A 54648-nucleotide genomic window follows, 5' to 3' on the forward strand; every position below is an offset into this window, starting at 1 on the left:
CCCAACACCGTGATGGATGTGATGCAGAAAGGCTATCTGTTGAACGGCCGCCTTGTGCGTCCTGCCATGGTCGTGGTCAGCCAAAAAGCGAATTAAGCCGCGTTGACGCATTGCCGCAAAAAAAGCCCTTGAAATGCGGCAAGCGGCCCCCAAATAAAGGGCAACCCGCGGGAAAACCCGCAGACGCCAAGTAAGTAACAGCGGCGTAAAACATCAGTTTTGTTTCAACCGAATTCGAGGTTTTTGCTATGGGACGCATTATTGGTATCGACCTGGGCACCACTAACTCTTGTGTGGCCGTGCTCGATGGTGACAGCGCTAAAGTCATTGAAAACGCCGAAGGCGGTCGTACCACGCCTTCCATCATTGCCTACACCGACGACGGCGAAACCCTGGTAGGCCAGGCCGCCAAGCGCCAGGCCGTAACCAACCCGGAAAACACTCTTTACGCCATCAAGCGTCTGATCGGCCGTCGCTTCAAAGACGACGTCGTTCAAAAAGACATCAAGATGGTGCCCTACAAAATCGCTGAAGCCGATAACGGCGATGCGTGGGTAGAAGTGAAAGGCAAAAAAATGGCACCGCCGCAGGTAAGCGCGGAAGTGCTGAAGAAAATGAAGAAGACCGCCGAAGACTATCTCGGCGAAGCGGTCACCGAAGCGGTCATCACCGTACCGGCCTACTTCAACGACAGCCAGCGTCAGGCTACTAAAGATGCGGGCCGCATTGCCGGTCTGGACGTCAAGCGCATCATCAACGAGCCGACCGCCGCAGCGCTTGCCTACGGCATGGACAAAGCCCGTGGTGATAAAACCATCGCGGTATACGACCTGGGTGGCGGTACCTTCGATATCTCCATCATCGAAGTGGCCGACGTGGATGGCGAAACGCAGTTCGAAGTATTGGCAACCAACGGTGACACCTTCCTGGGTGGTGAAGATTTCGACCTCGCGCTGATCAACTATCTGGTCGATCAGTTCAAGTCGGACAGCGGTATCGATTTGTCTGGTGACAATCTGGCCATGCAGCGTCTGAAAGAAGCCGCCGAGAAAGCCAAGATCGAGCTTTCCAGCGCGCAGCAGACCGACGTAAACCTGCCGTACATCACCGCCGACAACACTGGCCCGAAACACCTCAACGTGAAGGTGACCCGTGCCAAGCTGGAGTCGCTGGTCGAAGACCTGGTTCAGCGTTCGCTCGAGCCGTGCAAGATGGCGCTGAAAGATGCAGGCTTGTCCGCGTCTGAAATCGACGAAGTGATTCTGGTCGGCGGTCAGACCCGTATGCCGATGGTTCAGAAGAAAGCGGCAGACTTCTTCGGTAAAGAAGCGCGTAAAGACGTGAACCCGGACGAAGCAGTGGCCGTGGGTGCTGCGATTCAGGGCGGTGTTCTGGGTGGCGACGTTAAAGACGTACTGCTGCTCGACGTGACCCCGCTGACCCTGGGTATCGAAACCCTGGGTGGCGTGATGACGCCGCTGATCGACAAGAACACCACCATCCCGACCAAGAAGACTCAAACCTTCTCCACCGCGGATGACAACCAGACCGCCGTGACCATTCACGTCGTCCAGGGTGAGCGTAAGCAAGTGTCGCAGAACAAGTCGTTGGGTCGCTTCGACCTCGCCGACATTCCGCCGGCACCGCGCGGTGTGCCGCAGATCGAAGTGGCGTTCGACCTCGATGCCAACGGTATTCTGAACGTGTCTGCCAAAGACAAGGCGACCGGCAAAGAGCAGTCCATCGTCATCAAGGCGTCTAGCGGTCTCTCCGATGATGAGATCGAGCAAATGGTACGCGACGCTGAAGCTCACGCGGACGAAGACAAGAAGTTCGAAGCGCTGGTACAGCTGCGTAACCAAGCGGACGGCATGATTCACGCCACCCGTAAGACCGTTCAAGAAGCGGGCGATAAGGCCACCGATGACGAGAAACAGGCCATCGAAAACGCTATCGCCGAACTGGAAGAAGCGGTGAAAACCGATGACCAGGACGACATCCAGAAGAAACTGGATGCGCTGACCGAAGTCTCCGGCCAGCTGGCGCAAAAGATGTACGCCGAACAGGCAGAAGCGGCCCAGGCGGGTGGTGAAGGTGCTGAAGAAGCCAACACCAAGCAGGACGATGACGTGGTTGACGCCGAGTACGAAGAAGTCAACGACGACAAGAAGAAGCAGTAACCCACCTCTTTCTGCCAAGGAAAGCGGTGACGCGGGAGGCAACTCCCGCGTTGCTGTTTCCGCGGCCGAGACGCCTATAGTGCGTAGCTAACCAGGAGGCGTAGGACCCATGTCCAAACGCGATTATTACGAAGTCCTGGGTGTCGAAAAAGGGGCCGATCAGAAAGAGATCAAAAAGGCCTATCGCCGTCTGGCGCAAAAATTCCACCCTGATCGAAACCCGGACGATACCTCCGCAGCGGAAAAATTCCGCGAAGTGTCGGAAGCTTACGAAGTTCTGAGCGATGGCGAGAAGCGCGCGGCCTACGACCAGTTCGGCCATGCCGGTGTGGATGGCCAGGGCGGCGGCTTTGGCGGCGGTGGCTTCGGTGGCGGCGGCGCTGGCGATTTCAGCGATATCTTCGGCGATGTGTTTGGCGATATCTTCGGTGGCGGCGGTGGTCGTCGTCGTGGGCCCAACGCACCTGCACGGGGTTCCGACCTGCGCTACAACCTAGAGCTGGATCTAGAGAGTGCGGTGGCAGGCACCACGGTGGATATTCGCGTCCCGCGTCATATTGAGTGTGACCGCTGCGACGGTGGCGGCGCCGAGCCGGGCTCCACCAAAGAGACCTGCCCGACCTGCCATGGTCACGGCCAAGTACGCATGCAGCAGGGCTTCTTTGCAGTTCAGCAAACCTGCCCGACTTGTCACGGCAGTGGCCAGCACATCAAGGTGCCGTGCCACAAATGTAACGGCGAAGGCCGCGTGCGTGAAACCCGCACCCTCTCGGTGAAGATTCCGCCGGGTGTGGATACCGGCGACCGTATTCGTCTCAACGGCGAAGGCGAGAGCGGCGTGAACGGTGGCCCGGCGGGCGATCTGTACGTTCAGGTTTCCATCAAACCGCACCACATCTTCAAGCGTGACGGTAAGCACCTGCAGTGCGACGTGCCGATCAATTTCGTCGATGCAGCCCTCGGTGGCGAGTTGGAAGTGCCCACGCTAGATGGTCGCGTGAAGCTGAAGATTCCGCCGGAAACCCAAACCGGCAAACTCTTCCGCCTGCGCGGCAAAGGCGTGAAGCCCGTTCGCGGCGGCGCCCCCGGCGACCTGCTGTGCAAAGTGGTGCTGGAAACGCCCGTCAACCTCAACGACGAGCAGAAAGACCTGCTTCGCCAGCTGCAAGAGAGCTTCGATGGCAGCAACAGCCACAGCCACTCACCGAAGAAGACCGGTTTCTTCGACAGCGTGAAGAAGTTCTTTGAAGAGATGAAGCCGTAAGAGCCCAGAGCGCTCTGAAGTAACAGCCCCAGCACCCCGGTGCTGGGGCTTTTTTATATGTATATGCCATTGAAGACCCATCCGCCGCGCCAAGGTCTGTGGGTCTGGCAGACGATGCTACGTGGGGCTTGAGTGAGACAAGCCAAGGCGACTTACGTCACAATAACAGCATCCGCTTATTAACCTCTGGACGCTGACGAATGAAGGAAACCACCTAATGCCTTTGGATGCTGTTGACCGCCCTTATTTGGGGATTTGGCTGCGTGTGCTGTCGGGGGTGCTGTTTACGGGCATGCTGGTGTGTATCAAAGCCGTGAGCGATGAGGTGCCGGTGGGGCAGTCGGTGTTTTTCCGTTCGCTGTTTGCGCTGTTGCCGATTGTGGTGTTTCTGGCCTTACGCCGGGAGTTTCCTCAGGGGTTGGCGACCCGGCGACCGTTGGGGCATGCCTTGCGTTCAGGATTGGGCGCGGCGGCGATGTTTGCCTCGTTTGCCGCTGTGGCGGTGTTGCCGGTAGCAGAGACCACGCTGCTGGCGCAGTTGACGCCTATTTTCATGGCGTTAGGCGGTGTATTGCTGTTGGGCGAGCGCTTTACGTGGGTGCGTGCGCTCGCGATGGGGCTGGCGATGGGGGGGATGGCCGTGCTGGTGTTGCCGAATGTGGGCGGTGCTTCCCAATCGGGCCAGCTGGTGGGCTATCTATTGGCGGTGCTGAGCGCGGTGCTGACGGCGGGGGCGTTACTCACCGTGCGGCGCATTTCGCGCACGGAAACGCCGGGCGCCATCGCGTTCTACTTCATTTTGGTGTCGGCCCTGGCGGGGCTGGCGACGCTGCCGCTAGGCTGGTCAGCGTTACGCCCAGAGGTGTTGAGCCTGCTCGTGCTGGCGGGGCTGTTGGGCGGGGCGGCGCATATCGCGATGACGCTGGCATTTCGCTATGCCGAGGCGTCGCGGTTAGCGCCGTTCGAATACCTCGCCTTGCTCTGGCCGGTGTTGGCAGATTGGTGGTTATTCGATATTCCGGCCTCGTACCACTTCTTCTTGGCGCTGCCTTTGATGCTGGCCGGTGTCGTATTGGCGGCGCTGGAGGGTAAGCGCCTTAAATGGCCTCTTCGACGATAAGCTGAGGCCGCCCCTTCGAGCAGGCCTCGATGCGAGCGTTCACGCGGTAAACGCCGCGCAGTAGCTCCGGGGTGATGACGTCCTCCGTGGCGCCGCAGGCGATCAGTCGACCCTGTTCCAGCACCATGGCGTGATCGGTAAAGCGCAGGGCGTGGCCAATGTCGTGTAGAGCGACCAGAATCAGCATTTGCCGCTCGTCGGCTAGGCGTCTCAGTACGCTCAACAGGCTAATTTGTCGGTTGAGATCGAGCGCGGACGTGGGCTCGTCCAGCATGAGGATGTCAGGCTCCTGCACCAGTGCCTGGGCAGCGCTCACTAGCTGGCGCTGGCCGCCGCTCAAATCGCCGATGTCACGCTCGGCCAGCGCGCTAATGTTCAGCTCGGCAAGCGCTTTGTCCACTTGGGCAAGGTCGTCGGCTTGTACCGTCAGGCTGCGCCCTTGCATGCGGGCCAGCAGCACGGACTCATACACCGATAAGACGGCTTTGGCACCGGTGTCCTGGGGCATGTAGGCCACGGGACGCTCGGCGGTGGTATTCGAAATGAGCACGTCGCCCCCGCCTTTCAGCAATCCCAGAATACGACGGAACAGCGTCGATTTGCCTGCCGCGTTGGGGCCAAGCAGCGCCACGACTTGCCCGCCTTGAAAGCAGGGCGTGGTGATGTCGTGAACGATGGTTTTGCGCCCATAGCGGGCGCACACGTTCTTGAGCTGTAGCGTTACCATGCGGCCTTCTTGTGATTGAGCACGAGGAAAAGGAAGAAGGGAATGCCCACGAGCGACGTGATGATGCCGATGGGAATGATGGTGCCGGGAATGATGATCTTGGACAGCACCGACCCCACCGAGAGAATCAGTGCACCGCACAGCGCCGAGCCGGGCAGGAAGAAGCGCTGATCTTCGCCTAGCAGCATACGAGCAATGTGCGGACCCACCAGGCCAATGAAGCCAATCGTACCGACGAAGGCAACGGCGATGGCGGCCAGCAGCGACACGAGCACCAATACCTCTAGGCGCAGCGCGCGAGGGTTGACGCCCATGCTCTCCGCTTTGGCATCCCCCAGGCGCATGGCGGTGAGCGCCCAACCGTGGCGTGCCAAAAGCGGCATTACCAGGGCGAGCACGCCGAGTGCGATCCAAAACTTTGGCCAAGTGGCTTTGGTAAGGCTGCCCATCGTCCAGAACACGACGGCCGCCACGGCCTCTTGGCTGGCAAAGAACTGAATCAGCGCCATCAGCGAGTTGAAGATGAACACCATCGCGATGCCGAGTAGCACGATGGTTTCCACGGTGACGCCGCGCTTGAGGCTCAGCGCGTGAATCAAAAACGCGGTGAACATGGCCATCAGAAACGCGTTGATGGGCACTACATATTCGATGGCGGTGGGGATGATGGCCACACCAAAGGCCAAGCCAAGGGCAGCACCGAAGCTGGCGCCCGCGGATATCCCCAGCGTGAACGGGCTGGCGAGCGGGTTGCTGAGGATGGTCTGCATCTGCGCGCCCGCCACCGAGAGGCTAGCCCCCACGACGATGGCCATGAGCGCGACCGGCATACGAATATCCCACAAAATGACCCGCGCCTGCTGGCTGACGACATCCGGTGTCACCAGCGCAGCCACCACCTCTGCCAAGCTGAAGCGGGCGGGGCCGAGCGCTAAATCCACGCAGAGACTGAGCAGTAGCGCGAGGGTCAGGCCCACCAGAATTAGCTGCCGACGCCACACTTGTGCGCGATAGAACGTGCGTCCGGCGGTTGGGTGGGCGACGTTGGCATTACTCATCATGAAGCGTTATCCAGTAGCCGGGCTGATAGTCGATCGGCAGAAACCGGTCGTGAAGCTCTTCCAAGGTAGCTTCGGGGTCTAAATCTTCAAACAGCTCGGGATGGAACCACTTGGCCAGCTGCTGTACGGCAACGAAGTAGTAGGGACTGTTATAGAACTGGTGCCAAATCGCGTGCACATTCCCCGTCTCGACGGCCTCGATGCCGGTCATGGCGGTGCGGGTCGTTAGCGCTTGCAGTTTTTCCCGGGCCTGCGCCTGGTCGGCTCCGGGACCGACACCGACCCAGTCTCCGCCAGGCACGTAGGCATCCCAACTGCCGCCCGTGACCACCACGTGCTGCGGGTTGGCGGCGATGATTTGCTCGGGGTTGAGGTTGCCAAAGCTGGCGGGGATGATGCCATCGGCAATATTGATGCCGCCTGCCAACGTCACGTATTCGCCAAAGTTGGCAGGGCCGAAGCTCATGCAGCACTCATCCGAATAGCCGCCTGCACGGTCGACGAAGACGCGTGGCCGTTCGGGGTCGGCTTGCTCGATGACATCCGTTACCCGGGCGAGCTGCGCTTCAGCAAAGGTGATGAACTCCTCGGCAGCGGCCTCGTCGTTCATCAGCTGGCCGATCAGGCGCATCGATGGAATGGTGTTCTCGATGGGGTCTTCGCGGAAGTCCACGTACACGATGGGAATATCCAGTTCCGCGAGCTTGTCATCGTAGGCGGCATCCTCGGTGGCTGCTTTCGCCTCGATGTTCATCAGGATCAGGTCGGGATTCAGTGACGCTGCTTGTTCGACATCGAAGGTACCATCTTTGAAGCCCCCAAAGGTGGGAATCGACGCCATCTCGGGGAAGCGCTCTAAGTAGCGTTGGTAGTTGTCAGGATCTGCTTGTGAAAAGTCTTCTCGCCAGCCCACCACGTGGGCTAGTGGTGCATCGGGTTCGAGCATGCCGAGCAGGTAGATTTGTCTGCCTTCACCTAGGATGACGCGTTCGGCAGGGGCGTCTAGAGTGATCTGTCGGCCAGCAATATCGGTAACCGTAATGGGGGCCGCGATGGCCGACGCGCAAACGAAAGACGTCAGCGCACCTATAAAAGGAAGAGATAGGCGTAACAGCATAGTGGCATTGAGTACCTGAGTTCTTTAGCGTCTACGCTAACGATGAGTGTTTAATCAAACATAGATGTTGATGTTAATTGCTATTCTCATGTCCGGCATTATCCCTCAAAGCAGAAAAGGTGTCGAGGTAAGTGCCAAGCATTAGCATGATGGCAACAGGCCGTTGCAAGGAATTCTCATTCGTTGCTTGGTTCTTTTCACAGCGAGGATTACGCTAGTGGGTACTTACTACTATGAAGATGGAGTAAACCCATGCCGTTATCCCGAGCTGAGATTGCCACCCCCTCTGGTGCGCGCTTGATCAACCGCTTATGCAAACACTGGGCGCATAAGTTGGAGGTCGAGTATACCGAGCAGGACGCCAAAATCGTGTTCGCCAGCGGTACCTGTCTGATGCACGCGGAGCCAGAGCGACTACTGGTCTCTATCGAAACCCTCGAAGAGGAGCACTTAGACCAGCTCGAAGGCGTGGTCGAAAGCCATTTGGTACGAATGGCGAAAGACGAACCGCTAGAGATCGTCTGGGAAAATTGAAGTGATCGCTGGGTGTCGGCGTTAGCGCCGCATCGGCCAGGGTGGTCTGCTATAATCGCGGCCACCTTTTTCGTTTCTAGTCCGCTGCAACAGCGTATCTGTAGGAGTTTCCATGACCCGAATTGCCATTGTAGGCGTCGCTGGCCGCATGGGCCGCACGTTAGTCAACGCCGTCGAGCAAGAAGCCGATGCCTCCTTGGCAGGTGGTATCGTGGAGCCGGGCAGCTCCCTGGCCGGCGCCGATATCGGCGAACTGGCGGGCGTCGGTAAGCGGGGGGTGATCGCGGTCGACTCGCTCGCGTCCATCGTCGATGATTTCGACGTGCTGATCGACTTCACCGCACCGAAAGTGACGTTGGCGAATCTGGCGTTCTGCGCCAAGCACGGTAAGCGCATCGTGATCGGCACCACCGGCATGAACGACGACGAACTGGCCGAGCTGGATAGCTACCGCGATAAAGTCGCCATGGTGTTCGCCCCCAATATGAGCGTGGGCGTGAACCTGACGCTGAAGCTGCTGGAAACCGCGGCGAAGGCCCTGGGCGATGAAGGGTACGATATCGAAGTGATCGAGTCTCACCACCGCCATAAGGTCGATGCGCCGTCCGGTACGGCCATCAAAATGGGCGAAGTGGTCGCCGACAGTCTGGGTCGTACGCTCAAGGAGCACGGCGTGTTCGAGCGGGTAGGGCAGTGCGGCCCGCGTACCGATAAAGAGATCGGCTTTGCGACCGTGCGTGCAGGCGATATCGTCGGCGAGCATACCGTGATGTTCGCCACCGAAGGCGAGCGGATCGAAATCACCCACAAGGCCTCAAGCCGGATGACCTTTGCCAAAGGCGCCGTGCGCGCCGCACGTTGGGTCGCCAGCCAGCCTCACGGCCGCTACGACATGCAGGATGTCTTGGCGCTTCACTGATCGGCAAAACGAACGTAACGCCACGCTGAAAATAAAGGGCTAGCCTGCGGTCGGTAAATCCTGTAAAATTCCAAAAATTTTGGCCGAGTGGCTGTCGAGGCGCTGAAAAAAACGCCTGCAGCGAATGCCTGTGGCAGTCAGTGTTAGTGGAAAGAATGTCAGTGGAAAGTGCACCACGCTTGTTGCACTGGCCGTTAGGTGTGAGAAAAAAGTCAGCGAACTGCTGCACCATGACACGACCGTTACGGTGGCATGGATGAGAACAACAAGCGGGATGAAACCGATGTTTTTATTGTCGGCTTCGTCCCGCTTTTTTACGACCCGACGTTTGCACGCAAACGCCGACAACCGGATCGCCGAGCCTGCGCCCACAGGCTCCCACCAGCATGGGAGAACGTGTTTTGAATAACCCCGCATTGAGCAAACCCGCGATATTGGCCCTGGAAGATGGCAGTGTGTTTCATGGCACGGCCATTGGCGCGGAGGGAATCACAAGCGGTGAGGTGGTGTTCAATACAGCCATGACCGGCTACCAGGAAATCCTCACCGACCCCTCTTATACCCGCCAAATCGTTACCCTGACCTATCCCCACATCGGCAATACCGGCATCAACAGCGAAGATGTGGAATCGGCTTCCATTGCGGCAGCAGGGCTGGTGATTCGCGATCTTCCCCTGTTGGCCAGCAGCTTTCGTTCCGAACAAACCCTCTCTGATTACCTGAAAAGCCAAAACGTACTGGGCATTGCCGATATCGACACCCGCCGCCTGACGCGTATTTTGCGTGACAAAGGGGCTCAAAACGGCGCGATTCTGGCAGGTGCCGAGGCAGAGAGTGACGATGCCGTCGAGCGGGCGCTGGCCGCGGCGAAGGCATTTCCGGGCTTGAAGGGTATGGATTTGGCCAAGGAAGTCTCCTGCAAAGAGGCTTACGAGTGGTCGGAAGGCGAGTGGGCCTTGGGCGAAGGCTATGCGGATGCGAGCCAGGGCGAGCGCCCCTACCACGTGGTGGCGTTCGATTACGGCGTGAAGTTCAACATCCTGCGCATGCTGGCGGCGCGGGGCTGCCGCTTGACCGTGGTGCCGGCGCAAACGCCGGCGGCAGAGGTGCTGGCGATGAACCCGGACGGCGTGTTCCTGGCCAACGGCCCCGGCGACCCCGAGCCCTGTGATTACGCCATCAAAGCGATCCAGGAAGTGCTGGAAACCGACACGCCGGTGTTCGGCATTTGCTTGGGCCACCAGCTGCTGGCGCTGGCCTCCGGTGCCAAAACCGTCAAGATGGGTCACGGTCACCACGGGGCCAACCATCCGGTACAAGACCTGGATACCGGCACGGTGATGATCACCAGTCAGAACCACGGCTTCGCGGCCGATGAAGCAACGCTACCCAGCAACGTACGCGCCACGCACCGCTCGCTTTTCGACGGCACTCTGCAGGGCATCGAGCGTACCGATCGTCCGGCGTTTAGCTTCCAGGGCCACCCGGAAGCGAGCCCAGGTCCGCGCGACGTAGCGCCGCTGTTCGATCGTTTCATCGCCATGATGCAGGCGCGCCGCTAGGTTCGCCGCGCTGCCTCTCAGTGCCTAGTTACGCCGTTTTGATGCTCATCGTCACCACTTTTTGCGGGAACCGTTATGCCTAAGCGTACCGATATCAATAGCATTCTCATCATTGGCGCTGGTCCGATCGTCATCGGCCAGGCCTGCGAATTCGACTACTCCGGCGCCCAGGCCTGTAAAGCGCTGCGCGAGGAGGGCTACCGGGTCATTCTGGTCAACTCCAACCCGGCCACCATCATGACCGATCCCGCCATGGCCGATGCCACCTACATCGAGCCGATCACTTGGCAAGCCGTCGAGAAAATCATCGAAGCCGAGCGCCCGGATGTGATTCTGCCCACCATGGGCGGTCAGACGGCGCTGAACTGCGCGCTGGACCTGGACAAGCACGGCGTGCTGGCCAAATACGGTGTCGAGATGATCGGTGCCAATGCCGATGCCATCAACAAGGCCGAAGACCGCGATCTGTTCGACAAGGCGATGAAGAACATCGGCCTGGAGTGCCCTAAGGCCAAAGTGGCTCACACCATGGACGAGGCGTGGGAGATTCAGGCGGAGCTGGGCTTTCCGACGATCATTCGTCCTTCTTACACCATGGGCGGCTCCGGCGGCGGCGTGGCGTACAACAAGGAAGAGTTCGAAGAGATCTGTACCCGCGGTTTCGAACTGTCCAACAACCACGAGCTGCTCATCGACGAGTCGCTGCTGGGTTGGAAAGAGTACGAAATGGAGGTGGTGCGCGATAAGAACGATAACTGCATCATCGTCTGCGCGATCGAAAACTTCGACCCCATGGGCGTGCACACCGGCGACTCCATCACCGTAGCTCCGGCCCAGACGCTGACCGATAAAGAGTACCAGATCATGCGCGACGCCAGCCTCGCGGTGCTGCGCGAGATTGGCGTAGAAACCGGCGGCTCGAACGTGCAGTTCGGTATGGACCCGAAGACCGGCCGCATGGTGGTGATCGAGATGAATCCCCGTGTCTCTCGCTCGTCGGCGCTGGCCTCCAAAGCCACTGGTTTCCCGATTGCCAAGATCGCCGCGAAGCTGGCGGTGGGTTACACCCTGGACGAGCTGCAAAACGACATTACCGGCGGCCAAACTCCGGCGTCCTTCGAGCCGTCCATCGACTATGTCGTGACCAAAATCCCGCGCTTCACCTTCGAGAAGTTCCCCCAGGCGAACGACCGCCTGACCACCCAGATGAAGTCGGTGGGCGAGGTGATGGCGATTGGCCGTACGTTCCAAGAGTCGCTGCAAAAAGCGCTGCGCGGCATGGAAACCGGTAACGACGGCCTCGACCCGATCATTACCGAGTTTACCGATGACGCGATGGCCCAAATCAAGGGCGAGCTACAGGCAGCGGGTGCCGAGCGCATCTTCTTCGTCGCCGACGCCATGCGCGCGGGCATGAGCGTGGACGACGTGTTCGCGCTGACCAACATCGACCGTTGGTTCCTGGTCCAGCTCGAAGACCTGATTCTGACCGAAGCGGCGGTTTCCAAGCGTGCGCTGGCGGATCTCTCCGCCCGCGAGTTGTTCCAGCTCAAGCGCAAGGGCTTCTCGGATGCTCGTTTAGCGAAGCTATTGGGCGTGTCCGAAAAAGAGTTCCGCAAGACGCGTCAAGCCGCCAACATCCGCCCGGTCTACAAGCGCGTGGATACCTGCGCGGCCGAATTTGCCTCGGACACGGCCTACATGTACTCCACCTACGAGGAGGAGTGCGAAGCAGACGTCTCGGATCGCCAGAAAATCATGGTGCTGGGCGGTGGCCCGAACCGTATCGGCCAGGGTATCGAGTTCGACTACTGCTGCGTTCATGCCGCCTTCGCCATGCGCGACGACGGCTACGAAACCATCATGGTCAACTGCAACCCGGAAACCGTCTCCACCGACTACGACACCTCGGATCGTCTCTACTTCGAGCCGGTCACGCTGGAAGACGTGCTGGAAATTGCCGATAAAGAGAAGCCGGTGGGCGTCATCGTCCAGTTCGGTGGACAAACGCCGCTGAAGCTTGCCCGAGAACTAGAAGCCGCTGGCGTGCCGATCATTGGCACCACGCCGGACGCCATCGACCGCGCGGAAGACCGCGAGCGCTTCCAGGTGATGATCGACAAGCTCGGTCTGAAACAGCCGCCCAACGCCACGGCCCGCAGCTTCGAAGATGCCTTCGCCAAAGCCGAAAAAATTGGCTATCCCTTGGTCGTGCGCCCCAGCTACGTCCTGGGCGGCCGGGCGATGGAGATCGTCTACGACGCCTCCGAGCTTGAAAACTACATGACCAACGCAGTGAAAGTCTCCAACGACTCGCCGGTACTACTGGATCATTTCCTGAGTGCCGCGGTGGAAGTCGACATCGATGCGGTCTCCGACGGTCAGCAGGTCGTGATTGGCGGTATCATGCAGCACGTCGAGCAAGCGGGCGTTCACTCCGGCGACTCCGCCTGTGCGCTGCCGCCCTACTCGCTGCCGGCCGACGTGCAGGACGAGATGCGCGATCAGGTCAAGAAAATGGCCGTCGAGCTGGGCGTCAAAGGCCTGATGAACGTGCAGCTGGCGTGGCAGGATGGCGAGATCTATGTCATCGAGGTCAACCCACGCGCCTCGCGTACCGTGCCGTTCGTGTCCAAGTGCATCGGTACCTCGCTGGCGCAGGTGGCGGCCCGCTGCATGGCCGGTAAGACTCTGGCCGAACAGGGCTTCGAGCGTGAGATCGTGCCGCACTTCTACAGCGTCAAAGAAGCGGTCTTCCCGTTCAACAAGTTCCAGGGCGTCGACCCGATTCTCTCGCCGGAAATGAAGTCCACCGGCGAAGTCATGGGCTCGGGCGATACCTTCGCAGAAGCGTTCTTCAAGGCGCAACTGGGCGCGGGAGAAGCAATTCCGGCGCTGGAGGGCGATCGTAAAGCCTTCCTGTCGGTACGTGAACCTGACAAGCATGGGATTATCGAAGTGGCTCGTTCTCTGCTAACATTAGGCTTCACGCTTTGTGCAACGCGTGGTACGGCAGTGGCTATTGAAGCCGCCGGTTTGCCCGTGGAGCACGTCAATAAAGTCTACGAAGGCCGTCCCCATATCGTCGATCTGCTGAAGAACGACGAAATCGCCTACATCGTGAACACTACCGAAGGTCGTCAGGCAATCAACGACTCTTCGATCATTCGCCGTACTGCTCTCGCGCGCAAGGTGCCCTATGCGACCACCTTGGCGGGCGCTAATGCCGTTTGCATGGCGCTAGAGTACGGTAGGGAGATTACGGTGCGGCGCCTTCAGGATCTGCATGCAGGAGCAAGTCAATGAACAAGGTCCCGATGACGGTAGCGGGAGAAAAAAGCCTTCGCGAGGAGCTCAATCACTTGAAGGGCGAAGAGCGCCCTCGGGTGATTGCCGCCATCGCCGAAGCGCGTGAACATGGCGACCTCAAGGAGAACGCCGAGTATCACGCGGCGCGCGAGCAGCAGGGATTCATCGAAGGCCGTATCCAGGAAATCGAAAGCAAGCTTTCTGGTGCGCAGGTGATCGATGTCACCAAGCTGCCGAAGACCGGTAAGGTGATTTTCGGGGTAACCGTATCGCTGCTGAACCTGGATAGCGATGCCAGCGTGACCTATCGCATCGTGGGCGAAGACGAAGCCGACATCAAAGCGGGCAGAATCTCGGTCACTTCACCCATTGCGCGTGCGCTGATCGGTAAGGAAGAGGGCGATGTCGTGGTGGTGAAAACCCCAGGCGGCGACGTGGAGTACGAGATCGAGAGCGTCGAGCACCTCTAACCACGTACCGCTAGCGCAAAAAAAGGCCCGGTGCAGGAGACTGCATCGGGCCTTTTGGTGGTCAGGTGCGTGACATCGAGCCTGAACGCCCTGTACGCGTTAGTGTCGACCGTGGTGATTCTCGAAGCGAGTGACGTTCGACAGCTTGGGATTCGCCTTTGGATTGCGGCGATACAGCAGTGCCATCTTGCCGATGGTTTGCACCAGCTCGGCGTTGCTGTCAGCCAGCAGCTCGTTGATCATCGCGGCACGGTCGTCCCGCTCTGGCAGGGCGAGCTTGACTTTGATCAGCTCGTGATCGTTGAGCGCGCGGCTGAGTTCTGCGAGCAAATTGTCGGAGACGCCGTTCTCAGAAACGGTGACCACCGGGTTCAAATGGTGGCCAATGCTGCGAAATGCTTTCTTTTGTGCCTGTGACAAGCTCATGGTATCTTGCGGTATCCCGGTTAGCGCTTAACGTTCCATCTTACGGTGAAATGCCGCTGAGTGAAAGCAATCGCGTGAACGCGCCCATCCCTTATCCAAGCGTCAGATTCCCACATGCAGCAAAAGCCTCCAAGCCGAAAACATTCAGTGAGCAAAACCAGCAACAACTGGAAGAAAGAGCACTTCGACGACCAGTATGTGAAGCAGAGCTGGCAGGATGGCTATCGCTCACGGGCGAGTTACAAGCTGCTAGAGCTGGACGAGAAGGATAAGCTGTTTCGCAATGGCATGACGGTCATCGACCTGGGGGCTGCCCCTGGCGGGTGGAGCCAGATCGCCGCCGAAAAAGTCGGGCCGGAAGGGGTGGTCATCGCTTCCGATATCCTGGAGATGGATGCGCTGGCAGGTGTCGATTTCATTCAGGGTGACTTTACCGAGGAGAGCGTGCTCGATGCGATTCTCGACCGGTTGGGAAATCGCCCGGTAGACCTTGTTATGTCCGACATGGCCCCCAATATGAGTGGTATGGCGGCCATCGATCAGCCGCAGGCCATGTATTTAGTCGAGCTGGCGTTGGAGCTGGCTCGAGAAACGCTCTCTCCAAAAGGCCGCTTTTTGGTGAAAGTCTTTCAAGGAGAGGGTTTTGATGCGTACCTTAAAGAACTGCGCGGCAGTTTTGACCGTGTGGTGACCCGCAAACCGGACGCCTCACGAGCGCGCTCGCGGGAAGTCTACTTTTTAGCGGAGGGCTTTCGCGGGTGACCGGCGCGGACATGCCGCTGGCGCAATAGCCAAGATTTATCATCGCGATTGCCAGACAGGCAGGCGCAAGATGTGTCACATTATGCACACTGGACGAGCGTGACACAGATGGCCCAACGCCCAACGGGCTTTGGCAATGGTTGAACGTTAAGCTCTGGTGTAAGGTCAGAGTATTAGCGGTTAACTGACGGATTCTTGTAATGAGGGTAGCCCCTTGAACGATATGGCGAAGAACCTGATTCTGTGGTTGGTCATCGCGGCCGTTCTACTGACAGTGTTCAATAATTTCAGTACGGAAAGCGCACCTCAGACCACGAACTACTCTCAGTTCGTGCAGCAGGTGCAAAATCAACAGGTACGTAGCGTCACCATCGATGGCTACACCATCACCGGTGAGCGCACAGATGGTTCGCAGTTCCAGACCATTCGTCCAGCAGCGGAAGATCCCAAGCTGATGGACGATCTGCTCAGCAATAACGTCACCGTGGTCGGTAAGGAGCCAGAGCAGCAGAGCATCTGGACGCGTCTACTGATCGCCAGCTTTCCGATCCTGCTGATTCTGGCTATCTTCATGTTCTTCATGCGCCAAATGCAGGGCGGCGCTGGGGGCGGTAAAGGCGGCCCAATGAGTTTTGGCAAGTCCAAAGCGAAGCTGCTCTCTCAGGACCAGATCAAAACCACCTTTGCCGACGTGGCAGGCTGTGACGAAGCGAAGGAAGAGGTCGAAGAGCTGGTCGACTTCCTGCGCGACCCGACCAAGTTTCAGCGCCTGGGCGGCACCATTCCCCGCGGCGTGCTGATGGTGGGCCCGCCCGGTACCGGTAAAACGCTACTGGCCAAGTCCATCGCGGGCGAAGCCAAGGTGCCGTTCTTCTCCATCTCGGGTTCCGACTTCGTCGAGATGTTCGTGGGGGTGGGTGCTTCGCGCGTTCGCGATATGTTCGAGCAGGCCAAGAAGCAGGCGCCCTGCATCATCTTCATCGATGAGATCGATGCCGTAGGCCGCTCTCGCGGCACGGGCATGGGTGGTGGTAACGACGAGCGTGAGCAAACGCTGAACCAGCTACTGGTTGAAATGGACGGTTTCGAGGCGAACGAAGGCATCATCGTCATCGCCGCGACTAACCGCCCTGACGTACTCGATCCCGCGCTGCTGCGCCCCGGCCGTTTCGATCGCCAGGTCACCGTTGGCTTGCCAGACATTCGAGGCCGTGAGCACATTCTGGGCGTTCACCTGCGTAAGGTTCCGCTAGCGGACGACGTCAAACCGCAGCTGATTGCCCGTGGTACGCCTGGCTTCTCCGGTGCCGACCTCGCAAACCTAGTGAACGAAGCCGCCCTGTTTGCCGCACGTCGTAACAAGCGCTTGGTGGGGATGGACGAGCTTGAGCTTGCCAAAGACAAGATCATGATGGGCGCAGAGCGCAAATCCATGGTCATGACCGACAAAGAGAAGCTCAATACGGCCTACCACGAAGCGGGCCACGCAATTATCGGTTTGGTCATGCCCGAACACGACCCGGTCTACAAGGTGACCATCATCCCGCGTGGCCGCGCGCTCGGTGTGACGATGTTCCTACCCGAGGAGGATCGCTACAGCCTGTCACGTCAGCAAATCATTAGTCAGATCTGTTCGCTGTTTGGCGGCCGTATCGCCGAGGAGATGACGTTAGGCGTCAACGGTGTCACGACCGGTGCCTCCAACGATATCAAGCGTGCGACGGAATTGGCCCATAACATGGTCGCCAAGTGGGGGCTCTCGGATGAGATGGGCCCGATCATGTACGACGAGGACGAGTCTCACCAGTTTCTCGGCGGCCCGGGACAAGGTGGTGGCAAGTTGAAGTCGGGCGAAACCACCACGCGACTCGATAAAGAAGTGCGCAAGATCATCGACGAGTGCTACGAGCAGGCGCGCCAAATCCTGCATGACAACCGCGATAAGCTGGATGCCATGGCAGAAGCGCTGATGAAGTTCGAAACCATTGACGCCAACCAGCTCAAAGACATCATGGAAGGCCGTGACCCGCGTCCACCGGAGGGCTGGAGCGACGGTGACTCATCGGGTGGTGGTATGCGCGTGAACGATGACAAGCCTGACACCAAGTCAGAGGATCAAGCGTCGAACGCATCGAGCGACGATGGCGAAGAGGACGACGACGAGCCGCGCCGCCGTCCCTCCGACCCGCTGGGCGGCCCTGCAGGCCCTTGAGCCAGCCAAAGCCATGAGTCGTAGAGGCGTCCCCTATGGGGGCGCCTTTTTTGTTATGCTGTTGGGCAATCGTATTTATGTTTCTTTTGATTTAGGCGGCAGCATGACTTCCAACGTTGACCCTTCATCGCCTTTGCGCTCGACAAAGAGTGCTTTGCAGCTGCGCTGCGGGCGCCATACGCTCGATCTTTCGTTCCCGCGCGTCATGGGGATTTTGAACGTCACGCCAGATTCGTTCTCCGATGGTGGTCAGCATGTTGCCCTAGACGATGCGCTTCGCCACGCCGAACGTATGCTGGCGGAAGGCGCCGCGATGATCGACGTGGGGGGGGAGTCCACGCGTCCCGGGGCCACGCCGGTCTCGGAACAGCAGGAGTTGGATCGTGTCGCACCCGTGGTCGAAGCCTTGGTGCGCGAGCTCGATGCGCTGGTCTCGGTGGATACCAGTAGCGCCATGGTCATTCGTGAAGCGAGCGCCTTGGGCGCAGGCATGATCAACGATGTGCGGGCGCTCGAGCGTGAGGGCGCTTTGGCCGCCGCCGCCAGCAGCGGCTTGCCTGTCTGTTTGATGCACCGCCAAGGTGAGCCGCAGAGCATGCAGCACGCGCCTAGCTATCGAGATCCCATCGAGCAAGAAGTGGCTACCTATCTCGCCGAGCGCATCGCCGCTTGTGAAGCAGTTGGGTTGCGCCGTCAGCGCTTGCTCATCGACCCTGGGTTTGGCTTTGGCAAAACCGTCGAGCATAACCTGCGGCTATTGAAGTACATGGACACGCTACATTCGCTGGAGCTGCCTATGCTAGTGGGTATGTCGCGGAAAAGTATGATCGGGAAAGTACTGGGACGTCCTGTGGAAGAGCGGTTAGCCGGTGGACTGGCGCTGTCGGCCATGGCGGTGGAGCGAGGCGCGAGCATCCTGAGGGTGCATGATGTCGGGCCCACGGTGGATGCCGTTAACATGGCGTGGGCGGTGTTGCAGGAGGGGTGTGAGCCACCCGTGGATAAGGAGCTTTGAGTATGACAAGACGCTATTTTGGTACCGACGGCATTCGCGGTACCGTGGGGCAAGCGCCTATCACGGCCGACTTCATGCTCAAGCTGGGCTGGGCCGCCGGGCAGGTATTACGCCGTGAAAAAGGGCGCACTCGAGTATTGATCGGAAAAGATACGCGAATCTCGGGCTATATGTTCGAGTCGGCGTTGGAGGCCGGTCTATCGGCCGCAGGGGTCGACGTGTCGCTGCTTGGGCCGATGCCGACGCCGGGAATCGCCTATCTCACGCGAACCTTCCGCGCCGACGCCGGGATCGTGATCTCGGCGTCCCATAATCCGTTCGACGATAACGGCATCAAGTTCTTCTCTGCTGAAGGTAAGAAGTTACCCGACGCGGTGGAAGACCGTATCGAAGCGATGCTGGAGGCGCCGTTGACCACCGTCGATGCGGCGCAGTTGGGCAAGGCGACGCGCATCGATGACGCGGCGGGCCGCTATATCGAATTCTGCAAATCGACATTGCCCGACCGGCTGAGCTTGCACGGCCTGAAAGTGGTATTGGATTGCGCCCATGGAGCCACTTATCATATCGCCCCCAGCGTGTTCCGTGAGCTGGGCGCGGACGTAAGCGTGATCGGTGCCGCACCGGATGGCTTGAATATCAACCATCAGGTTGGCTCGACACACCCGGCCGCGCTGCGCGCAGCGGTCATTCAGCAGGGGGCCGACCTCGGGGTGGCCTTCGATGGTGATGGTGATCGCGTGCTGCTTGTCGATGCCGATGGTCGAGAAGTCGATGGCGACGATATTCTCTATCTAATAGCCCGCGACCGTCACGAGCGTGGTTTGTTGGAAGGTGGCGTGGTGGGCACGCTGATGAGTAATTTCGGGCTTGCCATGGCGCTGGACCGGCTCGGCATTCCTTTCCAACGCGCTAAGGTTGGTGATCGCTTCGTCATGGAGATGATGGCGGCCAACGGTTGGGAGTTGGGAGGTGAGGCGTCCGGACACATCGTTTGCGGGCACGTACAGAGCACGGGAGACGGCGTCGTATCGGCGTTGCAGGTGCTGGCGCTGATGGTGCGAGAGCAGAAACCCTTGCCCGCACTGCTGAAAGGGCTCGAAAAAGTGCCGCAGTCGCTGGTCAACGTTCGCTTGCCCGCCGGGACGAATGCCAAAGAAGTGATGGCAGCCCAGCCTCTTATGGACGCCGTGGCTGCCCTGGAAACAGAGCTGGGTGATCAGGGGCGAGTGCTGTTGCGGCCGTCGGGTACCGAGCCATTGATTCGTGTCATGGTCGAAGGGCGTGCCCATTTGGATGTCGACCGTTTGGCCAATAAGCTGGCAACCCAAGTCGAGGCGCTGCTCGGTTAGTGGCTTCTAAAAGTGAGAGTCGCTTTTACCCGAAAAGCGCGCCGTGCCTGCGATTGCCCGTGCAACAGCGGTTGTCTTGACAAGGCGGCTCCTATACCATTTCGCTCCACCTTGAGTGAGGATTCTTCATGCGTACGCCATTGATTGCCGGCAACTGGAAAATGAACGGTTCCAAGGCGTTGATCGACGCGTTCGGCCAAGCTTTCGCGTCAGCTTCGCTGCCCACGTCCATTGACGTGGTCGTGATTCCGCCGTTTCCCTACCTAGACGCTGCACGCCAAGCGTTCAACGATGCGCCGCTGCAGTTGGGTGCTCAAACGCTCAATCCTCATCACTCTGGTGCGCATACTGGAGAAGTGAGCGGTAGCATGCTCAAAGAGTTGGGCGTGACCTACGTGTTAGTGGGGCACTCTGAGCGTCGCCAGCTCTACCGCGAGAGCGACGAGCAGGTGTTCGATCGGTTGTTGGCAGCGGTGGATGCAGGGCTAACGCCGATTCTCTGCGTGGGGGAAACGCTGGAAGAGCGTGACGGGGGACGCACGATGGACGTCGTTCTGCGCCAAGTTGGCTATATCATGGCCCGCTTAGCCCCCGAGCAGCGCTCACAGGTCGTCATTGCTTATGAACCCGTTTGGGCGATCGGTACGGGCCGGACGGCCACGCCAGAGCAGGCCCAAGAGGTCATGGCAGGCATTCGCGCCTATCAGGCAGGGTTTGATGCGTCGCTTGCCGAGCAGTTGAAACTGCTTTACGGCGGTAGCATGAACGCAAGTAACGCGGCTGAGCTACTGGCTCAGCCGGACATCGACGGCGGTTTGGTGGGGGGTGCTTCACTCAAAACCGACGATTTCTACGCCATTTGTCAGTCAGCAGGATAACGCCATGCAAGTTGCAATTCTTATGGTTCACGTGGTGATTGCGGTCGCCTTGGTTGTACTCATCCTGCTCCAGCAGGGAAAAGGTGCCGAAGCAGGCGCAGCCTTTGGTGGCGGTGCGTCGCAAACGGTTTTCGGCTCGCGGGGCAGCGGTAACTTCCTGTCGCGTACCACCGGTATTTTAGCCGCTGGCTTTTTTGTGACCTCGATGGCTCTAGCATACTTTGCCACTCAGGCAGGCCAAGCGCCGGAAGCCGGTATTCCTGATGCGCGGATGATCGAACAGCAGCAAAACATTCCAACGCTTGACGACTCCCCTGCAAGTATGGATAATACCGCGCCAGTGCTAGAGGAAAGCAGCGAGTAACTTCTTGATGTCGCTTTCTTTAGCCTCCCCTGATGCCGAAGTGGTGGAATTGGTAGACACGCTATCTTGAGGGGGTAGTGACCTTACGGTCGTGCGGGTTCAAGTCCCGCCTTCGGCACCATCTGATTCGCTGATTATTCAGCTTCCCAGACTATCAGGATTGGCACCTGAGACGTAAGATGCACGTGAAGCGAACTATTGAATGAGTTCTTGACGTAAGTCCTTCAAGTGTCTATTATCGTCGACCTAGATTGATGCGGGGTGGAGCAGTCTGGTAGCTCGTCGGGCTCATAACCCGAAGGTCATCGGTTCAAATCCGGTCCCCGCTACCATTTATTTAGTAGCATGGTTTAGGCTCAACGGCATGTATTAAGGTGCTTTTGAGCTGCGAAAAATTCGCGACATGTTGCTAGAATGGTACTACAGGTTTCTTTTGAAAAGCCCCTTCCTGTGAAGGGGCTTTTTGTTAGTAGCTTTTTGTAACTGGTTTTTTGTAAACAGCTTTTATGAAGAGCTTTTTGCGAGCCAAGCGTGTCTCAAGAGCGGATGCTGTTCGAGTAGCCAGAGACACATTCCCAGGTAATGCCAATCAGCCACCTAGCTTTTCTTACGACTCCTGGCCAGGTGCCTGATGCAACGGCTATAGGAGCTTTGTCTGTGGCCACAAAACACGCTGCGCTTCACGCGCTGATCGAACCTGTCGTTGCCGCCATGGGCTTCGAGCTATGGGGTATCGACCATATTTCCCAGGGCAAGCATTCGCGGCTGGTGATTTACATCGAGCGCGAGAGCGGTGTCAGCGTGGAAGACTGCGCTGATATTAGCCGCCAAGTCAGTGCCGTGATGGATGTGGAAGACCCAATTCCCGGCGAATACCGCTTGGAAGTCTCGTCGCCCGGCATGGCACGTCCCCTTTACTCCCTGGATCACTTTATCCGCTATCAGGGCCACCATGTCGCTCTGAAGCTACGCGTCGCGTTCGATGGGCGGCGCAAATACCAAGGGCTCCTCGCAGGTGTCGAGGGCGATGAAGTGCTACTGCAACTGGAAGGCGAAGAGTACTGCTTTCCTATCGAAAGCATCGATTCTGCGCACGTTGTCCCGCAGTTCGACGAATAATACGGGTCGCGGCTTCCGGCAGGCGCCGGGATGATGCACAAAAGGACAGGTTTTCTGGCGAGGCAAACGCATGAGTAAAGAAATCTTAATGGTCGTGGACGCGATCTCCAATGAAAAAGGCGTCCCCCGCGATGTTATCTTCGAGGCGGTCGAAGCCGCACTGGCAAGCGCGTCTCGTAAGCGTTTCGAGCATGAAGAAGCGAACGTGCGCGTGCATATCGATCGCCGCACGGGCGACTACGATACGTTCCGCTACTGGACCGTGGTCGAAGACGACGAATTCGAAACGCCAGACTATGAAATCAAAGAGAGCATTGCCGAGCAGCGCGACCCGCCGCTGAAACTGGGCGATGTGGTCGAGCAAAAGATCGAAAACGCCGTGTTCGGGCGTATCGCCGCGCAAACTGCCAAGCAGGTCATCGTGCAGAAAGTGCGCGAAGCCGAGCGTGCCGAAGTCGTGCGTCAGTACGCTGACCGTGAAGGCGAACTCGTCGCGGGTATCGTTAAGAAGACTACCCGTGACGGTCTGATCATCGATCTGGGGGAGAACGCCGAAGCGTTTTTGCCGCGCAACGAGATGATCCACGGCGAGCGCTACCGGATGAACGAGCGCGTACGTGCGCTGCTGGTCAAGGTCGACCCGGAGGCTCGCGGCGCGCAACTGCAGCTTTCGCGCACCTGTCCTGAGTTCATCATCGAGCTGTTCAAGATCGAGGTGCCGGAAATCGCCGAGCAGCTGATCGAGATCAAGGGGGCCGCTCGCGACCCCGGCTCGCGGGCCAAGATTGCCGTCAAAACCAACGATCGCCGCATCGATCCGGTGGGTGCGTGTGTGGGTATGCGCGGTTCCCGCGTTCAGGCGGTGTCGTCTGAGCTGCAAAACGAGCGTGTGGATATCGTTCTGTGGGACGACAACCCGGCTCAACTGGTGATCAACGCCATGGCGCCGGCCGACGTGGCCTCGATCTTGGTGGACGAGGATGCGCACGCTATGGATGTCGCCGTGGCACAGGACAACCTGGCACAGGCCATTGGCCGTAGCGGCCAGAACGTGCGTTTGGCGTCTGAATTGACCGGCTGGCGGATCAACGTCATGACCGAAGACGAAGCCGAGTCGAAGCGCGAGCAGGAGATCGACAGCCTGGTGGATTCCTTCGTTCATCATCTGGGGGTCGATGATGAGGTCGCTCGCCTGCTGGTGGAGGAAGGGTTCACCACCCTGGAAGAAGTTGCCTACGTGCCGCTCGAAGAGATGCTCGACATCGAAGAGTTCGACGAAGAGCTGGTCGAAGAGCTACGGGCACGTGCGAAAGACGAGCTGCTGACGATGGCCATTGCCTCGGAAGAAGCGCTAGACGGTGCTCAACCAGCGGACGATCTGCTGGAAATGGACGGCATGGAGCGTCATTTGGCCTTCATTCTGGCCAGTCGCGGCATTGTCACAATGGAAGATCTCGCCGAGCAGTCTGTCGACGATCTGGTCGATATCGAGGAGTTGGACGAAGCGCGCGCAGCGGCACTGATCATGACTGCCCGTGCGCCCTGGTTTGAAGTCGATGACGCATCGGACTCAAACACACAGTAAACAGGTCACGGGCTGAGGAGGGTCACTATGTCAGATATGACAGTTAAAGATTTTGCAGTAAAGGTGGGCCGCGATGTGCCCCGCCTCTTGGAACAGATGAAAGAAGCCGGTTTGAAACACCGCTCGGAAAGTGACGCCGTCTCTGAAGACGACAAACAGACGCTGCTGAGCTTTTTGAAGAAAAGCCACGGCGGCGGTGACAGCGAGCCGAGCAAGAACCGCATCACGCTGACCCGTAAAACCCGTAGCCGTATCAAGACCGGCGAGCGTGGTAAAACGATCGAAGTGCAGGTGCGTAAGAAGAAAACGTACGTCAAGCGTGAGGAAGAAGAGAAGCCGAAGGCGCCCGAACCCAAGCACTCGGGGCCGCGTCAGTTAGTCGGTGACATGGCCGAAGCGGAAGCCGAGCGCAAAGCGCGTGATGCTCGCGCTGCAGAAGAGAAAGCCGCTGCGGCGAAAGCCCAGGCAGCCGAAGATGCCGCTCGTAAAGAGGCGGAAGAGCAAGCCAAGGCCAAAGCCACTGATGTGCCGGACATCGAGGTGCCTGAGCTAGACATCGAAGACACGTCGACAGGTGACGATCTACCGCCTGCGCCGCCTAAGGAGGGTCGTACCGACCGTCGTACTGCACCGCCGAAAAAGGCTGCAGCGAAGAAGAAAGGTCGTGACGACGACGATGATCGCGGCGATCGCGAAGAGCGCAAGCGTGGCGGCGGCAAAAAAGTGAAGCGTGCCGAGCGCCGTGGCGGACGTCGCGGTGGGGCCAGCCAAAGTGGCAACGGCAAGCACGGCTTCCAGAAGCCGACGCAGCCGATCGTCCGTGAAGTCTCGATCCCTGAGTCGATCAGCGTTGCTGAGCTGGCCGACAAGATGTCGATCAAGGCCAACGAAGTGATCAAGGCCATGTTCACCATGGGCGCAGCTGTGACCATCAACCAGACCATCGATCAAGATACGGCGGCGATCGTGGTGGAAGAGATGGGCCACAAGGTCAAACTGGTGAAGGATGACGCACTGGAAACGGAAATGCTGGAAGGCATCTCTTACGAAGGTGAAGAGATCACCCGCTCACCGGTCGTCACCGTCATGGGTCACGTCGACCACGGTAAGACCTCACTGCTGGACTACATCCGTCGTGCGAAAGTCGCCACTGGCGAAGCTGGCGGTATTACCCAGCACATCGGTGCCTACCATGTGGAAGATGACCACGGCGGCGTGACCTTCCTGGATACCCCCGGTCACGCGGCGTTTACCGCCATGCGTGCTCGCGGTGCGAAAGCCACCGACGTGGTCATCCTGGTGGTGGCGGCCGACGATGGCGTCATGCCGCAAACCATCGAGGCCGTCGAGCACTCGAAAGCCGCTGGCGTACCGATGGTCGTAGCCGTGAACAAGATCGATAAGCCCCAGGCCGATCCTGATCGTGTCAAGAACGAGCTTTCTCAGCACGGCGTGATCTCGGAAGAGTGGGGGGGCGATACGCAGTTCGTTCACGTCTCGGCGAAAAGTGGTGAAGGCATCGAAGACCTGCTGGAAGCGATTCAGCTCGTGTCCGAGGTTCTCGAACTCAAAGCCGTACCGTCTGCGCCAGGTAAAGGGGTCGTCGTCGAGTCACGCTTGGACAAAGGCCGCGGTCCCGTGGCGACCGTGCTGGTACAAAACGGTACGCTCAAGAAGGGCGACATCGTCCTGGCGGGCCTGCACTACGGTCGCGTTCGCGCGCTGACCAACGAGCTAGGCAAGCAGGTCGATACCGCTGGCCCCGCCATGCCGGTAGAGATCCAAGGTCTCGACGGCACACCAGATGCTGGTGACGACTTCATGGTCGTGGCCGACGAGAAGAAAGCCCGCGAAGTGGCCAACTTCCGTCAGGGTAAATACCGCGAAGTACGCCTGGCGCGTCAGCAGAAGGCCAAGCTGGAGAACATGTTCAGCCAGATGGGCCAAGACGAAGTGGCCAAGGTCAACATCGTCCTCAAAGCCGACGTACAGGGCTCGCTGGAAGCGATCAAAGGCGCCTTGGAAGAGCTCTCCACCGAAGAAGTACAGGTGGCCGTGGTCTCCTCCGGTGTGGGTGGTATCACCGGTACCGACGCCAACTTGGCGCTGGCCTCGGAAGCCATCGTGGTCGGCTTCAACGTCCGTGCTGATGCCGCAGCCCGTGAGATCATCGAGCGTGAAGGTTTGGATCTGCGCTACTACAGCGTCATCTACCACCTGATCGACGAAGTCAAACAGGCCATGAGCGGTATGCTTGCCCCCGAGTGGAAAGAAGAAATCGTGGGTGTGGCCGAAGTACGCGACGTGTTCCGCGCGCCGAAGATCGGTGCGGTGGCTGGCTGTATGGTCGTCGAAGGCACCGTTTCGCGCAGCAAGCGCATCCGCGTTCTGCGTGACAACGTGGTCATCTACGAAGGCGAGCTCGAATCGCTGCGCCGCTTCAAAGACGACGTGCAAGAAGTGCGTAACGGCATGGAGTGTGGCATCGGCGTGAAGAACTACAACGATGTCCAGGTCGGCGACAAGATCGAAGTCTTTGACCAAGTGAAGGTCGAGCGCAGCCTGTAAGGCCGCGCGAGGAGCAATCATGCGCGAATTCAAGCGTACCGACCGAGTAGCCGACCAGCTCCAAAAGGAGCTGGCGGTACTGATCCAACGCGAAGTGAAAGATCCGCGCTTGGGCATGGTCACGGTGAGCGGGGCCACCGTTAGTCGTGACCTTGGCTACGCCGATATCTACGTGACGCTGCTGGGGGAGCAAGATCCCGAGCGTATCAAGGAGAACCTGCAGGTGCTCAAGCGCGCCTCGGGGTTTCTGAGAAGCCAAATCGCCAAGCGTATTCAACTCCGGCACGTGCCGGAGCTGCGTTTTCACTTCGATGAAAGCGTGGTGCGCGGCCAGCACCTCTCGTCGCTAATCGACGAAGCGGTCTCTTCTGACCGCGCACGTCAAGCCGATGACGAAGATGGCAACGAGCCAGGTGAGGGGGCGCGCTAATGGCCCGTCGCCGTCGCGGATTACCGGTCAATGGCGTGGTGCTGCTGGATAAGCCGAAAGGCCTCTCCAGCAACCACGCGCTGCAGCGCGTGCGTCGTCTGTTCGAGGCGCAAAAAGCCGGACATACCGGCACGCTGGACCCCATGGCAACAGGGCTTCTGCCTATCTGCCTGGGGGAGGCCACCAAGTTTTCCGCGCACCTGCTGGAAGCCGACAAGATGTATCGCACCCGGGTAGAGTTGGGGGTGATCACCGACACCGGCGATGCCGAGGGTAACGTCATCGAGCGGCGTGAGGTGCCAAGCCTCACCGGCGAGGATGTGGAGGCCGTGCTGGTCCGCTTTCGTGGCGAGATCGAACAGGTGCCGCCCATGTATTCGGCGTTGAAGCACCAGGGCAAAAAGCTCTACGAGCTGGCGCGTGAGGGCAAGCAGGTTGAACGTGCAGCGCGGCGGGTTAGCGTGTATGATGCGCGCCTGCTGGCGTTCGAGGGCACGGCGTTCGAGCTGGAAGTCAGCTGTAGCAAAGGCACGTATATCCGTACCTTGGCCGAAGACATCGGTCACGCCCTGGGCTGTGGTGCCCACATCAGTCAACTACGGCGGCTCAAAACCGGGCCGTTCGATGGCGACGCTATGTGGACACTGGAGGCGTTGGAAGCACTGGCTAGCCAAGCCGACCGCGAAGCCGAACTCATGCCCGTGGATGTGCTGGTCGATCATCTGCCATCGCTGAGCGTCGATGACACCTCGTTTGGCCGACTGGCCCACGGACAGTCAGCCGAGCTCACCGTCGATGAATTGGCACCCGATGCGTTGGCACGACTTTATCACGCCGAGACGTTTATCGGCCTTGGCGTTGTAAAAGGGCCGCAGGAAGTGGCCCCCAAGCGGCTGTTAAGCACGGTCGCTCGTTCGTAATATCGCGGTAAAACGTTGCAAGGATGTGGCGATTTGCGAGAAAATGGTCGCCTGAGACTGCAAATATGCGTGGTCTCACCCATTCACTTTTAGGCATATTGCTTACTGGAGAGACAGATGGCATTAACCGCTGAGAAAAAGGCCGAGATCGTCAACGAATACGGCCGCGGCGATAACGATACCGGTTCCCCTGAAGTTCAGGTTGCACTGCTGAGCGCCAACATCAACGGCCTGCAGGACCACTTCAAGACCAACAAGCAGGATCACCACTCTCGTCGTGGTCTGATCCGCATGGTAAACCAGCGTCGTAAGCTGCTGGACTACCTGAAGCGTAAAGATTTCGAACGCTATCAGTCTCTGATTCAGCGTCTGGGTCTGCGCCGCTAAGTTCTTAACGGCCATGATTCGAAACGGGCAGCTCCTTGTGAGCTGCCCGTTTTTTTGTTTCTGGTAGCCGTACGGCGCCTCAACGCCTAGAATGGTGGCGAGTCAAACGACCCAAGCGAAAAGACAAGTAGCTATTAATGTTAAAGGAAGTAGCCGTGAATCCGGTCAAAAAAACGTTCCAATACGGTCGCAGCACCGTCACCCTCGAAACTGGGCGTATCGCTCGCCAAGCCACTGGTGCCGTGATGGTCACCATGGACGACACCGTCGTCCTGTGTACGGTGGTGGCGAAGAAAGACGTCAACCCAGGCCAGCCCTTCTTTCCGCTCTCGGTACACTACCAAGAGAAAACCTACGCCGTGGGTAAAATCCCCGGTGGCTTCTTCAAGCGTGAAGGCCGCCCGACGGAGAAAGAGACCCTCACGTCGCGTTTGATCGACCGCCCGATTCGCCCGCTGTTTCCGAAAGGCTTCATGAACGAAGTGCAGGTGATCTGTACCGTTCTATCCACCGACCGTAATCACGATCCGGACATCGCGGCCATGCTCGGCACCTCGGCGGCGCTGAGCATCTCAGGCGTTCCGTTCAATGGCCCGATTGGTGCCGCCCGTGTTGGCTTCAACGAAGAGCAAGGCTACTTCCTGAATCCCACCGTCGAAGAGCTGACCACCTCCGAGCTGGACATGGTGGTGGCCGGTACCGAAAACGCCGTGCTGATGGTGGAGTCCGAAGCGCAAGAACTGCTCGAAGACGAAATGCTGGGTGCCGTACTGTTTGGCCACCAGGAGATGCAGGTCGCGATCGACGCCATTAAAGAATTGACTGCCGAGGCCGGTAAGCCGCGCTGGGAGTGGCAGGCGCCGGCAGAAAACGTTGCCTTGAAAACGGCCATGGCCGACGCCTTTGAAGCCAAAGTGGGTGAGGCGTACCGCATCACCGATAAAATGCAGCGCCAAGATGCACTCGCAGCGCTGAAAGACGCGGCCGTCGAACAGTTAGCGGCCGCGGAAGGCGAAGAGGAAGCGGAAGGCAAGTTCAGCAAGGATGACGTGAAAGGCGCGTTCGCAGCGCTTGAGAAGCGTGTGGTGCGCTCCCGCGTGGTCAAGGGCGAGCCGCGCATCGATGGCCGCGACAACGTTACCGTGCGTCCGCTGAACATCGACGTCGGCGTGCTGCCGAAAACTCACGGCTCGGCCATCTTCACCCGTGGTGAGACCCAGGCCATTGCGGTCGCAACACTCGGCACGCTGCGTGATTCGCAGCTCATCGAGTCGCTGGAAGGCGAGCGTAAAGACCGCTTCATGCTGCACTACAACTTCCCTCCCTACTCGGTGGGTGAAGCTGGCTTCATGGGTGGCCCAAAGCGCCGTGAAATCGGCCACGGCCGTTTGGCGCGTCGCGGTGTCCAAGCGATGCTGCCGTCTGAAGAAGAGTTCCCCTACACCATCCGTGTGGTGTCGGAAATCACCGAATCCAATGGCTCTAGCTCCATGGCGTCCGTGTGCGGCTCCTCGCTGGCGTTGATGGATGCGGGCGTTCCGCTGAAAGCCCCGGTGGCGGGTATTGCCATGGGCCTCGTCAAAGACGAAGACGGCTACGCGGTGCTGACCGATATCCTGGGTGACGAAGACCACCTGGGTGACATGGACTTCAAAGTGGCCGGTTCTGAAGAGGGCGTCACTGCCCTGCAGATGGACATCAAGATCGAGGGCATCAACGAAGAGATCATGGAGACTGCGCTGCAACAGGCCCACGATGCGCGCATCGGTATCCTGGCGCAGATGAACGCCGTGATCAGCCAGAGCCGTAACGAGGTGTCGGAAAACGCCCCCTCCATGGCGACGATCAAAATCGATCCGGACAAGATTCGCGACGTTATCGGCAAGGGCGGCGCCACCATTCGCAAGATTTGCGAAGACACCGGTGCATCGATCGATCTTGATGACGATGGCACCGTTCGCATCTACGCCGAAGACAAAGCCGCTGCCAAGAAAGCGATCGATACCGTACTGGCGATCACCGCCGAAGCGGAAATCGGCAAGCTGTACAAAGGCAAGGTCGTACGTATCGCCGACTTTGGTGCGTTCGTGAACATCATGCCGGGAACCGATGGCCTGGTGCACATCTCGCAAATCGTCCAGGAGCGCGTCAATAACGTGCGCGACTTCCTGAACGAAGGCGACGATGTCATCGTGAAGGTGTTGGATATCGACAACCGCAACCGCGTGAAGCTCTCGATCAAAGAGATCACCGAAGAAGAGAAAGCAGCGTTTGAAGCTGCCGAGGCGGACGTCGCTAGCTAACGAGCGCTCAGCGTAGGATTTACCGCCCCCGCAGCCCTTGGCTGTGGGGGCGGTGTCGTTTTGATAGGTCAGGAATGTGAGGACATAGCATGGAGCAGCAGGAATCGCCGCGTTGGTGGGCGGTGGTGGCCGTGATGATCGGCATTTTTTTGTTGGTGACCGCAGAGCAACTACCTATCGGTTTGCTCTCTCAGGTGGCAGAATCGATGGGCGTGACCCCAGGTATGGCAGGGTTGATGGTGACGGTGCCCGGCGTCGTGGCGGCGTTTTCAGCGCCGCTGCTGCCGGTGGCGGTAGGGCGTCTCGATCGCCGTATCATGCTGACGCTGATGATGGCAGTGATGGTGCTGGGCAGCGTGCTCTCCGCCATGGCCAGCAACTTTGCCCTACTGTTGGCGGCGCGAGTGTTGGTGGGTATCAGTATCGGCGGTTTTTGGGCCATTGCGGGCAGTATTGCGCCACGTCTGGTGCCTAGCGATCAGGTATCGCGGGCCATGACCATCATTTTTGGCGGCGTGGCGGCGGCCTCGGTGCTTGGCGTACCGTTGGGCACGCTGCTGGGTGATATCAGTAACTGGCGCGTGGCCTTTGGTGCCTTGGGGGGCTTGAGTTTGCTCACGGCGTTGGCGCTTTGGCGCTGGCTACCGCCACTGCCGCCCCGAGAGCCGGTGCGGCTTCGGGTGCTGGCGCAACAGCTAAAGAATCGTGGCGTGCGGGTAGCCGTGTTGACCACGGGGTTTGTTGTGGTGGGTCACTTTGCGGCCTACACCTTCATTAGTCCCATTTTGCAAGAGATCAGCGGGGTCGCGCAGCGCCATGTCGGAAGCCTGCTGCTGCTGTACGGTGCGTCGGGGATTTTGGGCAATATCGTTGCAGGGATGTTTGCTGGCCGTCACCCGTACCGTGCGGTGCTCGCGATTCCTAGCGTACTGCTGGTGGTCGTGGCGATCTTCCCGGTGGTAGGCGTAGAGCCGACCAGTGGCGTGCTGCTGTTAATGCTGTGGGGTGCTGTATTTGGCAGCGTATCAGTGAGTATTCAGACATGGATTCTACGCACGGCGCCCAATACGGAAGCCGCCACGGCGTTAATGGCGTTCGTCTTCAACATGTCGATTGGCCTGGGGGCCATGGTCGGGGGGCAAGTGGTCGATGGCACCAGCCTGCCGGTGGCGATGTGGGTCGCCTCGGGGCTGTTCCTCATGGGCGTACTGTTGGTATGGCGCACGCCGTCGCGCATCGTTGGTGAAAAGCGCCGCTAATACACGATGGGTAAAAGCCCCCGCCACGGCGGGGGCACGCTTTAGCGGGGCACAGCGGGCGTTATGGACGCTCGATGGCCAGTGCAACCCCTTGGCCACCGCCAATGCATAGCGTCGCCAAGCCTTTTTTGGCATCGCGGGCGATCATTTCGTGGAGCAGTGTCACCAGCACGCGGCAGCCCGACGCACCAATGGGGTGACCTAGCGCGATGGCGCCGCCGTTGACGTTCACCTTCGACGTGTCCCAGCCCAGCTCTTTATTGACCGACAGCGCTTGAGCAGCGAAGGCTTCGTTGGCTTCGACGAGGTCCAGGTCATCCAGGCTCCAGCCCGCTTTTTCCAGGCAGCGACGGGTGGCGGGGGCCGGTCCGATCCCCATGATGGCCGGGTCGACGCCTGCGTTGGAGTAGGCGGCAATGCGGGCTAGGGGCTCCAGGCCAAGCTCTTTGGCTTTTTCCGCCGAGCAGAGCATAACCACGGCCGCGCCGTCGTTCAGCGACGAGGCGTTACCCGCCGTCACGGTGCCCTCTTTCTTGAACGCAGGACGCATCCCGGCCAGCTTGTCTGCCGTGACTTCACGAGGGTTTTCGTCGGTATCGAAGACCACCGGGTCGCCTTTACGCTGCGGCACCTCGACCGGGACAATCTGGCTTTTGAATTTGCCCTCTTTGATGGCGGCGGCAGCTTTTTGCTGGGAAGCGGCGGCAAATTCGTCCATGGCTTCTCGCGTGATGCCATATTTCTCTGCCAGGTTCTCGGCCGTGATGCCCATGTGGTAGTTATTGAACGCATCCCACAAGCCATCATGCACCATGGAGTCGATAGCCTTCCAGTCGCCCATGCGCTGTCCGTTGCGCGAGTTCGGCAGAATATGGGGAGAGGCGGACATGTTCTCCTGACCACCGGCCAGCACGATCTCGGCATCGCCGCAGCGGATGGCTTGAGTCGCCAGGTGCAGCGCTTTGAGGCCAGAGCCACACACTTTGTTGATCGTCATGGCCGGTACGGTGTCTGGCAGGCCTGCCTTGATGGCTGCTTGGCGCGCCGGGTTTTGGCCAACGCCTGCGGTCAGCACCTGACCCAGCAGCACTTCGTCGATCTGCTCGGGCGCGACGCCGGTGGAAGCGATAATGTCTTTGATGACCAGCGCACCCAAATCGCTGGCGGGAATCCCTGCGAGTGACCCCCCGAAACTACCTACAGCGGTGCGGCGAGCCGCCACAATGACCACGTCTTGCATACAATGACTCCTTGAGTGAGTGTCGCATTGTGCCTATGGCAGATAGGCGTGCCGCCTATCCATTGTTGTTAGTGGTGTGACTTTGTGTCGTGTCAGGCTTGGCTATCAGCATAGGGGAAGGTTGTGCATTGCGGCAATACGCTTTTAGCGCCAATAAAAAACGGGCCGATCAACGGCCCGTTCTTAGCGCGTCAGTTGGCTTACGCTAGCTGTACCGGAATGGCGTTACTGGTATGGCTGACGTGGTTACCTTCCTGTAGATACACCAGCGCGGGCTGGTGGTTGTCGAGCTCGGCCTCTGAGTAATGGGCGTAGCTGCAGATGATGATGCGATGTCCCGGCGCGGCCAGGTGGGCCGCGGCGCCGTTGATCGAAATCAAGCGCGAGCCCTCTTCGCCACGAATGGCGTAGGTAGTGAAGCGCTCGCCGTTCTCGACATTGTAAATCTGGATCTGTTCGTTTTCGCGGATACCGGCCATGTCCAGCAGGTCGCCGTCGATGGCGCACGAGCCTTCGTAATTGAGAACGGCGTGGGTAACGCGGGCCATGTGCAGCTTGGCTTTGAGCATGATGGTGTGCATGGGAACTCCTGAGTAACGAGCAAGCCTTGCAGGCTAGCGACGAGCAGCGCTGGGTAGCTGCACGCTGAGATTGTCGATGAGACGCGCAGGGCCAAGCTTGGCAGCGGCCAGTAGCACGGCGTGGCGCGTGGTATCGGTGACAGGGCCGAGGGCGGCATCCCGTAGTTCGAGGTAATCTGGCGTAAAGCCGGCATCATACAGCGCCGCTTTGCCCCGTTGTAGTACCTTTTCGATGGATTCACCTTGCGCCAGTGCGTTGCGCAGTTCGCACAGCGTTTTGTAGAGCGTTGGCGCCGTGGCGCGCTCCTGGGCGCTGAGATAGCCGTTGCGCGACGAGAGCGCCAATCCATCATCGGCGCGTACGATCGGCACGCCGATGATCTCGATGGGCATGTGCAGATCAGCCACCAGCTTACGAATTACCGCAAGCTGCTGATAATCCTTTTCACCAAAGCAGGCAATGTCCGGCTGCACTAGGTTGAACAACATGCTGACCACGGTGGAGACGCCGTCAAAGTGGCCGGGGCGTGAGCCGCCGCAGAGCCCTTCGCCGACCACGGGCACGTGAACGCGGGTCTGGGCCTCCAAGCCGTTGGGATAAAGGGCGCTCACCGTAGGCGCAAACAGCAGGTCACACCCTGCTTCGGTGAGGTGGTGCTGGTCGGCGTCGAACGTCCGTGGATAAGCGTCCAGATCTTCGCCGGGGCCGAACTGCATCGGGTTGACGAACAGGCTAGCGACGACCACGTCGGCGTGCTGGCGGGCGGTGGCGACCAGCGCTAGATGGCCCGCGTGAAGATTGCCCATGGTCGGCACCAGCGCAATACGCTGGCCCTTTTGGCGAGCGTCACGCAGCGTGGCGCGAAGCTCGGATATATCTCGCAAAGTGCGCATAGAGAAGTCGCTGTCGCTCACTGAAAAACGGTTACTTAAAAACAGTGCTCTGGGGCGGGGAAGGCGCGGCGCTTGACGGCGTCATGGTACTGCTCGAAGGCGCCCTGGATGGAGCTGGCCTCCGCCATGAAGTTTTTCACGAAGCGCGGCGTACGGCCGTGCGTGACCCCCAGCACGTCGTGCATGACGAGAATCTGTCCGTCGGTGTCTGGGCCTGCGCCGATCCCAATGACCGGTACGTCTAGCGCTTCGGTCACCGCTTTGCCCAAACTAGCGGGCACGCACTCCAGCAAAATCACCGAGGCGCCGGCGTCCACTAGCACTTTGGCATCGTGAATGATTTGCTCGGCTTGCGCCGCTTCGCGGCCTTGTACCTTATAGCCGCCCAGTTGATAGACGGTTTGCGGCGTCAGACCCAGGTGGGCACACACCGGCACGCCGCGGCGAGTCAGTTCGCGAATGCCATCGGCCATCCATGCTTCGCCCTCTACCTTGACCAATTCCGCACCTGCTCGCATCAGCGCTGCGCCATCTTCCAAGAGGCGCTCCGTGGTGGCATTGCTCATGAACGGTAGGTCGACCATCAGCAGGCTGTGGCCTTTGCCGCGTGCAGCACAGCGGGTGTGGTAACAAATGTCATCGATGGTCACGGGCAAGGTGCTGCTGTGCCCCTGTAACACCATCCCAAGGGAGTCGCCTACCAGCAGGACATCGATACCCGCCGCGCTAGCAGCATGGGCAAAGGAGGCATCGTAAGCAGTCAGGCAGCTGAACGTTTCACCGGCGCGTTTATACGCCTGCAGGGTGCTCAGGGTGACGGTTTTCATGGCGTGCTCTCATTCAAACGTGATGGGGCCGATGCGGCGAGTGCGCTCGAGGCGCCTGCGCTCTGCTCGGCCATTATTATCGCAGCGTCCCTGCCTGCGCGATGTGGCGTAACCGGCAATTGTTACCTGATTGGGGGCGTGGTGTCGAGATTTGTGTCAGATGGTAGCAGTGGCGGTGACATCGGTAGCACTTAAGTGCCGAATATCGCTCGTATTGAGGCGCGATAGCCACGTTTCGAGCGGTTGCTGGTGCAGCGTGATGGGCTGCTGAAGCGCCGTGGAGACCTCTGCCAGCGGTACGAGTACGAAAGCGCGGGCGTGCATCTGCTCATGAGGTACGGTCAAGCGGGGGTGCTGCAGGGTATGTTTTCCGTAAAGCAGCACATCTAGGTCTAGCGTGCGTGGCCCCCAGTGGCGTAGCCGCCGACGCCGATGGCGCTGCTCCAGCGCCTGTAGCTGGTCAAGGAGCGCCAGCGGCGACAGGTGGGTCTCTAGGCAGGCGACGGCATTGATGAAGTCCGGCTGATCTTGTGGGCCGATGGGCGCCGTGGCGTAGAGCGATGACTTGGCCACTCGTCGCGATAGTGGCAAGGTGTCCAATTCCTGGAGCGCCCGCTCCACCTGCTCGGTGGGGGTCTCTAAATTGCTGCCGAGGCCGATATAGCAACGCAAGGCGCTATTCACTGTTGGCCCTCCGCGATTTGCGGCGTTTTTTACGACGGCGGTCGCCTTGGCTGGCCGGATCGCTGCCGACCTTCTGCAGGAGTCGGCGCTGCTCGTGATCGTCGCCTTTCTGGAACGACTCCCACCAGTCACCCAAGCCGCGGGGAATTTCGCCCGCCTGCTCGCGTAGCATCAGTAGATCGAAGGCAGCGCGAAAGCGCGGATGCTCTCGGGTTTGGAACGCGCGCTTGCCCCGTCGCATTGGCAGCCGTGCCTGAAGCTCCCAAATTTCGCGCATGGGAATCCCAAAGCGCTTGGGAATGGAGGTGTGCTGGAGCTGGCGCGATACGACCTGCTGAGCCGCGGTTTGCAGGGCGGGCACGGCAGGCATGCCCTCACGCTCGAGCTCGGCCTGGCGGTGAACGACCGGCGCCCATAGAAACGCTGCCAGCAAAAACGCGGGCGTGACGGGGCGGTCTTCGGCGATACGCTTGTCGGTATTGGCGAGTGCCTGCTCAATGAGCTCCTCTGCCCAAGCGGCGTCGGCCATGGCCTCTTCGGCTTCCGGGAAAAGCATGCCAAACAGGTTGTAGTGGCTCAACAGGCGGAAAGTGATCAGCCCGTGGCCCGACATGAAGAGTTTGAGCACCTCATCGAACAGGCGAGCCGGCGGAATTTGCAGCAGCAGAGGCGCAAGATCGTACATGGGCGCTTCGGTGGCGGGCTCGATAGTGAAGTCGAGCTTGGCCGCAAAGCGCACCGCGCGCAGCATCCGTACCGGATCTTCACGGTAGCGGGTGGCGGGGTCGCCGATCAGGCGCAGCGTGCGCGATTCGATATCTCGCGCTCCGTTGGCAAAGTCGTGGATCGTGAAGTCGGCAATATTGTAGTAGAGCGCATTGACGGTGAAGTCGCGGCGCAGTGCGTCCTCTTCGATATTGCCCCATACGTTGTCCCGCAGCAGCAAGCCATCGTCCGATTGGTGAGCGATATGGTCGCCGTGCTCGTCCTGAGGTTTGCCGCGGAATGTCGTTACCTCGATGACTTCGCGGCCAAAGCGTACATGCACGATGCGAAAGCGGCGGCCAATCAGGCGTGAGTTGCGAAATAGATCGCGCACCTGCTCGGGTGTAGCGTTGGTGGCCACATCGAAGTCTTTCGGCATTTTGCCCAGCAGCGCGTCGCGAATGCAGCCACCCACGAGATAGGCATCGAACCCGGCGCCGTTGAGACGATAAAGCACCTTGAGCGCGGCTTCACTGATTTGCTGGCGAGAAACGGGATGCTCGGAGCGCGGAATAATACGAGGGCTGGGCGCATCTGAGGCGCTCTCAGGGGAATCGAGCAGGGATTTCAAGTGCTCTCCCGGACTGTGTAATAAACGGGTAAATCCTTTAAACATGCGGCGATGTCGACTCGCAGTGTATCGAAAACGGTTTCGAAAAACGTGACCGTATGGAGGACGGTAAAGGGTTGAGTGTATCCGACCCCCTGGGGCTTGCAAAGAGCGGTTTGCAATGAGCCGTCGAACCTGACGTCAATGCCACCCGTAAACGCGGAAAGGGGAGGCTACGTGAGCCTCCCCTATAAAGCAGACAATCAGCATCCATGCTGCTGTTTTTATTCATGATGGCACATCGCCCTGAATACGCACCGCAGTCGGCAGGCGTAAAGAACCACTCTGATTCCGACCGCCTCGTATTCAAAACAATAATCCAACCGCGAACTTTTCTCTCCCGGCGAGTTGTTATTGGCTCCGGGGGTGTACACCTATGCTGCTATTGTTGTTGTTCGGGTGCAGACCTTGTGTACGTCGCGTCCTTATTTGGGCACTTGCTGTGTATTGTTATTGTTTGCTGCGCGTTTGCTTGGCTCCGCTAGGTAACCCTGTGCTGCGCGTGCAAGTCATGAGACTCAAGCCTGTTGTTCTTGTTCGTGCCGTTATCTCTACCTGGCCTTGTTGTTTTTGTTTTGGCTCAGGTCGGGGCGGTGTCATGTTGTTGTTATTAGTGACTGACCGCGCTGCCCAGTTTGTTCTTCTTGCCTAGTAATAGTGCACTCGCCGTGCCACCCATTTAATACGTTATGAATTTCAGTAGTTTGGCGATTTTCGAGTGGGTCAGGGAACTATTGGGAAGGGAAAGTGTTACCCGTTTTGGCGGCAATTTTGCGCAGCGTTGTGTGGGAAGGTAACAGTGCTCGGGTAACGAATTCCGGATATTTCTTAATCAAATCAATCTATTGGACGTTGGTATTACGCCAAACGTCTAACGGCGTGCGGTTTTTTTCCGAGGAATCCCCAGTCTTTGGCGTCGTTCCCATAAGTTCTTGCGGCTAATGCCGAGTTTTTGCGCCAGTTCGGTTTCGCTCATTTGATCCTGATGTTCCAACACGAAGTGCTGAAAATAGTCTTCCAACGATAGGTCCTCCTCATCGACGGGGGCAACTGCCTCGCTAGGCGAGGGGCTGGTGGCAGGTGGCTGGGAGCGGTGGGTAACTGGACCAAGTCCCAAATCATCAGGGTGAATCAGGTGGCCTTCGGCAAGAATCACGCCGCGCTCCAGCGCATTTTCCAGCTCGCGCACGTTACCGGGCCAGGGATAGTCGCGTAGGTCTTGGCGGGCCGCTCTGGAGAGCCGTAGCCCTGGGCGTTCGTGGCGCTTGCAAGCCTTCTCTAGCAGGATATCGGCGATTTTGAGTACGTCGTCTTCGCGCTCGCGCAGCGGTGGCAGGGCAATCTGCATCACGTTCAATCGATAGTACAAATCAAGCCGGAACTCGCCGCTTTTGGAAAGCGCGCGCAGATCACGGTGAGTAGCGGCAATCAAGCGAACGTCCACATGGCGGGTTTCCACGGAGCCAATTTTGCGGATCTCGCCCTCTTGCAGTACGCGTAGCAGCCTCGCTTGGGCATCCAGGGGCAGCTCGCCAATTTCATCGAGAAAGAGCGTACCGCCGTCGGCAGCTTCGACCAAGCCGGTGCGTGCAGCGCTGGCACCAGTAAAGGCGCCTTTTTCGTGACCAAACAACTCGGATTCGATCAGCGTTTCGGGGATCGCCGCGCAGTTGACGCAAATCAGCGGCGCTTTGGCACGCTTGCTCTGTTGGTGAATGGCGCGCGCGACTAGCTCTTTGCCGGTGCCAGACTCGCCTTGAATCAGCACGGTGACGTCTGCAGGGGCGGTTTTACGAATACGCGTATACACCTCTTGCATGGCAGTGCAGTCACCGATCATGGTTTGGCGGCCTCCGCCCTCATCGGTGACATCTGGCGGCGTACCCTGCTGCATCGACTGCTTGTGCAAAATTCGCTCGACGGTTTCCAGAAGCTCAGTGTGGTCGAAGGGCTTGGCGACATAGTCGACCGCGCCCTGCTTGAGGGCATCGACCGCCGAACGCATGCTGGCGTAGCTCGTCATGATCAAAACGGGAGCGGGGGCGGCGAGTTCGATGAGCGTTGTACCCGGCTCTCCAGGCAGGCGCAGGTCGCTGATGATGAGATCAAAGTCGCTGAGCGGCTGAGCGCTGGCCTCTTCGGCGCTGGCCGCTTCGCTGACGTGATAGTCATGGCGCTCCAGTAGGCGCTTTAGCGCGCTGCGAATAATCGCTTCATCTTCAACAATCAGTATCCTGGGCATGGGGCAAGTGATCATCCTGTTGGTAAAGCGGTAGCCAAAGCGTGATGGCCGTGCCGCGAGGCTTTCCGGGAGGGGGCGACGCCACCTCTATTTTGCCGTGGTGCTCATTGATGATTTGATACGCCAACGATAGCCCAAGTCCAGTACCTTCACCCGCCGGTTTAGTGGTGGTGAACGGTTCGAACAGGCGGTGTTTGACGCTGGGATCAATTCCATGGCCATCATCGACGACTCGCCACCAGGCGTGGCTGGCCTGGGTGCCTGCCTCTATGTGCACCGTTCCCTTGGGAGAGCAAGCATCTTTGGCATTGCTCAGTAAATTTACCATGACTTGCGTAAGGCGCTGAGCATCGCCGCGCACCACAATGTCATTTGGGCAGCGGTTGGTAAAGGTGACATCCTCCCCTGAGCGGGCTAAATGGATCAAGTGCAGGGCGTCGTCGCTGACCGCGGTGAGCGACACCCGGGCGGCGGGAAGCGGTCGCTCCGGTCGTCCGCCATGGGCAAAACCGACGAGGGAATTGACGATTTTAGTCACCCGCTGAGTGAGCTGCTGGATCTGGTCGGCGGTTTCCAAAAGCGCCGGGTCGTCGGTGTCGTAGCGCAGATTTTGCGCCAGCGATGAAATGCCGGTGATCGGGTTGCCAATCTCGTGGGCGACCCCGGCGGCAAGCTGGCCAATGGAGGCGAGTCGCGCGGCGTGCACCAGCTCCTCCTCCAGCCACTTCATCTCGGTGTGATCCTCCACCAGAATGACGCTGCCGCCGCGACTGTCGTGGCCGCTGAGCACCGCTTTGTGCAGCGTCAAAAAGTAGTCCTTACCGTGCAGCGTGACCGCCTGTTTGTACAGCGGCGTTTGGCTGGCAGTCAGCACGCTGCCCAGCAGCGTGGGCCAGGGCGGCGGCAGGCTGTCTCGCCGAGAGCCGATGACGCTATCGCCGCTGATACCCGAGAGCTGCGAGAGCGCTTGGTTCCACATCAGAAGCTCGTCGTCGTCGCCCAGCACGCACAGCCCCACCGGCAGGTAGGCCAGGGTCTGGCGGTGGTGGCGGCGAAGGCCATCCAGTTCGCGGGCAAGCCCGGTCAGTCGCGAACGGTAGGCTTCCAAGCGGCTTTCGACGAAATGGATGTCGTCGGTCACAGGGGCGTCATCGTGGCGGTAGGGCAGATAGCGGTCGACGATGTCCCGCGCCACCGAGGGGCCCATCAGGCCCGACAGGTTGGCCTGAATGCGGTCGCGTAAACGGCGCAGGGCATAGGGGCGTCGCTCTTGCGGGGTCAGGTTGAGCGCTTTCAACGCGCGGTCCACTTCTCGGCTCGCGGCTTCGTCGCCCAGCGCTTGGGCCAGGTGGGCGGGGAAATCTCCCGCGGTGGCGGCTTCCAGCGGCAGGCGTTTGGAGCGGATGACCGCATCCACCGAGCAGGCTTCCGCCGCCGAGCGCTCGCCCTCCGAAATGCGCGTAAATAGCGATACCACGATCAGCAGCACGATATTCACCGCCAGCGAGATCAGCGTGGCGTTGTACCAGGGGGGGGCATCGGCGGGCATCAACAAGCTGAACGGCAGCGCGGGGAGGGCGATATCGAACAGTAGCGGCAGCCACAGCCCCCACAGCCAGACGCCGATACCGCCCATGAGACCGGCAATCATGCCTTTGCGGTTGGCACCGGGCCAATAGAGCAGCGCCAGCAGGCCCGGTAAACACTGCGCCATGCCCACGAACGCGGCCAACCCTAGGTTCGTGAGCGAGTGATAGCGCCCGACGCTTTCGGCAAACAGCCAGCCACCGACAATGACGGCCCCGACCAGGGCCCTGCGTAGCCACAGCAGCCAGCCGTAGAGGTCACTACGCGCCTCTGGCGGACGGGCGACCAGTACGATGTGATTCAACACCATGCCAGAGAGCGCGAGCGCAATCATCATCATCGTGCCGCTGGCGGCCGCCAGGCCCCCTATGAACGCCAGCGCGCCGACCCACCAATGCTCGGTCATTAGGTACGCCGCATAGGCGGCAAGCGGCACGCTCTCGTTGGCCGACTGCGCGGCCCATAAAATGAGCGGCACCGGTAGCGCCATCAGTAGCAAAAAGAGCGGCAAGGTCCAGCTCGCCTGCAGCAAGGTGTGGCGAGAGAGGCTTTCGGCAAAGGTGATTTGAAACAGGTGCGGCATCATGAAGGCCGCCGCGAAAAACAGCAGTAGAAGCGTGCGCCACTGGGGGGCTTCGAGCTGAGGCGTAGCCGCTTGCAGCGCCGCACCGGGGCCTTCCAGCCAGCGCTGTAAATCCTGTGGTCCATCAAACACCCACCAGAGTGCAATGGCACCGAGCCCGAGCATGGCCAGCAGTTTGACCACCGATTCGAAGGCGATCACGCTGAGCAGCGTGTCGTGGCGGTGCCGATGGTGATGGCGCGCGCCAAACAGCACGGCGCAGCCTGCAATGACCCCACAAAACAGCAGCGCGACGGCGGCGCTATAGCGGCTGCCGGTGAGCAGCTGCACGGCATCGCTCAAGGTTTGCACCTGTATGCCCAGCAGCGGCAGTACGGCAAGCAGACTCAATAGCGTCACCAGCGTGCCTGCCCAGCGGGAGCGGTAGCGAAAGGCGAACAGATCTGCCAGCGAGGAGAGCTGGTAGGTGCGGGTGATGCGCTGAATCGGTACCAGCAGCACGGGGGCAAGCAAAAAGGCCCCCGCTGGCCCCAGGTAGTAAGCGAGGTAGCCGAATCCAGCATTCGCGGCTAATTCGATGCTGCCGTAGATGGCCCAGGCACTGGCGTATACGCCAAGCGCCAAGGTGTACACCATCGGGTGGCGAGTAATGCGCACCGGTACCCAGCCCCGCTCGACGGCCAAACCGCAGCCAAACAGCAGCCCGAGATAGCCAAGCCCCAGTAATACGACGCTTATTAACTCAGCGTTCATCCAGTTTCCTTTTCTGCTCGAGCCAGAGCGTCAGAGCTATCAACACGCCCCAGATGGCAAACGGGCGGTACCAGGCAACGCTCGGGTCAGCCCAGCCATCCATGAACAGCGGGGAAAGCAGATACCCGCCAAAGACGAGAAATAGCATGATGCGGTAGACGTACATCTTACGGCTCCGGTGGGGCAGAGCGGTGGGGCTGCGGTGCCAAATGTGCCACTGACCAGTGCTCGATGGCCCATCGTAACTGGACCTCGGGGGGCTCCTCGACGAGCGCTGGCGGTGGCGCCTGATCGAGCAGCTGCAGCGCTTGAAACAGCTGGCGACGAATCCCGCGACTCTCCTCGGCCAGAGCAGGGGCGAGGTTTTGCTTGGAGAGCTTTTGGCCGCCCTCCGTGACCACTAGCGGCAGATGCAGATAGCGCGGCGTAGGCACCTGTAGCGCTGCTTGTAACTGCTGCTGCCAAGGCGTGTTATCCAGCAAGTCGACTCCCCGTACGATGTCGGTGATGCCCTGATGGGCGTCGTCCACGACCACCGCGAGCTGATAGGCCCATAATTGATCTTTGCGCTTCAACACGACATCGCCCAGGTCGGCGGGGTCGAAGTGCTGCTCGCCGAACAGTCGGTCGTTCCAACCGACGGGACGTTGGGCGAGGTCGCTTCGCAACCGCCAGGCGACTGGCTGGCTGGCATCGCACACGCCGCCTCGGCACCAGCCTGGGTAGATGTCGAAGGCCTGCCACTGCTTGCGTGAGCAGCTGCAGGGGTACGCCAGCCCCCGATCGATGAGCTGCTCAAGCGCGTGTTGATAGGCGTCATGACGCTGGCGTTGCCACATGACGTCCTCATCCCATGTCAGGCCAAAAGCCTCCAGCTGGCGCAAAATGGTGCTGTCCGTGCCCTCGGGGCAGCGCGGCGGGTCGATGTCTTCGATACGTACCAGCCACTGGCCCCCCGCAGCGCGGGCATCCAAATAGCTGCCGAGCGCGGCCACCAGCGAGCCAAGATGCAGGGGCCCGGAGGGGGTAGGGGCGAAGCGTCCTCGGTAGTGAGCGGTGGCGGTCATGGCAATCCGTGCGTGAAAACGGTAAAGCAGTAAGTAGAGAACAAGATGACAAACAAAAACGGGCACCTCAAGGGTGCCCGCTGTCGACCATCTTAGCAGGATGCTCAACCGCCCAGCTGTTTCTCTTTTAGCTCGGCCAAGGTTTTGCAGTCGACGCACAGTGTGGCCGTGGGCCGTGCTTCCAGGCGGCGAATACCGATTTCCACGCCGCAGGCTTCGCAAAAACCGTAGTCGTCATCATCGATCTTTTCGATGGTTTCGTTGATTTTCTTCAGCAGCTTGCGCTCGCGGTCCCGGGTACGCAGTTCCAGGCTAAAGCCCTCTTCCTGTGTGGCGCGGTCAGCGGGGTCGGCATAGTTGTTAGCATCTTCCTGCAGGTGGCGTACGGTACGATCCACCTCTTCCATGAGGTCCTGTTTCCAGTCCAGAAGCAGCTGGCGGAAGTGCGCGAGCTGCTTCTCGTTCATATACTCTTCACCCGGTGCCGGCTCATACGGTGTGAAGGACTTGGACGCTTCCGGTTTCTTTTCCGCTACTGGCATGGGAGTGCCCCTTACGTATGTGACTGCTGATCGACCATGAGCGTGTGCCACGATCTCACGCCAAAGGGATGCTTGTTTAGCTGAAAATTGCGCGCGATGCAAGCATAATAGTGCGCTTTCGACCATGGTCCCACATCTTGTGCGACCTGCGTCATGGTTTAACTACTGCTAGGTGAAGGAGCCGTTATGGCCTGGAATTCGCGTGTCGATCACGTTGCGCCTTTTCGCGTAATGCACTTATTGGAAATGGCTCAGGCGCGTGAAGCGGCAGGCCATGACGTGATTCACCTGGAAGTGGGCGAACCTGATTTCGCAACGCCCGCCCCTATCGTCGCCGCCGGGCAGCAGGCGCTGGCCAGCGGCAGAACACGCTACACCCCCGCCGCCGGTTTAGCGTCGCTGCGCGAGGCCATTGCCGGGCACTACGCCGAGCACTTCAACGCCACGGTTGACCCCGCCCGTATTCTGGTCACCCCCGGTGCGTCTGGCGCACTGCTGCTGGCCAGCCAGCTGCTTGTCGAAAATGGTGATCGAGTGCTAATGGCTGACCCAAACTATCCGTGTAACCGCCACTTCATGGCGCTGGCAGGGGCCGAGGTCGACGCCGTGTCGGTAGGGCGTGATAGCGGCTGGCAGCTCACCGCACCGCTGATCGAGCAGCACTGGCAGGCCAAGACGCGTATAGCCATGCTGGCAAGCCCCTCCAACCCGACCGGGCATACGCTGGATGCCCCGGCGCTCGCCAAGGTGATCGACACCGTGGCTGCCAAGGGTGGCGACGTCATCGTCGACGAGATCTACCAGGGGCTGAATTACGATGACGCGCCGCTGTCGGCCACGTCATTGTCAGATGACGCTTTTGTGGTGAACAGCTTCTCCAAGTACTTCGGCATGACCGGCTGGCGCTTGGGTTGGCTGGTGGCGCCAGAGCATGCCGTCGAGCCGCTGACCCGGCTGGCGCAAAACGTCTTTCTCGCCGCACCGACGCCCTCCCAGCACGCGGCGCTGGCGGCGTTTACTCCCGAGTGCCGGGATATTCTGGAAACCCGTCGCGCTACTCTCAAACAGCGTCGCCAAGTACTACTGGATGGCTTGGCCGAGCTAGGGTTAGCGCCGGATTTGCCGCCTCAGGGGGCGTTCTATCTCTGGCTGGATATCTCCCGCTACAGCCGTGACAGCCAAGCCTTCTGCGAGCGCCTGCTCGTGGAGGAGAATGTCGCCATCACCCCGGGGATCGATTTTGCCGTACAGGGCGGCGAGCATCATGTGCGCATCGCCTTCACTAACGACGTGGCACGGCTGCAGGAGGCCGTAGTGCGCATTGCGCGCTTCGTGAGCCGCTTATGATGACCTATCCCTCACTGGTGTCCGGCACGCTGCTGCGGCGCTACAAGCGCTTTCTGGCCGATGTACGCCTGGACAGCGGGGAGGACGTGGTGGCCCACTGCCCGAATACGGGCTCGATGAAGGCGGTCAACGTACCCGGCTGCCGGGTATGGCTCTCGCCTAGCGACAACCCCAAACGCAAGCTGGCCTGGACCTGGGAGTGGATTGCACTGCCTCAGCCTGAGGGGGGGACGGCGCTGGCATCGGTGCATACGGGGCGCGCAAACCGCTGGGTTGAAAGTGCCATCACGGCGGGGGATATCCCGCCGCTGGCGGACTATCGAACGTTAAAGCGTGAAGTGAAGGTCGGCGAAGCGCGGCTCGATTTTCGTTTGGATGACCCTGAGAAGGGCGCCGCCTACGTGGAGGTCAAACAGGTCACGCTGAAAGAGGCGGATGGGCACGGCTACTTTCCCGACTCCGTGAGCGCACGGGGCACCAAACATTTAGCCACGCTGGCGGCGCTTGCCCAGCAGGGCGAGCGGGCGGTGCTGCTATTCTGCGTGGCGCACGAGGGGATTGCGGACGTGGCACCGGCGGCGCATATCGACGCCACCTACGCGGCGGCGCTCAGTGATGCGGTGCAAGCGGGGGTCGAAGTACTGGCGTATGGCGTGACGATGACGTGGCAGCAAAGCGTACCGATAGCGGCCCGCCTGACGCGGGCACTACCGGTACGGGTTTAGCGCTCGATATAGAAACGCTGAATGAAGCTCACCGGCTCGGAATTTTCATTGCGGTCGTAGCGCACGTCGAGATGGAAGCGCATTGGCTCGTCGTGGCGCAGTGTAAACGTGGCAAGGTGGTAGGTGGCATCGCCATCGTGCACGGTGCGAAAACTGAGCGGTTCGCGGGTGTCGGTCAAGTCGCTCACATAGCCGCCCACGCTGGCATTCACCGGTCGCGTGGTGCCATCCGGCTGGCGCTCGCGCACGCTGACGTTGACCAGGCCGTGCCCGATACTGCGCTGGATGCTGTTCGCCTGCGCCACTTCCGGAGTAAGAAAGCGCGTTTCGATGGCGTTGTAATGGATCTCGTAGTCGCCCACTTGCACCATTTGCTCTGCCGCTGCCTGGGTGGCGCTGAGCAGCGTGCCAAGTAGCACCATCAACAGTGGAAAGCGTCGCAGTGTCGCGATAGCCATAGCGTGTCTCCTCTCATGGGTGAGGTAAAGGCCGTCTTAGGCGCGTCGGCGCACCCGGAAAATGGCGATTTCACCAAACAGGTTAGGCCACCACTTCGAGGTCCAGTGCCCCTTGTGGTCGCCCACTCCTACGGCACGGTCGACGATCACCAACCCTTTCTCTTTACATAGGTGCTCGAAGTCGTTGAACGTCGAGAGGTGAATGTTGGGGGTGTCGTACCACGCGTGGGGCAGCGATTTCGATACCGGCATATAGCCGCGCAGCCCCAGGTGAATGCGGTGACGCCAGTAGGCGAAGTTGGGGAAGGTGATGATCCCCTCCTCGGCGACCCGCAGCATTTCATCGAGCATCTTATCCGGGCGGCGCAGCGCCTGCAGCGCCTGGGTCATGATCACCTGATCGTAGCTATTGTCGCAGAAGCTACCCAGGCCGTCGTCCAGGTTGTGCTCGATGACGTTGACGCCGCGCGCCACGCACTGGGTAATGCCGTCCGGGTCGATCTCCAACCCGTAACCCGTCACGCCTTTCTCTTTAGCCAACCGCTCTAGCAGGACGCCGTCGCCGCAGGCGAGGTCAAGGACGTGTGCGTCTTGGGGAACCCAGTCGTAAATCAGTTCGAGATCTGTGCGCATTAGCGTGTTTCCTCCGCGTCGGCGGCATCGAGGTGCTGCTCTCGAGCGACGCGGCCCATGAAGGCACTGAACAGCGCTTGATAGCGCGGCTCGGGCAGTAAAAAGGCATCGTGCCCGTGGGGCGACTCGATATTGGCGTAGCTGACTGATTTACCCGCGCGGGTAAGGGCGTCCACTAGCTCTCGAGAGCGCGACGGCGGGAAGCGCCAATCGGTGGTAAAGCTGACGATCAAAAAAGGACACTGCGCCGGAGCCAGGGCGCAGGCGAGATCGCCGTCGCAGCTGGCCGCCGGGTCGAAGTAGTCCAGCGCTTTGGTCATCAGCAGGTAGGTGTTGGCATCGAAGGCGGTCGAGAAAGTGTCGCCCTGGTAGCGCAAGTACGACTCCACCTGAAACTCGACGTCGAAGCCAAAGTTCAAGTCGTCGCTGCGCAGGTCACGGCCAAACTTGCTGCCCATGGCGTCTTCGGAAAGATAGGTGATATGACCTACCATGCGGGCCAGTTTCAGTCCTCGCTTGGGCACGGTGTCGTGCTCGGCGTACCAGCCGTCGAAGAACTCGGGATCCGAGCGAATCGCCTGCCGGGCGACCTCGTTGAAGGCGATGTTTTGCGCCGACAGGCGGGGTGTGGCGGCGATGACGACGGCATTGGCAACGCGTTCGGGGTAAGTGATCGTCCACTGCAGCACCTGCATACCGCCCAAACTGCCCCCCACGGCCGCGGCCCAGCGCTCGATGCCCAAGTGGTCGGCGAGTCGTGCTTGGCTAGTGACCCAGTCACTCACCGTCACTACGGGGAAGTCGGGTCCCCACTGACGGCCGGTATCCGGGTTATGGCTTACCGGGCCGGTACTGCCGTGGCAGCCGCCCAGGTTGTTCAGCGACACCACGAAAAAGCGGTTGGTATCGATGGATTTGCCTGGACCGATATGGGCATCCCACCAGCCGGGTTTGCGGTCTTCGGCGGTGTGGTAGCCTGCCGCGTGGTGGTGCCCCGATAGCGCGTGGCAAATCAGCACCGCATTCGAGCGTTCGGCGTTCAGCGTGCCGTAGGTCTCATAGATCAGTTCGTACTCCGATAGCGTCTTGCCGCAGGCAAGCGGCAGCGGCGTATCGAATTTCACCACCTGGGGCGTTACGAGGCCAACGGAGTCCGCTGGCCGGTCGTCATAAGCAAGAGTGTCTGAATCAGGCATCGAAAGCACTAGTCCTGCAAAAATAGGTCACTGCCAAAAGTGAGCTCGGGGCGTTAGTCGAGTCGATAGGGCCGTTATAGCCCTACGAGGGCACCCGAGATGCCTGCTGCGCGAATCAGCGAACCCACGACGATGCCGTCCACCAGGTTGATGGCGATGAAGACCACGATCGGCGAGAGATCGATCATGCCCAGCGGCGGGATCACCTTCCTCACCGGTGCCATGATCGGCTCGACCAGTTGCATCACCAGCAGCGCGCCGGGGTGGCTCGCGTTCGGGGCGACCCAGCTCAGGATGATCATCACGATCATGGCAAAGAAATAGATCTTCAAAATGGCGTTGGCCAGCGCGGCCACTCCAGCAATCAGTAGCCCTGCAATGGGCGGCATGCCCACGCCAATCACCATGAAGATGGCGACCATGCTGACGACTTTCAGCACGAAACCGGCCGCCAGAGTGGCAAGGTCAAAGCGACCGGCGACTGGCCCTAAAAAGCTTTGGAATAGCCCGACGACAGGCTGAGTGATTTTGACCACCGACTGGCTGAGCGGGTTGTAGTAATCCGCCCGCGATGCTTGCAGCAAAAAACGCAGCATCAACAGAAACAGATAAATATTGATCAGCGAGTTCACCAGCATTAACCCGGCGCTGCCTAATTGACTTCCCATTGCGGCTTCTCCTCGAAAATAGCGTTTGGCATCGTTCACGGCCTATTGGCGGCGTGCGACTCAGGCGTTACCGCTTAGCTCTTTGGACATGGCGTCGGCGCGCTCGGCGCAGGCGTTCATAGCGTCGGCGATGATCGTGCGCAGGTTCGCCTCTTCCATATGATGAATGGCACGCTCGGTGGTGCCGCCCGGTGACATGACGTTCTGTTTCAGCGTGGCCGGGTCTTTGTCACTGCGCTGGGCCATGGTGGAGGCGCCCAAGGCGGTTTGAATGGCCAAGCGGCGAGCGGTATCGGCAGGCAGACCGAGCTTCACGGCGGCCTCTTCCATGGCTTCGAACATCAAAAAGAAATAGGCCGGTGCGCTGCCGGACACGGCGGTCACGGCGTCCAGCAGGCGCTCTTCGTCGACCCATTCGACGATCCCAACGGCTTCCATCAGCTGCGTGGCCAGCGTGCGCTGGGCGTCACTGACCGCCGCGTTGGCGTAGAGGCCGCTGGCGCCGATGCCGACCAGCGACGGGGTGTTGGGCATGCAGCGCACCAGGGCGTTACCGCCACCCAGCCACTGATCGATGGTGTCGGCATCCAGCCCCGCCGCAATGGACATCACCAGCGGCGCCTGTTGCTGGACGCTGTCACGCATCGCTTCGCAAACGCTGCGCATGATCTGCGGTTTGACCGCCAGAACGACCACGTCCGCCCCGCTGACGGCGGCGCTATTGTCGGTGTGGGTATGAATACCCAGGCGCGCTTTCAGCGGAGCCAGTTCGCTGTCGTTGGGGGCCGTGGCGGTGATATCGCTGGGTGAGACACCGCTTTCGATCAGGCCGCCGATAATGGCGCTGGCCATGTTGCCCGCGCCAATGAAGGTGATCTTGCTCGCCATGGGGGTATCCTTTTTCGCAAATGGCTGCGTCGTGCAGCGTGTGTAGTAAGCCGTGTGTGGTTCGAGCCGCCGTTAGCCCCGGGCGCCAAAAATGGCGGTGCCTAAACGTACCAGCGTGGCGCCCTCTAAAACAGCCGCTTCCAAATCGTCACTCATGCCCATCGATAGCGTATCCAGCGGCGCATCGGGCAGTGCCGCTTTGAGCTCATCCAATAGCTGGCGCAGCGCTGCCAGCGGCTGGCGCTGTGCCTCTAGCGTCGCCGCTGGGGCGGGAATCGCCATCAGCCCGCGCAGGGCTAAGCCGGGTAGCGCGGCAATGTCTCGAGCCAAAGCCAAGGCATCTTCCGGCAGCACGCCGGACTTCGTGGCCTCGCGGCTAATGTTGACCTGCAGGCAGACGTTCAGCGGCGGTAGCGCTGCTGGGCGCTGTTCGCTCAAACGTTTGGCAATTTTCAAACGATCCACGCTGTGTACCCAGGCAAACTGCTCGGCCACGGCACGGGTCTTGTTCGATTGCAGCGGGCCAATGAAGTGCCACACGATGCCGTCAAGATCCTCGAGCGCCACCTGTTTATCCAGTGCCTCCTGCAGGTAGTTTTCACCAAACTCGCGCTGGCCGTGCTGCCACGCTTCGCGCAGCATGTCGGCGGGCTTGGTCTTGCTCACCGCTAAAAGAGTAGCGCTGGTGGGCGAGCGCTCTGCCTCTTCAAGCGCTCGTCGCAGGCGTTCACGCGCAGAGGCCAGTGACTCGGGAAGCGCGTTGTCTGTCATACTCAAGCACCTTACCGCAGCTGGGAAAGAGAGATGGATATTACCGAACTGCTGGCATTCTCGGCAAAGCAGAATGCGTCCGACCTGCACCTTTCGGCGGGATTGCCGCCCATGATACGTGTTGATGGCGATATTCGTCGGCTTAATGTGCCCGCCATGGAGAACGACGACGTACGGCGGCTGATCTACGACATCATGAACGATCGGCAGCGTCGCGACTACGAAGAGCACCTAGAAGCGGACTTTTCCTTCGAAGTGCCGGGCGTGGCGCGCTTTAGGGTCAATGCCTTCAACCAGGCGCGCGGGGCGGGGGCCGTCTTTCGTACCATTCCCAACAAGGTGCTTTCCATGGACGCCTTGGGCATGGGAGAGGTGTTCCAACGCCTGTCGATGCTGCCCAGGGGCTTGGTGCTAGTGACCGGGCCGACGGGGTCGGGCAAAAGCACGACCCTGGCGGCGATGATTGACTACATCAACGACCACCGCTTCGAGCATATCCTGACCATCGAAGACCCGGTGGAGTTTGTGCACACCAGCAAGCGCTGCCTGATCAATCAGCGGGAGGTTCACCGCGACACCCATAGTTTCTCAGGGGCGCTGCGAAGCGCGCTGCGCGAAGACCCGGACGTGATTTTGGTCGGCGAGCTTCGCGATCTCGAAACGATTCGCTTGGCGCTGACCGCCGCTGAAACGGGGCATTTGGTATTCGGTACCCTGCACACCACTTCCGCGGCGAAAACCATCGACCGGATCATCGATGTATTCCCCGGCGAAGAGAAATCCATGGTGCGCTCGATGCTGTCTGAATCGCTCCAGGCGGTCATTTCGCAAACGCTGTTGAAGCGCCAGGGCGGCGGGCGTGTAGCGGCTCACGAGATCCTGATTGCCACGTCGGCGGTGCGTAACCTCATTCGTGAAGATAAAGTAGCGCAGATCTACTCGGCCATTCAGACTGGCGGCGCCTTGGGGATGCAGACACTCAATGCGTCGCTCGCCAAGTTGGTCAAGGAGGGCGTGGTGAGTATGGACGACGCCCAGGCACGCGCAAAAGGCACGCTGACGTTAAAAGACGAGTAACCGCAGCGGGAGAGTAGTGCGATGGGTGAGCTACCCAGCGGTGCACCGATAAATGTGTAGGCGCCGCTAGGGAGCGTAAATGCCGCCGAGCACCCTTGGGCCGCTAGCGCCAGTCACGGAAGGCAAATTGCCGGGTAACCCGTGAAGCCGCTGATGGGCGAGCCAGGCAAAGGCTCCTGCTTCGATCCAATCTTCCGGCCAGCCCAGCGTGGCGGGGGAGAGCAGCGTCACCTTGGGTAGATGCGCTGCTAACCTTTCCATCAAATAGGAATTATGAGCACCGCCGCCACCCACCAGCAGCGTGGCGCTGGACTGGCTTAGCGGCAGTTGGGCCACCCCTTGCGCAACGCTCACCGCCGTCAGTTCGGCCAGCGTTGCCTGGACGTCGCTTGGAGCTTCGTTGCCGGTGAGGTGGTCGTTCAACCACGCTAAGTGAAATAGCTCGCGTCCAGTACTGCGTGGCGGCGGCTGGTGAAAAAAGGGTTCTTTAAGCAGGCGGGCGAGCAGCGATTGGTCGACCTGGCCGCTGGTCGCCCACGTGCCGTTCTCATCGAACCGTCCAGTGTGATGCTTGGCAAACCAGGCATCGAGCAGCACGTTCGCCGGCCCAGTATCGAAGCCCACCACGGCACGCTCTTGATCCTGGGGGAGCCAGGTGAGATTGGCAAAGCCGCCCAGGTTGAGCACGAGCTTTTCGCCTGGCCGCTGCCCAAATAGCGCTTGGTGGAAAGCGGGTGCTAAAGGCGCTGCTTGTCCACCAGCGGCGAGATCCCGTCGGCGAAAGTCGGCGACGACCGTGCACCCCGTCAATTCGGCTAGCAGGCTTGGGTTATCCAGCTGCAGCGTATAGGCCGGGCCGCCCTGATGGCCTTGGGGCGCGTGCTCTATCGTCTGACCGTGGCTGCCAATTGCCGTAATCTGAGCCGCTGCGAGCCCTTGGTTCGTTAATAGTGCCGTGACGGCCTGGGCCTGGAGGCGGCAAAAAGCATCCTCGGCGGCGGCCAGCTCGGCAAAGCTCGCGGAGGGTGTGTGGCATAGGTGCAAGAGCTGCGTATGCAGCCTATCGGGCATGGCAACGGCGGCCGTGGCTATGAGTATGGGCGGCGTGCCGGGAGTGAGTGACACCAAGGCGGCATCGATGCCGTCCAAGCTTGTGCCTGACATGAGCCCGATATAGTAGGCCGTCGATGTGGCGGTAGAGGTTTTCATCATGCGTGTCGTCCAAAACGGGAGGAAGGCTCAACCAAGGCGGTGGAGCGTGATAACATCGCCCACTATCGATCATTTAAACGCCTTTAACGGCACATAGTACATGGAGAGAGGCAATGAGTGAGGTGGATCAGGCGTTAGCGCTGCTGTCGCGGGGGACGCATGAAATCCTGGTAGAAGACGAGCTGCGCAAAAAGCTCGCGTCCGGTCGTAAACTGCGTATCAAGGCAGGGTTCGATCCGACGGCACCTGATCTGCACCTGGGGCACAGCGTACTGCTGACCAAAATGCGCCAGTTCCAAGAGCTTGGCCACACCGTCATCTTTTTGATTGGTGACTTCACTGGCCGCATTGGCGATCCGACCGGTAAAAACGTCACTCGTAAGCCATTGACGGAAGCGGATGTCAAAGCGAACGCGGAAACCTACAAAGAGCAGGTGTTCAAGATCCTCGATCCGGAAAAGACCGAGGTGCGCTTCAACGCCGAATGGTTTGGCGAGCTAAGTGCCGCCAAGATGATCGAGCTGGCCGCGCAAAGCACCGTCGCCCGGATGCTGGAGCGCGACGACTTTGAAAAGCGCTATAAAGCCAACCAATCCATCGCCATTCATGAATTCCTCTATCCGCTCGTACAGGGGTACGACTCGGTCGCACTGGAGGCCGACGTGGAGTTGGGCGGTACCGACCAGAAATTCAATCTGCTCATGGGGCGAGAGATTCAGAAGCACTTCGGGCAAGAGCCCCAGGTGGTCATTACCATGCCGCTGCTGGAAGGTTTGGACGGCGTGCAGAAAATGTCAAAGTCGCTTGGCAACTACGTCGGCGTGGATGAAGCACCGGGCTCCATGTTCAATAAACTGGTCTCCATGCCCGACAGCTTGATGTGGCGTTACTTCGAACTGCTCTCGCTCAAATCGAACGAAGAGCTCCACGCGCTAAAGCAAAGTGTCGAGCAGGGCGCCAACCCGCGCGATGTGAAAATGGAACTGGCCCGCGAGCTGATCGCCCGCTATCACGGCGACGAGGCAGCGGCCAATGCGCACAAGTCGGCGGGTAACCAACTGGCCGATGGTGAGCTGCCGGAAGATCTGCCGGAAGTGAAGGTAGACTTCGAAGGCAGCGAGCAAGCGCCCATCGCCGCTGTTCTGAATCGCTCCGGCCTGACAAAGAACAGTGCCCAGGCCAAGGACATGCTGAAAAATGGCAGCGTCAAGGTCGATGGCGAGGTCGTTGCTCAGGACACCATGCTGGCCACCGGTAAGGTGTACGTCATCCAGGCAGGTAAGAAACGTTACGCCCGTGTGACGCTTGCTTGAACTTTTTGAAAATTTTTTCACATTAGCCCTTGCCAACCCGGCATCGAATCCGTAAAGTACGCATCCGCTGCCGGGGACGCCCAGCGTTACCAGCGGTGATGAGGTTGAAAAACCTCTTGTTTGTCAGGAAGTTAGAGCTCTG

At 59.8% G+C, this 54648-nt stretch carries 49 protein-coding genes and 2 tRNA genes (1 of these 51 cut by a window edge); 29 read left to right on the forward strand and 22 right to left on the reverse strand.

Annotation, left to right across the window (positions count from 1 at the left end; translation table 11 throughout):
• The 4 genes from grpE to FHJ80_RS14110 all read left to right on the forward strand — a co-directional run.
• On the forward strand, positions 1-96 hold the 3' portion of the coding sequence (gene grpE, locus FHJ80_RS14095; RefSeq protein ID WP_139527954.1) for a nucleotide exchange factor GrpE. 534 nt of this gene lie to the left of the window's left edge; only the last 96 of its 630 coding nucleotides appear in the window; its start codon lies beyond the left edge, outside the window; it ends in the stop codon at positions 94-96.
• Positions 97-248: 152 nt separating this feature from the next.
• A complete protein-coding gene (gene dnaK / locus FHJ80_RS14100) occupies positions 249-2180 on the forward strand; it encodes a molecular chaperone DnaK (RefSeq protein ID WP_139527955.1) in 1932 nt (643 codons plus the stop codon).
• Between the two features lie 109 nt (positions 2181-2289).
• Complete coding sequence (gene dnaJ, locus FHJ80_RS14105) at positions 2290-3444, forward strand: molecular chaperone DnaJ (RefSeq protein WP_139527956.1); 1155 nt, start codon at positions 2290-2292, stop codon at positions 3442-3444.
• 217 nt (positions 3445-3661) lie between these two features.
• Entirely contained in the window at positions 3662-4564 is a 903-nt protein-coding gene (locus FHJ80_RS14110; RefSeq protein ID WP_139527957.1) for a DMT family transporter, read from the forward strand.
• On the opposite strand, the gene FHJ80_RS14115 is transcribed toward FHJ80_RS14110, so the two are convergent.
• The 3 genes from FHJ80_RS14115 to FHJ80_RS14125 are packed head-to-tail and all read right to left on the reverse strand — an operon-like array spanning position 4542 to position 7469.
• A complete protein-coding gene (locus FHJ80_RS14115) occupies positions 4542-5291 on the reverse strand; it encodes an ABC transporter ATP-binding protein (protein WP_139527958.1) in 750 nt (249 codons plus the stop codon). The two genes, FHJ80_RS14110 and FHJ80_RS14115, sit on opposite strands and share 23 nt — an antisense overlap.
• Complete coding sequence (locus tag FHJ80_RS14120) at positions 5285-6352, reverse strand: iron ABC transporter permease (RefSeq protein ID WP_139527959.1); 1068 nt, start codon at positions 6350-6352, stop codon at positions 5285-5287. The genes FHJ80_RS14115 and FHJ80_RS14120 overlap by 7 nt, the downstream gene beginning before the upstream one ends.
• Positions 6342-7469 (reverse strand): ABC transporter substrate-binding protein, encoded by a 1128-nt coding sequence (locus FHJ80_RS14125; RefSeq protein WP_139527960.1) that lies wholly within the window; start codon positions 7467-7469, stop codon positions 6342-6344. The genes FHJ80_RS14120 and FHJ80_RS14125 overlap by 11 nt, the downstream gene beginning before the upstream one ends.
• A 252-nt stretch (positions 7470-7721) precedes the next feature.
• Between FHJ80_RS14125 and FHJ80_RS14130 the strand changes: the two genes are divergently transcribed.
• The 5 genes from FHJ80_RS14130 (at position 7722) to greA (ending at position 14263) form a co-directional block, all read left to right on the forward strand.
• Positions 7722-8003, forward strand: coding sequence for a DUF2218 domain-containing protein (locus FHJ80_RS14130; RefSeq protein ID WP_139527961.1), 282 nt, complete (start codon positions 7722-7724; stop codon positions 8001-8003).
• A gap of 112 nt (positions 8004-8115) precedes the next feature.
• Positions 8116-8922 carry a 4-hydroxy-tetrahydrodipicolinate reductase gene (dapB, locus tag FHJ80_RS14135; protein WP_139527962.1) on the forward strand — a complete coding sequence of 269 codons (807 nt, stop codon included), beginning with the start codon at positions 8116-8118 and terminating at the stop codon, positions 8920-8922.
• Positions 8923-9338: 416 nt separating this feature from the next.
• Positions 9339-10484, forward strand: coding sequence for a glutamine-hydrolyzing carbamoyl-phosphate synthase small subunit (gene carA, locus FHJ80_RS14140; RefSeq protein ID WP_176558251.1), 1146 nt, complete (start codon positions 9339-9341; stop codon positions 10482-10484).
• Between the two features lie 75 nt (positions 10485-10559).
• Positions 10560-13790, forward strand: coding sequence for a carbamoyl-phosphate synthase large subunit (carB, locus tag FHJ80_RS14145; RefSeq protein WP_139527964.1), 3231 nt, complete (start codon positions 10560-10562; stop codon positions 13788-13790).
• Entirely contained in the window at positions 13787-14263 is a 477-nt protein-coding gene (gene greA / locus FHJ80_RS14150; RefSeq protein WP_139527965.1) for a transcription elongation factor GreA, read from the forward strand. The genes carB and greA overlap by 4 nt, the downstream gene beginning before the upstream one ends.
• Positions 14264-14362: 99 nt before the next feature.
• Here greA and yhbY read toward each other — a convergent pair whose 3' ends face one another.
• Positions 14363-14689 (reverse strand): ribosome assembly RNA-binding protein YhbY, encoded by a 327-nt coding sequence (gene yhbY, locus FHJ80_RS14155; RefSeq protein WP_139527966.1) that lies wholly within the window; start codon positions 14687-14689, stop codon positions 14363-14365.
• Between the two features lie 114 nt (positions 14690-14803).
• Between yhbY and rlmE the strand changes: the two genes are divergently transcribed.
• The 16 genes from rlmE (at position 14804) to FHJ80_RS14235 (ending at position 31843) form a co-directional block, all read left to right on the forward strand.
• A complete protein-coding gene (gene rlmE, locus FHJ80_RS14160; protein WP_139527967.1) occupies positions 14804-15451 on the forward strand; it encodes a 23S rRNA (uridine(2552)-2'-O)-methyltransferase RlmE in 648 nt (215 codons plus the stop codon).
• Positions 15452-15665: 214 nt separating this feature from the next.
• On the forward strand, positions 15666-17663 hold the full coding sequence (gene ftsH / locus FHJ80_RS14165) for an ATP-dependent zinc metalloprotease FtsH (RefSeq protein WP_139527968.1): 1998 nt from the start codon (positions 15666-15668) through the stop codon (positions 17661-17663).
• Between the two features lie 103 nt (positions 17664-17766).
• Positions 17767-18678 (forward strand): dihydropteroate synthase, encoded by a 912-nt coding sequence (gene folP / locus FHJ80_RS14170; protein ID WP_218013985.1) that lies wholly within the window; start codon positions 17767-17769, stop codon positions 18676-18678.
• 2 nt (positions 18679-18680) lie between these two features.
• Positions 18681-20030 (forward strand): phosphoglucosamine mutase, encoded by a 1350-nt coding sequence (gene glmM / locus FHJ80_RS14175; protein WP_139527969.1) that lies wholly within the window; start codon positions 18681-18683, stop codon positions 20028-20030.
• A 128-nt stretch (positions 20031-20158) separates the two neighbouring features.
• Positions 20159-20908, forward strand: coding sequence for a triose-phosphate isomerase (gene tpiA, locus FHJ80_RS14180; protein ID WP_139527970.1), 750 nt, complete (start codon positions 20159-20161; stop codon positions 20906-20908).
• A 4-nt stretch (positions 20909-20912) separates the two neighbouring features.
• A complete protein-coding gene (gene secG / locus FHJ80_RS14185; RefSeq protein ID WP_139527971.1) occupies positions 20913-21272 on the forward strand; it encodes a preprotein translocase subunit SecG in 360 nt (119 codons plus the stop codon).
• Positions 21273-21306: 34 nt separating this feature from the next.
• Positions 21307-21393: transfer RNA gene (locus tag FHJ80_RS14190), tRNA-Leu, on the forward strand.
• Between the two features lie 134 nt (positions 21394-21527).
• A tRNA-Met gene (locus tag FHJ80_RS14195) sits at positions 21528-21604 on the forward strand.
• Positions 21605-21929: 325 nt separating this feature from the next.
• Complete coding sequence (gene rimP / locus FHJ80_RS14200; RefSeq protein ID WP_139527972.1) at positions 21930-22391, forward strand: ribosome maturation factor RimP; 462 nt, start codon at positions 21930-21932, stop codon at positions 22389-22391.
• 70 nt (positions 22392-22461) lie between these two features.
• Entirely contained in the window at positions 22462-23976 is a 1515-nt protein-coding gene (gene nusA / locus FHJ80_RS14205; protein WP_139527973.1) for a transcription termination factor NusA, read from the forward strand.
• 27 nt (positions 23977-24003) lie between these two features.
• Complete coding sequence (gene infB / locus FHJ80_RS14210) at positions 24004-26544, forward strand: translation initiation factor IF-2 (protein ID WP_139527974.1); 2541 nt, start codon at positions 24004-24006, stop codon at positions 26542-26544.
• A gap of 19 nt (positions 26545-26563) precedes the next feature.
• Positions 26564-26974, forward strand: coding sequence for a 30S ribosome-binding factor RbfA (gene rbfA / locus FHJ80_RS14215; protein ID WP_139527975.1), 411 nt, complete (start codon positions 26564-26566; stop codon positions 26972-26974).
• Positions 26974-27894 (forward strand): tRNA pseudouridine(55) synthase TruB, encoded by a 921-nt coding sequence (truB, locus tag FHJ80_RS14220; protein ID WP_139527976.1) that lies wholly within the window; start codon positions 26974-26976, stop codon positions 27892-27894. Before rbfA ends, truB begins: the two co-directional genes overlap by 1 nt.
• Before the next feature lie 117 nt (positions 27895-28011).
• The gene (gene rpsO / locus FHJ80_RS14225; RefSeq protein ID WP_009723734.1) at positions 28012-28281 is read left to right on the forward strand and encodes a 30S ribosomal protein S15; all 270 of its coding nucleotides are present in this window, start codon (positions 28012-28014) and stop codon (positions 28279-28281) included.
• A gap of 137 nt (positions 28282-28418) precedes the next feature.
• A complete protein-coding gene (pnp, locus tag FHJ80_RS14230; RefSeq protein ID WP_139527977.1) occupies positions 28419-30584 on the forward strand; it encodes a polyribonucleotide nucleotidyltransferase in 2166 nt (721 codons plus the stop codon).
• An 89-nt stretch (positions 30585-30673) separates the two neighbouring features.
• Positions 30674-31843 carry an MFS transporter gene (locus FHJ80_RS14235; RefSeq protein ID WP_139527978.1) on the forward strand — a complete coding sequence of 390 codons (1170 nt, stop codon included), beginning with the start codon at positions 30674-30676 and terminating at the stop codon, positions 31841-31843.
• Between the two features lie 61 nt (positions 31844-31904).
• Here the strand turns inward: FHJ80_RS14235 and FHJ80_RS14240 are convergent, their stop codons facing one another.
• From FHJ80_RS14240 to dksA, 11 genes are all read right to left on the reverse strand, one after another.
• On the reverse strand, positions 31905-33083 hold the full coding sequence (locus FHJ80_RS14240) for an acetyl-CoA C-acetyltransferase (protein WP_139527979.1): 1179 nt from the start codon (positions 33081-33083) through the stop codon (positions 31905-31907).
• A 200-nt stretch (positions 33084-33283) separates the two neighbouring features.
• Positions 33284-33664 (reverse strand): aspartate 1-decarboxylase, encoded by a 381-nt coding sequence (gene panD, locus FHJ80_RS14245; RefSeq protein ID WP_027337660.1) that lies wholly within the window; start codon positions 33662-33664, stop codon positions 33284-33286.
• 33 nt (positions 33665-33697) lie between these two features.
• Positions 33698-34558 carry a pantoate--beta-alanine ligase gene (gene panC / locus FHJ80_RS14250; protein ID WP_139527980.1) on the reverse strand — a complete coding sequence of 287 codons (861 nt, stop codon included), beginning with the start codon at positions 34556-34558 and terminating at the stop codon, positions 33698-33700.
• A gap of 35 nt (positions 34559-34593) precedes the next feature.
• The gene (gene panB, locus FHJ80_RS14255) at positions 34594-35385 is read right to left on the reverse strand and encodes a 3-methyl-2-oxobutanoate hydroxymethyltransferase (protein WP_139527981.1); all 792 of its coding nucleotides are present in this window, start codon (positions 35383-35385) and stop codon (positions 34594-34596) included.
• Positions 35386-35541: 156 nt separating this feature from the next.
• Positions 35542-36069, reverse strand: coding sequence for a 2-amino-4-hydroxy-6-hydroxymethyldihydropteridine diphosphokinase (folK, locus tag FHJ80_RS14260; RefSeq protein ID WP_139527982.1), 528 nt, complete (start codon positions 36067-36069; stop codon positions 35542-35544).
• On the reverse strand, positions 36062-37450 hold the full coding sequence (pcnB, locus tag FHJ80_RS14265; RefSeq protein ID WP_139527983.1) for a polynucleotide adenylyltransferase PcnB: 1389 nt from the start codon (positions 37448-37450) through the stop codon (positions 36062-36064). Before pcnB ends, folK begins: the two co-directional genes overlap by 8 nt.
• Before the next feature lie 865 nt (positions 37451-38315).
• Complete coding sequence (locus FHJ80_RS14270) at positions 38316-39686, reverse strand: sigma-54 dependent transcriptional regulator (RefSeq protein ID WP_139527984.1); 1371 nt, start codon at positions 39684-39686, stop codon at positions 38316-38318.
• Positions 39664-42609, reverse strand: a complete 2946-nt coding sequence (locus tag FHJ80_RS14275; protein WP_139527985.1) for an ATP-binding protein — start codon at positions 42607-42609, stop codon at positions 39664-39666. The genes FHJ80_RS14270 and FHJ80_RS14275 overlap by 23 nt, the downstream gene beginning before the upstream one ends.
• Positions 42599-42775, reverse strand: a complete 177-nt coding sequence (locus FHJ80_RS17330; RefSeq protein WP_167520868.1) for a hypothetical protein — start codon at positions 42773-42775, stop codon at positions 42599-42601. The genes FHJ80_RS14275 and FHJ80_RS17330 overlap by 11 nt, the downstream gene beginning before the upstream one ends.
• A gap of 1 nt (position 42776) precedes the next feature.
• Positions 42777-43676 (reverse strand): tRNA glutamyl-Q(34) synthetase GluQRS, encoded by a 900-nt coding sequence (gene gluQRS / locus FHJ80_RS14280; protein WP_139527986.1) that lies wholly within the window; start codon positions 43674-43676, stop codon positions 42777-42779.
• 104 nt (positions 43677-43780) lie between these two features.
• A complete protein-coding gene (gene dksA / locus FHJ80_RS14285; protein ID WP_139527987.1) occupies positions 43781-44218 on the reverse strand; it encodes an RNA polymerase-binding protein DksA in 438 nt (145 codons plus the stop codon).
• A gap of 186 nt (positions 44219-44404) precedes the next feature.
• Between dksA and FHJ80_RS14290 the strand changes: the two genes are divergently transcribed.
• Positions 44405-45565, forward strand: a complete 1161-nt coding sequence (locus tag FHJ80_RS14290) for an aminotransferase class I/II-fold pyridoxal phosphate-dependent enzyme (protein WP_139527988.1) — start codon at positions 44405-44407, stop codon at positions 45563-45565.
• Entirely contained in the window at positions 45562-46290 is a 729-nt protein-coding gene (gene sfsA, locus FHJ80_RS14295) for a DNA/RNA nuclease SfsA (RefSeq protein WP_139527989.1), read from the forward strand. The genes FHJ80_RS14290 and sfsA overlap by 4 nt, the downstream gene beginning before the upstream one ends.
• On the opposite strand, the gene FHJ80_RS14300 is transcribed toward sfsA, so the two are convergent.
• From FHJ80_RS14300 to FHJ80_RS14325, 6 genes are all read right to left on the reverse strand, one after another.
• Entirely contained in the window at positions 46287-46748 is a 462-nt protein-coding gene (locus tag FHJ80_RS14300) for a DUF4426 domain-containing protein (protein WP_139527990.1), read from the reverse strand. The two genes, sfsA and FHJ80_RS14300, sit on opposite strands and share 4 nt — an antisense overlap.
• Positions 46749-46784: 36 nt before the next feature.
• On the reverse strand, positions 46785-47381 hold the full coding sequence (metW, locus tag FHJ80_RS14305) for a methionine biosynthesis protein MetW (protein WP_139527991.1): 597 nt from the start codon (positions 47379-47381) through the stop codon (positions 46785-46787).
• On the reverse strand, positions 47381-48577 hold the full coding sequence (locus tag FHJ80_RS14310) for a homoserine O-acetyltransferase (RefSeq protein WP_139527992.1): 1197 nt from the start codon (positions 48575-48577) through the stop codon (positions 47381-47383). The genes metW and FHJ80_RS14310 overlap by 1 nt, the downstream gene beginning before the upstream one ends.
• Before the next feature lie 74 nt (positions 48578-48651).
• Positions 48652-49245 (reverse strand): YggT family protein, encoded by a 594-nt coding sequence (locus FHJ80_RS14315; protein ID WP_139527993.1) that lies wholly within the window; start codon positions 49243-49245, stop codon positions 48652-48654.
• A 60-nt stretch (positions 49246-49305) separates the two neighbouring features.
• A complete protein-coding gene (gene proC, locus FHJ80_RS14320; RefSeq protein WP_139527994.1) occupies positions 49306-50133 on the reverse strand; it encodes a pyrroline-5-carboxylate reductase in 828 nt (275 codons plus the stop codon).
• A gap of 72 nt (positions 50134-50205) precedes the next feature.
• Positions 50206-50904, reverse strand: coding sequence for a YggS family pyridoxal phosphate-dependent enzyme (locus FHJ80_RS14325; RefSeq protein WP_139527995.1), 699 nt, complete (start codon positions 50902-50904; stop codon positions 50206-50208).
• Positions 50905-50937: 33 nt separating this feature from the next.
• Here FHJ80_RS14325 and FHJ80_RS14330 point away from each other — a divergent pair, with 33 nt between their 5' ends.
• The gene (locus tag FHJ80_RS14330) at positions 50938-51981 is read left to right on the forward strand and encodes a type IV pilus twitching motility protein PilT (RefSeq protein WP_139527996.1); all 1044 of its coding nucleotides are present in this window, start codon (positions 50938-50940) and stop codon (positions 51979-51981) included.
• A 66-nt stretch (positions 51982-52047) separates the two neighbouring features.
• Here FHJ80_RS14330 and FHJ80_RS14335 read toward each other — a convergent pair whose 3' ends face one another.
• On the reverse strand, positions 52048-53190 hold the full coding sequence (locus FHJ80_RS14335; protein ID WP_139528013.1) for an anhydro-N-acetylmuramic acid kinase: 1143 nt from the start codon (positions 53188-53190) through the stop codon (positions 52048-52050).
• 116 nt (positions 53191-53306) lie between these two features.
• Here FHJ80_RS14335 and tyrS point away from each other — a divergent pair, with 116 nt between their 5' ends.
• Positions 53307-54506 (forward strand): tyrosine--tRNA ligase, encoded by a 1200-nt coding sequence (tyrS, locus tag FHJ80_RS14340; protein WP_139527997.1) that lies wholly within the window; start codon positions 53307-53309, stop codon positions 54504-54506.
• Positions 54507-54648 lie beyond the last annotated feature (142 nt).

Origin of the sequence: Halomonas sp. BL6 (assembly GCF_006228115.1) — a bacterium.
In the GTDB taxonomy this organism is placed as follows: Bacteria; Pseudomonadota; Gammaproteobacteria; order Pseudomonadales; family Halomonadaceae; genus Vreelandella; species Vreelandella piezotolerans.

Bases quoted from the DNA above. Each gene is read 5' to 3' on its own strand.
- dnaK (WP_139527955.1), top strand. From the start codon at position 249: ATGGGACGCATTATTGGTATCGACCTGGGCACCACTAACTCTTGTGTG.
- dnaJ (WP_139527956.1), top strand. From the start codon at position 2,290: ATGTCCAAACGCGATTATTACGAAGTCCTGGGTGTCGAAAAAGGGGCC.
- FHJ80_RS14110 (WP_139527957.1), top strand. From the start codon at position 3,662: ATGCCTTTGGATGCTGTTGACCGCCCTTATTTGGGGATTTGGCTGCGT.
- FHJ80_RS14115 (WP_139527958.1), bottom strand. From the start codon at position 5,291: ATGGTAACGCTACAGCTCAAGAACGTGTGCGCCCGCTATGGGCGCAAA.
- FHJ80_RS14120 (WP_139527959.1), bottom strand. From the start codon at position 6,352: ATGATGAGTAATGCCAACGTCGCCCACCCAACCGCCGGACGCACGTTC.
- FHJ80_RS14125 (WP_139527960.1), bottom strand. From the start codon at position 7,469: ATGCTGTTACGCCTATCTCTTCCTTTTATAGGTGCGCTGACGTCTTTC.
- FHJ80_RS14130 (WP_139527961.1), top strand. From the start codon at position 7,722: ATGCCGTTATCCCGAGCTGAGATTGCCACCCCCTCTGGTGCGCGCTTG.
- dapB (WP_139527962.1), top strand. From the start codon at position 8,116: ATGACCCGAATTGCCATTGTAGGCGTCGCTGGCCGCATGGGCCGCACG.
- carB (WP_139527964.1), top strand. From the start codon at position 10,560: ATGCCTAAGCGTACCGATATCAATAGCATTCTCATCATTGGCGCTGGT.
- greA (WP_139527965.1), top strand. From the start codon at position 13,787: ATGAACAAGGTCCCGATGACGGTAGCGGGAGAAAAAAGCCTTCGCGAG.
- yhbY (WP_139527966.1), bottom strand. From the start codon at position 14,689: ATGAGCTTGTCACAGGCACAAAAGAAAGCATTTCGCAGCATTGGCCAC.
- rlmE (WP_139527967.1), top strand. From the start codon at position 14,804: ATGCAGCAAAAGCCTCCAAGCCGAAAACATTCAGTGAGCAAAACCAGC.
- folP (WP_218013985.1), top strand. From the start codon at position 17,767: ATGACTTCCAACGTTGACCCTTCATCGCCTTTGCGCTCGACAAAGAGT.
- glmM (WP_139527969.1), top strand. From the start codon at position 18,681: ATGACAAGACGCTATTTTGGTACCGACGGCATTCGCGGTACCGTGGGG.
- tpiA (WP_139527970.1), top strand. From the start codon at position 20,159: ATGCGTACGCCATTGATTGCCGGCAACTGGAAAATGAACGGTTCCAAG.
- secG (WP_139527971.1), top strand. From the start codon at position 20,913: ATGCAAGTTGCAATTCTTATGGTTCACGTGGTGATTGCGGTCGCCTTG.
- nusA (WP_139527973.1), top strand. From the start codon at position 22,462: ATGAGTAAAGAAATCTTAATGGTCGTGGACGCGATCTCCAATGAAAAA.
- infB (WP_139527974.1), top strand. From the start codon at position 24,004: ATGTCAGATATGACAGTTAAAGATTTTGCAGTAAAGGTGGGCCGCGAT.
- rbfA (WP_139527975.1), top strand. From the start codon at position 26,564: ATGCGCGAATTCAAGCGTACCGACCGAGTAGCCGACCAGCTCCAAAAG.
- truB (WP_139527976.1), top strand. From the start codon at position 26,974: ATGGCCCGTCGCCGTCGCGGATTACCGGTCAATGGCGTGGTGCTGCTG.
- rpsO (WP_009723734.1), top strand. From the start codon at position 28,012: ATGGCATTAACCGCTGAGAAAAAGGCCGAGATCGTCAACGAATACGGC.
- pnp (WP_139527977.1), top strand. From the start codon at position 28,419: ATGTTAAAGGAAGTAGCCGTGAATCCGGTCAAAAAAACGTTCCAATAC.
- FHJ80_RS14235 (WP_139527978.1), top strand. From the start codon at position 30,674: ATGGAGCAGCAGGAATCGCCGCGTTGGTGGGCGGTGGTGGCCGTGATG.
- FHJ80_RS14240 (WP_139527979.1), bottom strand. From the start codon at position 33,083: ATGCAAGACGTGGTCATTGTGGCGGCTCGCCGCACCGCTGTAGGTAGT.
- panD (WP_027337660.1), bottom strand. From the start codon at position 33,664: ATGCACACCATCATGCTCAAAGCCAAGCTGCACATGGCCCGCGTTACC.
- panC (WP_139527980.1), bottom strand. From the start codon at position 34,558: ATGCGCACTTTGCGAGATATATCCGAGCTTCGCGCCACGCTGCGTGAC.
- panB (WP_139527981.1), bottom strand. From the start codon at position 35,385: ATGAAAACCGTCACCCTGAGCACCCTGCAGGCGTATAAACGCGCCGGT.
- pcnB (WP_139527983.1), bottom strand. From the start codon at position 37,450: ATGTTTAAAGGATTTACCCGTTTATTACACAGTCCGGGAGAGCACTTG.
- FHJ80_RS14270 (WP_139527984.1), bottom strand. From the start codon at position 39,686: ATGCCCAGGATACTGATTGTTGAAGATGAAGCGATTATTCGCAGCGCG.
- FHJ80_RS14275 (WP_139527985.1), bottom strand. From the start codon at position 42,609: ATGAACGCTGAGTTAATAAGCGTCGTATTACTGGGGCTTGGCTATCTC.
- FHJ80_RS17330 (WP_167520868.1), bottom strand. From the start codon at position 42,775: ATGTACGTCTACCGCATCATGCTATTTCTCGTCTTTGGCGGGTATCTG.
- gluQRS (WP_139527986.1), bottom strand. From the start codon at position 43,676: ATGACCGCCACCGCTCACTACCGAGGACGCTTCGCCCCTACCCCCTCC.
- dksA (WP_139527987.1), bottom strand. From the start codon at position 44,218: ATGCCAGTAGCGGAAAAGAAACCGGAAGCGTCCAAGTCCTTCACACCG.
- FHJ80_RS14290 (WP_139527988.1), top strand. From the start codon at position 44,405: ATGGCCTGGAATTCGCGTGTCGATCACGTTGCGCCTTTTCGCGTAATG.
- sfsA (WP_139527989.1), top strand. From the start codon at position 45,562: ATGATGACCTATCCCTCACTGGTGTCCGGCACGCTGCTGCGGCGCTAC.
- FHJ80_RS14300 (WP_139527990.1), bottom strand. From the start codon at position 46,748: ATGGCTATCGCGACACTGCGACGCTTTCCACTGTTGATGGTGCTACTT.
- metW (WP_139527991.1), bottom strand. From the start codon at position 47,381: ATGCGCACAGATCTCGAACTGATTTACGACTGGGTTCCCCAAGACGCA.
- FHJ80_RS14310 (WP_139527992.1), bottom strand. From the start codon at position 48,577: ATGCCTGATTCAGACACTCTTGCTTATGACGACCGGCCAGCGGACTCC.
- FHJ80_RS14315 (WP_139527993.1), bottom strand. From the start codon at position 49,245: ATGGGAAGTCAATTAGGCAGCGCCGGGTTAATGCTGGTGAACTCGCTG.
- proC (WP_139527994.1), bottom strand. From the start codon at position 50,133: ATGGCGAGCAAGATCACCTTCATTGGCGCGGGCAACATGGCCAGCGCC.
- FHJ80_RS14325 (WP_139527995.1), bottom strand. From the start codon at position 50,904: ATGACAGACAACGCGCTTCCCGAGTCACTGGCCTCTGCGCGTGAACGC.
- FHJ80_RS14330 (WP_139527996.1), top strand. From the start codon at position 50,938: ATGGATATTACCGAACTGCTGGCATTCTCGGCAAAGCAGAATGCGTCC.
- FHJ80_RS14335 (WP_139528013.1), bottom strand. From the start codon at position 53,190: ATGAAAACCTCTACCGCCACATCGACGGCCTACTATATCGGGCTCATG.
- tyrS (WP_139527997.1), top strand. From the start codon at position 53,307: ATGAGTGAGGTGGATCAGGCGTTAGCGCTGCTGTCGCGGGGGACGCAT.